The organism is Streptomyces sp. NPDC102437, assembly GCF_044765565.1.
Taxonomy (GTDB): Bacteria; Actinomycetota; Actinomycetes; order Streptomycetales; family Streptomycetaceae; genus Streptomyces.
This window is the reverse complement of the sequence record NZ_JBIWKI010000006.1, coordinates 55916-113586: the sequence shown is the minus strand read 5'-3', so window position 1 is coordinate 113586 and position 57671 is coordinate 55916. Positions and strand designations below refer to the sequence as shown.

At 70.0% G+C, this 57671-nt stretch carries 51 protein-coding genes and 1 pseudogene (2 of these 52 running past the window's edge); 27 read left to right on the top strand and 25 right to left on the bottom strand.

All coding sequences use genetic code 11. From position 1 onward, the window contains the following. Positions 1-715: the 5' portion of an NAD(P)-dependent alcohol dehydrogenase gene (locus ACIRJP_RS10215; RefSeq protein ID WP_030578233.1), read on the bottom strand. Its footprint begins 251 nt before the window's first position; only the first 715 of its 966 coding nucleotides appear in the window; it begins with the start codon at positions 713-715; its stop codon lies off the left edge, out of view. A gap of 108 nt (positions 716-823) precedes the next feature. Here ACIRJP_RS10215 and ACIRJP_RS10210 point away from each other — a divergent pair, with 108 nt between their 5' ends. From ACIRJP_RS10210 to ACIRJP_RS10200, 3 genes are all read left to right on the top strand, one after another. Then, positions 824-1504: a helix-turn-helix domain-containing protein gene (locus tag ACIRJP_RS10210; protein ID WP_363088379.1), complete on the top strand. Its 681-nt coding sequence runs from the start codon at positions 824-826 to the stop codon at positions 1502-1504. Between the two features lie 312 nt (positions 1505-1816). Further along, entirely contained in the window at positions 1817-2206 is a 390-nt protein-coding gene (locus ACIRJP_RS10205) for a hypothetical protein (RefSeq protein WP_404170697.1), read from the top strand. Continuing rightward, complete coding sequence (locus ACIRJP_RS10200; RefSeq protein WP_404170694.1) at positions 2203-2793, top strand: TetR/AcrR family transcriptional regulator; 591 nt, start codon at positions 2203-2205, stop codon at positions 2791-2793. The genes ACIRJP_RS10205 and ACIRJP_RS10200 overlap by 4 nt, the downstream gene beginning before the upstream one ends. A gap of 23 nt (positions 2794-2816) precedes the next feature. Here the strand turns inward: ACIRJP_RS10200 and ACIRJP_RS10195 are convergent, their stop codons facing one another. From ACIRJP_RS10195 to ACIRJP_RS10185, 3 genes are all read right to left on the bottom strand, one after another. Next, entirely contained in the window at positions 2817-4199 is a 1383-nt protein-coding gene (locus tag ACIRJP_RS10195) for an acyltransferase (RefSeq protein ID WP_404170691.1), read from the bottom strand. Between the two features lie 160 nt (positions 4200-4359). After that, on the bottom strand, positions 4360-5568 hold the full coding sequence (locus tag ACIRJP_RS10190) for an MFS transporter (protein ID WP_404170688.1): 1209 nt from the start codon (positions 5566-5568) through the stop codon (positions 4360-4362). Between the two features lie 254 nt (positions 5569-5822). Then, positions 5823-6638 carry a C40 family peptidase gene (locus tag ACIRJP_RS10185; protein ID WP_404170684.1) on the bottom strand — a complete coding sequence of 272 codons (816 nt, stop codon included), beginning with the start codon at positions 6636-6638 and terminating at the stop codon, positions 5823-5825. A gap of 817 nt (positions 6639-7455) precedes the next feature. On the opposite strand from ACIRJP_RS10185, the gene ACIRJP_RS10180 reads away from it, so the two are divergent. The 15 genes from ACIRJP_RS10180 to recQ all read left to right on the top strand — a co-directional run bounded on the left by ACIRJP_RS10180 (position 7456) and on the right by recQ (position 25628). Next, entirely contained in the window at positions 7456-7815 is a 360-nt protein-coding gene (locus ACIRJP_RS10180; RefSeq protein ID WP_003992243.1) for an NADH-quinone oxidoreductase subunit A, read from the top strand. Positions 7816-7833: 18 nt separating this feature from the next. Next, positions 7834-8388 (top strand): NADH-quinone oxidoreductase subunit B family protein, encoded by a 555-nt coding sequence (locus tag ACIRJP_RS10175; protein WP_030926341.1) that lies wholly within the window; start codon positions 7834-7836, stop codon positions 8386-8388. Continuing rightward, a complete protein-coding gene (locus tag ACIRJP_RS10170; protein WP_404170680.1) occupies positions 8385-9110 on the top strand; it encodes an NADH-quinone oxidoreductase subunit C in 726 nt (241 codons plus the stop codon). The genes ACIRJP_RS10175 and ACIRJP_RS10170 overlap by 4 nt, the downstream gene beginning before the upstream one ends. Beyond that, a complete protein-coding gene (locus tag ACIRJP_RS10165) occupies positions 9110-10432 on the top strand; it encodes an NADH-quinone oxidoreductase subunit D (RefSeq protein ID WP_376629746.1) in 1323 nt (440 codons plus the stop codon). The genes ACIRJP_RS10170 and ACIRJP_RS10165 overlap by 1 nt, the downstream gene beginning before the upstream one ends. Positions 10433-10461: 29 nt before the next feature. Beyond that, positions 10462-11235: an NADH-quinone oxidoreductase subunit NuoE gene (gene nuoE, locus ACIRJP_RS10160; RefSeq protein WP_404171142.1), complete on the top strand. Its 774-nt coding sequence runs from the start codon at positions 10462-10464 to the stop codon at positions 11233-11235. Continuing rightward, the gene (nuoF, locus tag ACIRJP_RS10155; protein ID WP_404170677.1) at positions 11235-12611 is read left to right on the top strand and encodes an NADH-quinone oxidoreductase subunit NuoF; all 1377 of its coding nucleotides are present in this window, start codon (positions 11235-11237) and stop codon (positions 12609-12611) included. The genes nuoE and nuoF overlap by 1 nt, the downstream gene beginning before the upstream one ends. Continuing rightward, positions 12608-15139, top strand: coding sequence for an NADH-quinone oxidoreductase subunit G (locus ACIRJP_RS10150; RefSeq protein WP_404170674.1), 2532 nt, complete (start codon positions 12608-12610; stop codon positions 15137-15139). Before nuoF ends, ACIRJP_RS10150 begins: the two co-directional genes overlap by 4 nt. Continuing rightward, the gene (gene nuoH, locus ACIRJP_RS10145) at positions 15136-16539 is read left to right on the top strand and encodes an NADH-quinone oxidoreductase subunit NuoH (protein ID WP_404170671.1); all 1404 of its coding nucleotides are present in this window, start codon (positions 15136-15138) and stop codon (positions 16537-16539) included. The genes ACIRJP_RS10150 and nuoH overlap by 4 nt, the downstream gene beginning before the upstream one ends. Then, positions 16532-17197: an NADH-quinone oxidoreductase subunit NuoI gene (gene nuoI / locus ACIRJP_RS10140; protein ID WP_404170668.1), complete on the top strand. Its 666-nt coding sequence runs from the start codon at positions 16532-16534 to the stop codon at positions 17195-17197. The genes nuoH and nuoI overlap by 8 nt, the downstream gene beginning before the upstream one ends. Further along, on the top strand, positions 17194-18021 hold the full coding sequence (locus ACIRJP_RS10135; RefSeq protein WP_351259329.1) for an NADH-quinone oxidoreductase subunit J: 828 nt from the start codon (positions 17194-17196) through the stop codon (positions 18019-18021). Before nuoI ends, ACIRJP_RS10135 begins: the two co-directional genes overlap by 4 nt. Beyond that, a complete protein-coding gene (gene nuoK, locus ACIRJP_RS10130; protein ID WP_093543641.1) occupies positions 18018-18317 on the top strand; it encodes an NADH-quinone oxidoreductase subunit NuoK in 300 nt (99 codons plus the stop codon). The genes ACIRJP_RS10135 and nuoK overlap by 4 nt, the downstream gene beginning before the upstream one ends. A gap of 14 nt (positions 18318-18331) precedes the next feature. Then, positions 18332-20278 (top strand): NADH-quinone oxidoreductase subunit L, encoded by a 1947-nt coding sequence (gene nuoL / locus ACIRJP_RS10125; RefSeq protein ID WP_404170664.1) that lies wholly within the window; start codon positions 18332-18334, stop codon positions 20276-20278. 5 nt (positions 20279-20283) lie between these two features. Next, positions 20284-21855, top strand: a complete 1572-nt coding sequence (locus tag ACIRJP_RS10120; RefSeq protein WP_360921863.1) for an NADH-quinone oxidoreductase subunit M — start codon at positions 20284-20286, stop codon at positions 21853-21855. After that, entirely contained in the window at positions 21852-23516 is a 1665-nt protein-coding gene (gene nuoN / locus ACIRJP_RS10115; protein WP_404170660.1) for an NADH-quinone oxidoreductase subunit NuoN, read from the top strand. Before ACIRJP_RS10120 ends, nuoN begins: the two co-directional genes overlap by 4 nt. A 141-nt stretch (positions 23517-23657) precedes the next feature. Further along, on the top strand, positions 23658-25628 hold the full coding sequence (gene recQ, locus ACIRJP_RS10110) for a DNA helicase RecQ (RefSeq protein WP_404170657.1): 1971 nt from the start codon (positions 23658-23660) through the stop codon (positions 25626-25628). Between the two features lie 31 nt (positions 25629-25659). Here the strand turns inward: recQ and ACIRJP_RS10105 are convergent, their stop codons facing one another. The 5 genes from ACIRJP_RS10105 to ACIRJP_RS10085 form a co-directional block, all read right to left on the bottom strand. Beyond that, entirely contained in the window at positions 25660-26274 is a 615-nt protein-coding gene (locus ACIRJP_RS10105) for a Uma2 family endonuclease (RefSeq protein WP_404171139.1), read from the bottom strand. A 112-nt stretch (positions 26275-26386) separates the two neighbouring features. Beyond that, positions 26387-26620 (bottom strand): hypothetical protein, encoded by a 234-nt coding sequence (locus ACIRJP_RS10100; protein ID WP_404170654.1) that lies wholly within the window; start codon positions 26618-26620, stop codon positions 26387-26389. Next, a complete protein-coding gene (fahA, locus tag ACIRJP_RS10095) occupies positions 26617-27846 on the bottom strand; it encodes a fumarylacetoacetase (RefSeq protein WP_404170651.1) in 1230 nt (409 codons plus the stop codon). Before fahA ends, ACIRJP_RS10100 begins: the two co-directional genes overlap by 4 nt. A gap of 171 nt (positions 27847-28017) precedes the next feature. Further along, the gene (locus ACIRJP_RS10090; protein ID WP_404170648.1) at positions 28018-30012 is read right to left on the bottom strand and encodes a CocE/NonD family hydrolase; all 1995 of its coding nucleotides are present in this window, start codon (positions 30010-30012) and stop codon (positions 28018-28020) included. A gap of 9 nt (positions 30013-30021) precedes the next feature. Further along, complete coding sequence (locus ACIRJP_RS10085; RefSeq protein ID WP_404170645.1) at positions 30022-31521, bottom strand: peptide MFS transporter; 1500 nt, start codon at positions 31519-31521, stop codon at positions 30022-30024. A gap of 156 nt (positions 31522-31677) precedes the next feature. Between ACIRJP_RS10085 and ACIRJP_RS10080 the strand changes: the two genes are divergently transcribed. From ACIRJP_RS10080 to ACIRJP_RS10055, 6 genes are all read left to right on the top strand, one after another. Further along, positions 31678-32688: a polyprenyl synthetase family protein gene (locus ACIRJP_RS10080; RefSeq protein ID WP_404170642.1), complete on the top strand. Its 1011-nt coding sequence runs from the start codon at positions 31678-31680 to the stop codon at positions 32686-32688. 217 nt (positions 32689-32905) lie between these two features. Beyond that, complete coding sequence (locus ACIRJP_RS10075) at positions 32906-34171, top strand: outer membrane lipoprotein carrier protein LolA (protein WP_404170639.1); 1266 nt, start codon at positions 32906-32908, stop codon at positions 34169-34171. A gap of 121 nt (positions 34172-34292) precedes the next feature. Next, positions 34293-35276, top strand: coding sequence for an ATP-binding cassette domain-containing protein (locus ACIRJP_RS10070; protein WP_404170636.1), 984 nt, complete (start codon positions 34293-34295; stop codon positions 35274-35276). Then, positions 35263-36150, top strand: coding sequence for an ABC transporter permease (locus ACIRJP_RS10065; RefSeq protein ID WP_404170633.1), 888 nt, complete (start codon positions 35263-35265; stop codon positions 36148-36150). The genes ACIRJP_RS10070 and ACIRJP_RS10065 overlap by 14 nt, the downstream gene beginning before the upstream one ends. 198 nt (positions 36151-36348) lie before the next feature. Beyond that, the gene (locus ACIRJP_RS10060) at positions 36349-36942 is read left to right on the top strand and encodes a TetR/AcrR family transcriptional regulator (protein WP_404170630.1); all 594 of its coding nucleotides are present in this window, start codon (positions 36349-36351) and stop codon (positions 36940-36942) included. A 41-nt stretch (positions 36943-36983) separates the two neighbouring features. Then, positions 36984-37430, top strand: a complete 447-nt coding sequence (locus ACIRJP_RS10055; protein WP_404170627.1) for a hypothetical protein — start codon at positions 36984-36986, stop codon at positions 37428-37430. A 50-nt stretch (positions 37431-37480) separates the two neighbouring features. Here the strand turns inward: ACIRJP_RS10055 and ACIRJP_RS10050 are convergent, their stop codons facing one another. Further along, positions 37481-38287, bottom strand: coding sequence for an HAD family hydrolase (locus tag ACIRJP_RS10050; protein ID WP_404170624.1), 807 nt, complete (start codon positions 38285-38287; stop codon positions 37481-37483). Positions 38288-38589: 302 nt separating this feature from the next. Here ACIRJP_RS10050 and ACIRJP_RS10045 point away from each other — a divergent pair, with 302 nt between their 5' ends. After that, positions 38590-39498, top strand: a complete 909-nt coding sequence (locus tag ACIRJP_RS10045; protein ID WP_404170621.1) for a nitroreductase/quinone reductase family protein — start codon at positions 38590-38592, stop codon at positions 39496-39498. Positions 39499-39595: 97 nt separating this feature from the next. Beyond that, positions 39596-39886, top strand: a complete 291-nt coding sequence (locus ACIRJP_RS10040) for a hypothetical protein (protein ID WP_404170618.1) — start codon at positions 39596-39598, stop codon at positions 39884-39886. Between the two features lie 144 nt (positions 39887-40030). On the opposite strand, the gene ACIRJP_RS10035 is transcribed toward ACIRJP_RS10040, so the two are convergent. The 9 genes and pseudogenes from ACIRJP_RS10035 to ACIRJP_RS09995 all read right to left on the bottom strand — a co-directional run bounded on the left by ACIRJP_RS10035 (position 40031) and on the right by ACIRJP_RS09995 (position 49109). Then, positions 40031-40885, bottom strand: coding sequence for an urease accessory protein UreD (locus ACIRJP_RS10035; RefSeq protein WP_404170615.1), 855 nt, complete (start codon positions 40883-40885; stop codon positions 40031-40033). Then, entirely contained in the window at positions 40882-41577 is a 696-nt protein-coding gene (gene ureG, locus ACIRJP_RS10030; RefSeq protein ID WP_404170612.1) for an urease accessory protein UreG, read from the bottom strand. The genes ACIRJP_RS10035 and ureG overlap by 4 nt, the downstream gene beginning before the upstream one ends. A gap of 30 nt (positions 41578-41607) precedes the next feature. Then, complete coding sequence (locus ACIRJP_RS10025) at positions 41608-42282, bottom strand: urease accessory protein UreF (protein ID WP_404170609.1); 675 nt, start codon at positions 42280-42282, stop codon at positions 41608-41610. A 112-nt stretch (positions 42283-42394) separates the two neighbouring features. Next, a complete protein-coding gene (locus tag ACIRJP_RS10020) occupies positions 42395-44362 on the bottom strand; it encodes an urease subunit alpha (RefSeq protein WP_404171136.1) in 1968 nt (655 codons plus the stop codon). 68 nt (positions 44363-44430) lie between these two features. Next, on the bottom strand, positions 44431-44739 hold the full coding sequence (locus ACIRJP_RS10015; RefSeq protein WP_404171132.1) for an urease subunit beta: 309 nt from the start codon (positions 44737-44739) through the stop codon (positions 44431-44433). A gap of 201 nt (positions 44740-44940) precedes the next feature. Further along, positions 44941-45234, bottom strand: a pseudogene (locus ACIRJP_RS10010) (urease subunit gamma); the annotation flags it as partial. A 289-nt stretch (positions 45235-45523) separates the two neighbouring features. Further along, complete coding sequence (locus tag ACIRJP_RS10005; protein WP_404170606.1) at positions 45524-47083, bottom strand: FAD-dependent monooxygenase; 1560 nt, start codon at positions 47081-47083, stop codon at positions 45524-45526. A gap of 70 nt (positions 47084-47153) precedes the next feature. Continuing rightward, positions 47154-48131 (bottom strand): EamA family transporter RarD, encoded by a 978-nt coding sequence (rarD, locus tag ACIRJP_RS10000; RefSeq protein ID WP_404170603.1) that lies wholly within the window; start codon positions 48129-48131, stop codon positions 47154-47156. Between the two features lie 117 nt (positions 48132-48248). Further along, complete coding sequence (locus tag ACIRJP_RS09995) at positions 48249-49109, bottom strand: SDR family oxidoreductase (RefSeq protein ID WP_404170600.1); 861 nt, start codon at positions 49107-49109, stop codon at positions 48249-48251. A 108-nt stretch (positions 49110-49217) separates the two neighbouring features. Here ACIRJP_RS09995 and ACIRJP_RS09990 point away from each other — a divergent pair, with 108 nt between their 5' ends. Beyond that, on the top strand, positions 49218-49607 hold the full coding sequence (locus tag ACIRJP_RS09990) for a winged helix-turn-helix transcriptional regulator (RefSeq protein ID WP_404170597.1): 390 nt from the start codon (positions 49218-49220) through the stop codon (positions 49605-49607). 11 nt (positions 49608-49618) lie between these two features. Here the strand turns inward: ACIRJP_RS09990 and ACIRJP_RS09985 are convergent, their stop codons facing one another. From ACIRJP_RS09985 to ACIRJP_RS09960, 6 genes are all read right to left on the bottom strand, one after another. Next, positions 49619-51574, bottom strand: a complete 1956-nt coding sequence (locus ACIRJP_RS09985) for an APC family permease (protein ID WP_404170594.1) — start codon at positions 51572-51574, stop codon at positions 49619-49621. 218 nt (positions 51575-51792) lie between these two features. Next, complete coding sequence (locus ACIRJP_RS09980) at positions 51793-52851, bottom strand: 2-oxoacid:ferredoxin oxidoreductase subunit beta (RefSeq protein WP_404170591.1); 1059 nt, start codon at positions 52849-52851, stop codon at positions 51793-51795. Beyond that, on the bottom strand, positions 52844-54799 hold the full coding sequence (locus tag ACIRJP_RS09975) for a 2-oxoacid:acceptor oxidoreductase subunit alpha (protein WP_404170588.1): 1956 nt from the start codon (positions 54797-54799) through the stop codon (positions 52844-52846). The genes ACIRJP_RS09980 and ACIRJP_RS09975 overlap by 8 nt, the downstream gene beginning before the upstream one ends. Positions 54800-55107: 308 nt before the next feature. Beyond that, the gene (locus tag ACIRJP_RS09970; protein WP_323185808.1) at positions 55108-55782 is read right to left on the bottom strand and encodes a response regulator transcription factor; all 675 of its coding nucleotides are present in this window, start codon (positions 55780-55782) and stop codon (positions 55108-55110) included. A 206-nt stretch (positions 55783-55988) separates the two neighbouring features. Then, positions 55989-57344 carry a sensor histidine kinase gene (locus ACIRJP_RS09965; protein ID WP_404170585.1) on the bottom strand — a complete coding sequence of 452 codons (1356 nt, stop codon included), beginning with the start codon at positions 57342-57344 and terminating at the stop codon, positions 55989-55991. Between the two features lie 201 nt (positions 57345-57545). Then, a protein-coding gene (locus ACIRJP_RS09960; RefSeq protein WP_404170582.1) for a sensor histidine kinase crosses the window boundary here: on the bottom strand, positions 57546-57671 show its end. Its footprint extends 1086 nt past the window's final position; only the last 126 of its 1212 coding nucleotides appear in the window; its start codon lies off the right edge, out of view; it ends in the stop codon at positions 57546-57548.

Sequence of the window (57671 nt, the reverse complement as noted above, 5' to 3'; positions counted from 1 at the left end):
CGATGGTGACCATGCGTCCGCCCGGTTTCAGCATCCGCCGTACGGTACGCAGGTCGGTGCCCGCCGTGTCGAGGACCACGTCGAACAGCCCCAGTTCCGCAGGGGACACGGTCCGGTGGTCGACGGCGTGGTGGGCACCGAGCGTACGGACGAAGTCGAGGTTGGCAGCGCGGGCCAGGGCCGTGACCTCGGCACCGTACGCCTGTCCCAGCTGGACGGCGGCGTTGCCGACGCCGCCCGCCGCGCCCCGTACAAGCAGCCGTTCGCCGGGGCGCAGTGCGGCCTTGTCGCGGAGGGCCGTGACGGCCGTGGTGGCCACCGGCAGCGCGGCAGCGGCTACGAGGTCCAGTCCGTCCGGGACCCGGCCGAGCCGCTCGGGCCGTACCGTCACGTACTCGGCGGCGCTGCCGAATCCGGAGCTGCGGCCCAGGACGCCCCACACCTGGTCGCCGACCGCTACGCCGGTCGCGCCGGTGCCGAGTGCGGCGATCTCGCCAGTGAAGTCCAGCCCGATGCGCTGCGGGAACTTCCGGCCGGTGATGAGGCGGGCCCGACCGGAACGGGCCGCCAGTTCGCCGCCGTTCACGCTGAACGCGCGCACGCGCACGAGGACCTCGCCGGGTGCCGGTCCGGGACGTGGCACCCGGCCCACATACAGCACCTCGGGGCCGCCGAAGCGGTCGAACAGTACGGCTTTCATCGTGCGGTCGTCCATCGTTGCGTTCTCACCTTCGCCACCAGTGGCCGTGCGGGGGATCGTGGCGCCGAGCGTAGGCTGGCAAGCGGACGAGATCGTCCATTTGACCGGAGGTGAGAGACAGCGGTGGGGGAATCCTCTCGGATCGCGGGGCAGGACAGTCTGCGGGCGGACGCCCGGCGCAACCGGCGGCGCATCCTTTCGGCTGCCCGCGTGGTCTTCGCCGAGCACGGCATCGACGCGCCCATGGCGACCGTGGCCCGGCGGGCGGGGGTCGGCGTGGCGACGTTGTACCGGCGTTTCCCGACGCGGGACGCACTGGTGCGGGCCGCGTTCGCGCACCAGATGGACACCTGCGCTCGGGCGCTCACCGAGGCGCTGGCCGACCCCGATCCGTGGCAGGGCTTCCAGCGACTGGTCGAGACGGTCTGCGAACTACAACGGGAGGAACGGGGCTTCCCGGCCGCGTTCGTCGCGGCCTTTCCGGACAGCACGCGAGAACACGCGCGGGTACGGGAACAGGCCGAGCGGGACTTCATCACCCTGGTCCGCAGGGCTCAGGCGGCGGGCGTGCTGCGGGCCGACTTCCACCCCTCCGACTTTGCCGTGGCCCTGTTGTCCCACTGCGGTCTGGTCACCGCATTGCCGGATGACCGTGCCGCGTCCCGGCGTCTGGTGGCGTACTTGCTCCAGTCGTTCCGCGCCGAGGCGGCCCACGGAGCGCTGCCGGCGCCGAGCGCACTGTCGCTGCGCAGTCTTCCGCTCGCGGCCCACGGCTCCCAGGGACAGCGGTCCTCCGGAGCCTGATACGAAGCGGCGCCTGCCGCGTGGCCGCCCTTCGGGTGACCGCGCCACTTTCGCAACAGGCCCTAGTAGTACTCCAGTCTGACTTCGTGATCTTGTCGCAGACCCGGCTGGGAACAGGTACGGCCACCGCGTGATCATCGGGGGTTGTGTGGACTCCCGAAGATCGTGCGGTGGCCGCAGGCCATAGCGTAGACCCTGCCCGCTGGCGGGCGATGTTCCGCACTGGAGTACTAGCCTCTCCATTTGATTTGGACGACCGTCCAGGACTATCGTCCAAATCGACGGCCAACTCCGCACGTATCGGAGAGTGTGATGAATCAATCCTTGCTTGCGACCGTGATCGCGGCACTCCTGGTCTGGGAGGCGCTCCTGCTGATTCCCATGGTCCCGGGGAAGCTGATCGACACGAGGGACTTCTCTCCGCTTCCCCGGTGGCAGTACAACAGCTTCAACGTGTTCCTGACCTCGCTCGGGCTCGCCAGCTTCGTGGTGGCCGGGTTCGCCATGACCGGCCGGCACTGGGCCTTCGTGGCGGCGCTGGTGCTGAGCCTCGGCTACATCGCGGTCTTCGCGGCGGACCTCGGCGCGGTGTTCCCCGTCGTGCCCGACCCCCTGCCGGTGCAGTTGCTCGTTCTCGAAGCCATCGCGCTGGCCTCGGCCGGTGTGATCGCCGTGATCGCGATCCAGGGGGTACGGCTGTGAGCAACGAGTCCACGGGCCCCTCGCGCGGGACGGACACGCGCGAGAAGATCATCGAAGCCGCGGCCTCCCTCATTCCCGAGCTGGGCTGGGGCGATGTGAGCAGCCGACGGGTGGCGGAGCGCGCGGGTGTGAACACCGGAGTGATCCACTACCACGTGGGGAGCATCGGCGAACTCCGGCGCATCGCCGCCGTACGGAAGATCCGCACGTTTTTCCTCGACCGGATCGACGAAGCCCTGTCGCAGACGGATCCGGCCGTGGCCGTGGAGATCATGCTCCGCGCGTTGTCCGCCAATGATCCGCGTGATCCGGAGCTGCTGCTGCTGTACGAGTCGCTCGTCGCCGCGAGCCGCGACGACGAGCTGCGCACCGAGATCGCCGCCTTGCTGGCCGAGTTGCGTCGGCGGCTGTGCGACTGGTTCGCGGCCCGCGGCGTCTCGCGTCCGCTCACCGTCGCGGTGACCCTCACGGCGGCGATCGACGGCTACCTGCTCCAGCGGTCGCTCGACCCGTCCGTCGAACCCGGCCCCCTCATCGAGGGACTGGTAAGCCTGGTCCGGCAACAGCTCGCAGCCGACGACTCCTGAGGCGCGGACGGGCGAGGGCCTCATCAGCCGCCCTGCCGCGAGAGAACCCGGGCATCTTCATGGCGCACCGCCCGCTGAACGGGCACGGTGCGGATGTCCTGGACATCAGCGACAGCGACAACCGTCCCACGGGCCTTCTTCTCCCGTACGACGAGCAGCCCGGCCACCACCAGCACCACCCACAGCACCGGGCCGACCGGGTTTCCTGGGGCGATGAACCCCTGCGCGGCAAGTCCGAGGAGACCGCCGGCGGAAAGCACCGCCGCGAGAACGACCTTGCCGAGGCTCATTTCCGATGCCGTGCCGGAACGGCGGCGGAATTCGAACCGGCCGAAAATTCTGGTGAAGCACAGCAGGAAGAATCCCGAGGCGACGACCCACAGCGGGGCCACCGCGAACCACATCGGGCTGCCCGGCGTCGGCGTCGCGAATCCGAGTCCGACAATTGCGATTCCCGCCGTCATCACGAGCGCGGGCATGTGCCAGAGATACAGGGTCATGAAGCGAGTTCCGCACCACTGAAGTACGGCGGTGGCCATGGGACGTTCGGCGAATCGCGTGATGACCGGCTTGAGCGTCAGCCACAGGCCGAGCTGGCCGATCGTCAACGACAGCATCACGGCGGTCGGCGGGCTCATGTTGGAGACCGGGGCCCCGGGCATTCCGATCATGGACGCCGGGTAGGGGCCGAAGAACACGGCGGCCGCGGTGAGTCCGAAGCCGACCGCGGCCAAGCCCGCCGAAGCCCACCCGCTCCGCATGCGCAGGCCGCCGTCGGCGTAGTGGAAGCCGAACTGGTGGGCCGCCAGCCAGACGAACAGGGCGTTCAGGAAACCGATCGCGGGGCTGAACTCGAAGCGCAGTACGTCGACGGCCAGGGCACAGACGGCGAGTGCGCCGACCACCCGCCAGCCGAACCGGCGGTAGAACGAGAACATCACCGGCGTGAGCGCGACCACGAGCACATAGACGGCGAGGAACCAGAGCAGCTGCCCGGCGATTTTGCCCGCCATCAGCACCGGCTGCTCAGGCACCCCCGCGCCGATCAACGCGTGGGGCAACAGCAGCCACACGGCCGCCAGGGGCACGACCGGCACCAGGAGGCGCGCAATTCTGCTCCGGAGCCAGGTGTTCACCGATTTCACCGACCGGAACGAGAAGAAATTGGCGGCGCCACCGGCGAAGAACACCATGGGCATGATCTGCGTCAGCCATGTGACAATCCACCAGCCGGGACTCGCGAGAGCATTTCCGGTACTCAAATGCCCATTTTCATAGGCCAGTACGGGCATGAGCCAGTGCTGGGAAATCACGGCCAGCACGCACAGTGCTCTGATGACGTCTATGAATGGATCGCGACCGCGACTGCTGCTGCGGCCGAGCGAATGAGCGTGGGTTTGCTGCATGTAAACAGCGTGGCGTCAGCAGGCGATACGCACAGTGAAGCGGCCCCCCGAATTGGTCGGGGGGCCAGCACTTCGTGCCATGGTGGGGTTCTCCCCACCGGCCCTGAGCCGGGGCGGTCCGACCGGGCCTCCTTCGTCCGGGCACCTCTTGGAAGCTGTCTCAATTGGCGAACCGCCGCCCGGACCACGGCCCCACCACGACCAGCACCAGAGCCGCGACCGCGCCGCCGAGCGGCATGACCACCGACACGGACAGGTGGTCCAGGACGGCTCCGCCCGCCAGGGCGCCGAGGGCGAAGGTCGCCTGGAAGGACGCGGTGAACAGGACGGACGCCGCTTCGGGTGTGTCGGGTGCGGCCTTGGCGAACCAGGTCTGCGAGCAGACCGGCACCGCACCGTAGGCGACGCCCCAGACGATCAGCAGCGCGACGGCTCCGGCCTCCCACCTGCCCAGGACCGGGAGCAGCGCGGTCGCGGCGGCGATCAGGCCCGCGGCGAGGGAGACCGCGAGGCGTGGGCGGCGCGTCACGAGCGCGCCGCCGACGAAGTTGCCGACGATCCCGGCGGCGCCGTAGACCAGCAGGAACACCGTGGTCAGCGCCGGACCGGCATGTGTGACCCGCTCCAGGAAGGGGGTGACATAGGTGTACGTCGCGAAGTGCGACAGAACGATGAGAAAGGTGATGAGCAGGGCGAACCGGGTGCCGGGCCGGGCGAGCACGGTGCCCAGCAGGCCCGCGCGGGTGGCCTGCGTCGGCGGGAGGGGCGGAACCACCAGGAGCATCAGGGCGAGTACGGCCACGCTCAGCACCCCCAGGACCACGAACGCCGTCCGCCAGCCGGCCAGGCCACCGATGAACGTACCTGCGGGGACGCCGAGTACGGAGCCCAGCGGGACGGCCGAGAAGATCACCGCTGTCGCCCGGCCGACCGACGCCGGGCGGACCAGCCGTCCGGCCAGTCCGGCCCCGATGGACCAGAAACCGCCGATGGTGACCCCGACCATCACCCGGGAGACCAGGACGAGGCGGTAGTCGGTCGCGGCGGCGACAAGGAAGTCGGCCAGCGCGAGCAGGAGCATGAAGGCGCAGAGCATCACGCGACGGTCGATGCGCGCCGTCGCCACCGTGACCAAGGGGGCGGAGACCGCCGCGAGGAGTCCGGGCATGGTCATCATCAGGCCCGCCGTGCCGTCCGAGACGGCGAAGTCGGACCCGATCGACGTGAGCAGGCCGATGGGCAGGATCTCGGTGGTGACGATCGAGAAGATGCCCAGCATGACGGAGAGGACGGCGAGCCGGCCGCGTAAGGGGGTGCGGGCCGGAAGGACGGTGCGTTCGGAGGGGGCGGTGGCCGCGGCGGTGTTCATGGTGCCGTCCTGTGCTCGGTGACGCGAGGGCTGTTCGCCCCAGTTCACAAGCGGCGGTGGACGGTGTCCGGCAGGTTCGCGACATCAACGCCGTCGGGCGGGGTCGAGGTCGCTTTCTCGCCGGAGGCCGGACACTTTTCGCCGGAGGACCGGACACAGCGAAGGGCCGTCGCTCCCGAGCGGGGGAGCGACAGCCCTTCAGCGCGCGCCGCGAAGGCGCTTGTGAATCCGTGAACCCGGAAGGTCGCGCCGAATCAGAGAACGCGGACCGCGCCCGACGGCGGGTCGTAGGAGAGCGGGCGCTGCACCACACCGGTGCTGGAGTTCTGCGCACCGACGAACTCGCCGCCGCCCACGTAGATCCCGACGTGGTACGCGCTGCCCGCGCCGCCCCAGTACAGGATGTCGCCCGGCTGGAGGTTGCTCAGGGAGACCTGGGTACCGGCGGTGGACTGGGACTGCGAGACGCGCGGCAGGTCGATGTTGACCGAACGGAACGCGGCCTGGACGAGGCCGGAGCAGTCCCACGCGCTGGGGCCGGAGCTGCCCATCACGTACGCGTCACCGAGCTGCGCCTTCGCGAAGGCGATGACGGCCGCTGCGGAGCCCGTCGCGTTCGACGAGGAGACGGAGGCCGACGTGGCCGAGCCGGAGGTCGTGCTCAGCGTCGTACGGGCGGTGGAGCGGGAAGCGCGCTCGGCGGCCTCCGCCTTGGCCTTGGCGGCCGCCTCCGCCTTCTTCTTGGCCTCTGCCTTGCGGACCGCCTCGGCCTTGGCCTTCTTGGCGGTCTTGGCCGCGGTGGCGGCTGCGGCGTCCTCCTGGGCCTGCGTCTGCAGGTCCTGGGCGACCTGCTGCGTGGCCTGGGCGGACGCGGCGACAGCGGTGGAGAGCCCGGAGGTGATGGTGGGCATCTCGATGGTCTGGGTCACCGGCTCGGCCTGGGCCGGACCGGCAGCGCCTGCGACCGCGATGGTGCTGAGGACGCCACCGGCAACTCCGGCCCGCAGCGCCGTCTTCGAGGCGTTTCGGCGGGGCTTCCGGTGGCTGGGTATGTGAGCGGTGTGGGACATGAGTACTAGCGCTATCAGGGCCCTGGGGGTCCCATCAAGAAACGTGTGTTGCGACACAGTTACGTACGGAATCTGTGAATCCGCTTCCTGAGGACCCTTATTGACGCCGTAACGGGCAAAGCGGGCGTGGCTGAACACGGCTGTGATCACGGGCTTTCGGTAATACGCCCGAATTGCCCGCTGCTTACCATCCGTTCACACCGATGGCCAAGCCCGCTTTTGTGGGGGCATTGATGGAGTGACGCAGGTCACAGTGTGGATGCGGGGTGAGAGGCGGTTATGCGCCATGCGGCCAAGGCGGCGCCGGGTGGAGGGAGATGTCCTGTTCCCCCCGAAGATCGGAAATGCTCTCGCGTGTCCACTTCGCTCCCCGTGACCCCCTCTCCCGAGTGAGGTTCGGGCGGCCGGGAGGGCCCTGGCGGGCCGGGGGAGGGGTGGGAAGCGTCCGACGGGACCAAGATCCGGAGGATTCCTTTATCACCACGGGTCGTCCATCGCCAATTTGCTTGGCACGGCCGTCTCTTGATAGTGCGACAGCCGTTTGACCAGCGGTAACAGCATCGGATGTCACGTCTCGTGATCACTCGGCCGCTTCGCGTGTGAAGATCACCGCTCATCCGACTTCATGATCCTTCGTCGGGTGGTGGAGATCACAAAGGCGTTGTCGCACCCCGTGTCGCAGATCACAGGGCGCAGGCATAGGATGCGGGGCAGTCGGGCTTGTGAACTGCCTCACATGTGCACGATCTTGGTGGGGTGGTGAGCCGGTCGCCCGATGCGGTCCAACGGTCAAGGACGACTGGAAGGAGCGAGGAGCGTGAATGCCTACGCGCCCATCCTCGTGCTCGGCGCCCTCGGGGCAGGGTTTGCGATCTTCTCCGTGGTCATGGCCACGCTTATCGGCCCCAAGCGGTACAACCGGGCAAAGCTCGAAGCGTACGAGTGCGGTATCGAACCCACACCCACTCCGGCCGGAGGCGGCCGCTTCCCCATCAAGTACTACCTGACGGCGATGCTCTTCATCGTCTTCGACATCGAGATCGTCTTCCTCTATCCCTGGGCGGTCACCTTCGACGCCCTGGGGATCTTCGGGCTCGTGGAGATGCTGCTCTTCGTGCTCACCGTCTTCGTCGCCTACGCGTATGTGTGGCGTCGCGGCGGCCTGGAATGGGACTGAGGGGCTGAGGGGCACACCATGGGACTCGAAGAGAAGCTGCCCAGCGGCTTCGTGCTGACCACTGTCGAGCAGGCCGCCGGCTGGGTACGGAAGTCCTCCGTCTTCCCCGCCACCTTCGGCCTCGCCTGTTGCGCCATCGAGATGATGACGACCGGGGCCGGGCGCTACGACCTGGCCCGTTTCGGCATGGAGGTCTTCCGCGGATCGCCGCGGCAGGCGGATCTGATGATCGTCGCAGGACGGGTCAGCCAGAAGATGGCGCCCGTCCTGCGTCAGGTCTACGACCAGATGCCCAATCCCAAGTGGGTGATCTCCATGGGGGTTTGCGCGTCATCGGGCGGAATGTTCAATAATTACGCCATTGTGCAGGGTGTTGATCACATTGTTCCGGTTGACATCTATTTGCCCGGTTGTCCGCCGCGGCCCGAGATGCTGATGGACGCGATCCTCAAGCTCCACCAGAAGATCCAGGGCTCCAAGCTCGGGGTCAACGCGGAGGAGGCCGCCCGCGAGGCGGAGGACGCGGCACTCAAGGCACTGCCCCTGATCGAGATGAAGGGGCTGCTGCGATGAGCGGGAACGACAACCACGACGAACAGAGCAACAACAACGTGCCCGCGCCGCGCACGGACACCGGCGAGGTCGTCAGCGTACGGAAGGGCATGTTCGGCGCCGACCACGGCGGCGACACCTCCGGCTACGGCGGTCTCGTCCGCACCGTGACCCTGCCGGGCGCCACTCCCCGCCCGTACGGCGGCTGGTTCGACGAAGTCGCCGACGAGCTGGAGGGGGCCCTGGAGGAACAGGACCTGCTTCCCGCCAACGCCATCGAGAAGACCGTCGTCGACCGCGGCGAGCTCACCTTCCACATCGCCCGCGAGCACCTCGTCCGGGTCGCACAGACCCTGCGCGACGACCCGGCGCTGCGCTTCGAGCTGTGCACGGGGGTGAGCGGCGTCCACTTCCTCGGCGACACGGGCCGCGAGCTGCACGCCGTCTACCACCTGCGCTCGATCACGCACGGCCGGCTGATCCGCCTGGAGGTGTCGGCCCCGGACAGCGATCCGCACATCCCGTCCCTCGTCGCGGTCTACCCGACCAACGACTGGCACGAGCGCGAGGCCTACGACTTCTTCGGGCTCGTCTTCGACGGGCACCCGGCTCTCACCCGGATCATGATGCCGGACGACTGGCAGGGCTTCCCGCAGCGCAAGGACTACCCGCTCGGCGGCATCGCCGTCGAGTACAAGGGCGCCCAGATCCCGGCTCCGGACCAGCGGAGGTCGTACTCCTGATGTCTACTCCCCACGCAACGCCCCGGGCCACGACCGAGGGGACTGTATATACAGTCACCGGCGGCGACTGGGACGAGGTCGTCGAGTCCGCCGTCAAGTCCGACGACGAGCGCATCATTGTCAACATGGGCCCCCAGCACCCGTCCACGCACGGTGTTCTGCGGCTGATCCTGGAGATCGACGGCGAGACCGTCACCGAGGCCCGCTGCGGCATCGGCTACCTCCACACCGGCATCGAGAAGAACCTCGAATACCGGAACTGGACGCAGGGCACCACCTTCGTCACGCGCATGGACTACCTGACGCCGTTCTTCAACGAGGCGGCGTACTGCCTGGGCGTGGAGAAGCTCCTCGGCATCGAGGACCAGATCCCCGACCGGGCCACCATCCTGCGCGTGCTCCTGATGGAGCTCAACCGGCTCTCCTCGCACCTGGTGTGCATCGCCACCGGCGGCATGGAGCTCGGCGCCACCACGATCATGATCTACGGCTTCCGTGATCGTGAACTCGTTCTCGACCTCTTCGAGCTGATCACCGGCCTGCGTATGAACCACGCGTTCATCCGCCCCGGCGGACTCGCCCAGGACCTGCCGCCCGGCGCGATCGACCAGCTCCGCGAGTTCGTGAAGACCATGAAGAAGAACCTGCCGGAGTACGACAAGCTCGCCACCGGCAACCCCATCTTCAAGGCACGCATGCAGGACGTCGGCTATCTCGACCTGACCGGCTGCATGGCGCTGGGCGCCACCGGTCCGATCCTGCGCTCCGCCGGACTCCCGCACGACCTGCGCAAGAGCGACCCGTACTGCGGCTACGAGACCTACGAGTTCGACGTCCCCACCGCCGACACCTGCGACGCCTACGGCCGCTTCCTCGTCCGCCTGGAGGAGATGCGCCAGTCGCTGCGGATCGTCGAGCAGTGCATCGACCGGCTCGCCCCCGGGCCCGTGATGGTCGCCGACAAGAAGATCGCCTGGCCGGCCCAGCTCGCGCTCGGCCCGGACGGGCTCGGCAACTCGCTCGACCACATCAAGAAGATCATGGGCACCTCCATGGAGGCCCTGATCCACCACTTCAAGCTGGTGACCGAGGGCTTCCGGGTCCCGGCCGGGCAGGCGTACACCGCGGTCGAGTCGCCCAAGGGCGAACTCGGCGTGCACGTCGTCTCGGACGGCGGCACCCGCCCCTACCGGGTCCACTTCCGTGACCCGTCCTTCACCAACCTCCAGGCCATGGCGGCGATGTGCGAGGGCGGCCAGGTCGCCGACGTCATCGTCGCCGTCGCGTCCATCGACCCCGTGATGGGAGGCGTCGACCGGTGACCGAAGCACGTCAGGAAGTCAGTCTGGGGATGCCGCAGCTCCCCGCCCCCGCCTACCCGGCCGAGGTGCGCGCCAGGCTCGAAGCGGACGCGAAGGAGGTGATCGCCCGCTACCCCGGCAGCCGCTCCGCCCTGCTGCCCCTGCTGCACCTGGTGCAGTCCGAGGAGGGCTACGTCTCCCGTACGGGCATGGCGTTCTGCGCCGAGCTGCTCGGCCTCACCACCGCCGAGGTCACCGCGGTCGCCACCTTCTACACGATGTACCGGCGCAGGCCGAGCGGCGACTACCAGGTCGGCGTCTGCACCAACACGCTCTGCGCGGTGATGGGCGGCGACGCGATCTTCGACCGGCTCAAGGAGCACCTCGGTGTCGGCAACGACGAGACGACCGAAGACGGCAAGGTCACCCTCGAACACATCGAGTGCAACGCGGCCTGCGACTTCGCGCCCGTGGTGATGGTCAACTGGGAGTTCTTCGACAACCAGACGCCCGAGAGCGCGACCCGCCTGGTCGACGACCTGATCGCCGGGCGCACCGTCGAACCCACCCGCGGCGCCCCGCTCTGCTCGTACAAGGAGACCGCCCGCATCCTGGCCGGTTTCCCCGACGAGCGCCCCGGCGCCGTCGAGGCCTCCGGCGGCGCGGGCCCCGCCTCGCTGATCGGCCTCCGCCTCGCCAAGGGGGAGGAGCCGCTCCCGCGCGTCGTCGCCCCCCGCGGCGAGCGCCCGCACGGCGAGCCCGGCCACACTGCCCCGCAGGACCCGGACCAGCCGGCCGGCCCGACCGCCGAGGAGGGGGAGTGATGACGTTGACGACCGAGATCAATGACAACGGAAGCGGCAACGGGGACAGCCCCGAGAAGCTGCTCGCCCCTGTCCTCTCCGCCTTCTGGGACGAGCCGGAATCCTGGACACTGGACACCTACCGCCGCCACGAGGGGTACGAGGGACTGCGCAAGGCCCTCGCCATGGCGCCGGACGACCTGATCGCCTACGTCAAGGACTCCGGTCTGCGCGGACGCGGCGGCGCGGGCTTCCCCACCGGGATGAAGTGGCAGTTCATCCCGCAGGGCGACGGCAAACCGCACTATCTGGTTGTCAACGCCGACGAATCGGAACCGGGGACCTGCAAGGACATCCCGCTCCTGTTCGCCAACCCGCACAGCCTCATCGAGGGCATCGTGATCGCCTGTTACGCGATCCGTTCGTCGCACGCGTTCATCTACTTGCGTGGTGAGGTCGTCCCCGTGCTGCGGCGCCTGCACGAGGCCGTACGAGAGGCGTACGAGGCGGGTTATCTGGGGACGAACATCCTGGGCTCGGGGCTCGATCTGGAACTCACGGTGCACGCCGGTGCCGGCGCGTACATCTGTGGTGAGGAAACCGCGCTGCTCGACTCTCTCGAAGGACGGCGTGGCCAGCCCCGGCTGCGACCTCCCTTCCCCGCGGTCGCCGGTCTGTACGCCTGCCCCACTGTGGTGAACAACGTCGAGTCCATCGCCTCGGTTCCCGCGATCCTGAACCGGGGCAAGGACTGGTTCAAGTCGATGGGCAGCGAGAAGTCCCCGGGCTTCACGCTGTACTCGCTCAGCGGGCACGTCGCGGGCCCCGGCCAGTACGAGGCCCCGCTCGGCATCACGCTGCGCCAGCTGCTCGACATGAGCGGCGGGATGCGTCCCGGCCACCGGCTGAAGTTCTGGACGCCCGGCGGCTCGTCGACCCCGATGTTCACCGACGAGCACCTCGACGTACCGCTCGACTACGAGGGCGTCGGCGCGGCCGGATCCATGCTCGGCACCAAGGCGCTCCAGTGCTTCGACGAGACCACCTGCGTGGTGCGGGCCGTCACCCGCTGGACCGAGTTCTACGCCCACGAGTCCTGCGGCAAGTGCACGCCCTGCCGCGAAGGCACCTACTGGCTCGTCCAGTTGCTGCGCGACATCGAGGCCGGCAAGGGCCAGATGTCCGACCTCGACAAGCTGAACGACATCGCCGACAACATCAACGGCAAGTCCTTCTGCGCCCTCGGCGACGGCGCCGCCTCGCCGATCTTCTCCTCGCTGAAGTACTTCCGCGAGGAGTACGAGGAGCACATCACGGGCAAGGGCTGCCCCTTCGATCCCGCCAGGTCGACCGCCTGGGCCGACGACAAGAACGCTCACCAGGGGGTGAACGCATGACAGTCACCACGAGTGCGCCCTCCGGGGGCGGCGAGGCGGCCATCCCGCCCGAGGACCTGGTCACGCTGACCATCGACGGCATCGAGATCAGCGTGCCCAAGGGCACCCTGGTCATCCGGGCCGCCGAACTCCTCGGCATCGAGATCCCGCGCTTCTGCGACCACCCGCTCCTCGACCCGGTCGGCGCCTGCCGCCAGTGCATCGTCGAGGTCGAGGGGCAGCGCAAGCCGATGGCGTCCTGCACCATCACCTGCACCGACGGCATGGTCGTCAGGTCGCAGCTCACCTCGCCGGTCGCCGAGAAGGCCCAGAAGGGTGTGATGGAGCTGCTGCTCATCAACCACCCGCTGGACTGCCCGGTCTGCGACAAGGGCGGCGAGTGCCCGCTGCAGAACCAGGCGATGTCGCACGGCGACGCGGACTCCCGCTTCGACGGCAAGAAGCGGACGTACGAGAAGCCCGTCCCGATCTCCACCCAGGTGCTGCTGGACCGTGAGCGGTGCGTGCTCTGCGCGCGCTGCACCCGGTTCTCCAACCAGGTGGCGGGCGACCCGATGATCGAGCTGATCGAGCGCGGCGCGCTCCAGCAGGTCGGTACCGGCGAGGGCGACCCGTTCGAGTCGTACTTCTCCGGGAACACCATCCAGATCTGCCCGGTAGGGGCGCTGACCTCGGCGGCGTACCGATTCCGCTCCCGCCCCTTCGACCTGGTCTCCTCGCCGTCGGTGTGCGAGCACTGCGCGGGCGGCTGCGCGACCCGCACCGACCACCGGCGCGGCAAGGTCATGCGGCGGCTCGCCGCCAACGACCCCGAGGTCAACGAGGAGTGGGTCTGCGACAAGGGCCGCTTCGGCTTCCGTTACGCGCAGCAGCGGGACCGGCTCACCACCCCCCTGGTACGCAACGCGGACGGTGTCCTGGAACCCGCGGGCTGGCCCGAGGCGCTCGCCGCCGCGGCCGCCGGCCTCTCCGCGGCGCGCGGCCGGACCGGGGTGCTCACCGGCGGCCGGCTGACCGTCGAGGACGCCTACGCGTACAGCAAGTTCGCCCGGATCGCCCTGGACACCAACGACATCGACTTCCGGGCCCGGGTCCACAGCAGCGAGGAGGCCGACTTCCTGGCCGCCCGAGTGGCCGGGCGCGGCCGGGACCTGGACGGCGCGGGTGTCACGTACACCTCGCTGGAGAAGGCCCCGACGGTGCTGCTGGTCGGGTTCGAGTCGGAGGAGGAGGCGCCCGGCGTCTTCCTGCGGCTGCGCAAGGCGAACCGCAAGCACGGACAGCGCACCTACGCCGTCGCCTCGCACGCCACCCGGGGGCTGGAGAAGGCGGGCGGCACGCTGCTTGCCGCCGCCCCCGGCACCGAGACCGAGTGGCTGGACGCGATCGCGGGCGGTGTCGGACTCGAGGGCGACGGAGCCGCGGCGGCCGAGGCGCTGCGGAGCGAGGGCGCCGTGATCGTGGTCGGCGAGCGGCTGGCCGGGGTGCCGGGCGGGCTCACCGCCGCGGTACGGACGGCGACCGCGACCGGGGCCGCGCTGGTGTGGATCCCGCGCCGGGCCGGCGAGCGCGGCGCGGTGGAGGCGGGCGCACTCCCGTCGCTGCTGCCCGGGGGCCGTCCGGCGACCGACCCGCGGGCCAGGGACGAGGTGGCGGCCGCCTGGGGCGTCGCCGAACTCCCGTCCCGCTTCGGCCGCGACACCGGCCAGATCGTCGAGGCCGCGGCCACCGGCGAACTGGGCGCGCTGGTCGTCGCCGGGGTCCAGACCGTGGACCTGCCGAACCCGGCACGGGCCCTGGAGGCGCTGGACCAGGTCGGCTTCCTGGTCTCCCTGGAGCAGCGTCCGAACGAGGTCACCGACCGCGCCGACGTGGTCTTCCCGGTCGCCGCGGTGGCCGAGAAGTCCGGCACCTTCCTCAACTGGGAGGGCCGGGCCCGGATGTTCGAGGCGGCGCTGAAGCCCGAGCAGATGACGCGCACGCTCGCGCCGGGCGACGCCCGGGTGCTGCACATGCTGGCCGACGCGATGGCCCGCGCCAGGGGCGCTGATGAAGTCAGTCACTTCGCGCTGCCGGACCTGAAGTCCGTACGTCGTGAGCTGGACCGGCTGGGCGGCTGGACCGGTACGCACGCCACCGACCCGAACGAGCCGGCGCGGCCGCTGCCCAGGCCCGGCGACGGCGAGGCGATCCTCGCGGGCCACCGGATGCTGCTCGACCTGGGCCGGCTCCAGGAGGGCGACGAGGCGCTGGCCGGTACCCGGCACGCCGCGGTCGCCCGGCTCTCCGCGGCCACCGCCGCCGAGACGGGTGTGAAGGACGGCGATCTGCTGGCCGTCACCGGCCCGGCGGGCAGCGTCGCGTTCCCGTTGAAGGTCACCGACATGCCGGACCGGGTGGTCTGGGTGCCGCTGAACTCCGCCGGGCGGGGCGTTCCGGCCGACACCGGTGCCCGGCCCGGCGGTCCGGTCCGGATCGGCCCCGCCGCGCCGGGTACTCCCGACGTCACACCGGAGGTGGGGGCGTGAGTGCCTTCGCTCAACTGGCCGCGGCACCGCACAGTGCGGTACTCGCCGCCGAGGACCTGTCGATGTTCGGCACCGACCCGTGGTGGCTCGTCGTCATCAAGGCGGTGTTCTGCTTCGCGTTCCTGATGGTGACCGTGCTCTTCTCCATCGTGTGGGAGCGCAAGGTCGTCGCCTGGATGCAGCTGCGCATCGGTCCCAACCGGCACGGTCCCTGGGGCATGCTCCAGTCGCTCGCCGACGGCATCAAGCTGATGCTGAAGGAGGACCTCGTCGTCAAGCGGGCCGACAAGGTCGTGTACGTGCTCGCGCCGATCGTCGCCGCCATCCCGGCGTTCATGGCGATCGCCGTGATCCCGTTCGGCCCGTCCGGCAACGAGGTCTCGATCTTCGGGCACCGCACCACGATGCAGCTCACCGACCTGCCGATCGCGATGCTCTACATCCTCGCCGTCGCCTCGGTCGGGATCTACGGCATCGTGCTGGCCGGCTGGTCGTCCGGGTCGACGTACCCGCTCCTGGGCGGTCTGCGCTCCTGCGCGCAGATGATCAGCTACGAGATCGCGATGGGCGCCGCGTTCGCCTCGGTCTTCCTCTACTCCGGGTCGATGTCGACCTCGAAGATCGTGGAGGCGCAGCAGGACCGCTGGTTCATCCTGCTGCTGCCGGTGTCGTTCATCATCTACATCGTCACGATGGTCGGCGAGACCAACCGCGCCCCGTTCGACATGCCGGAGTCCGAGGGCGACCTGGTCGGCGGCTTCAACACCGAGTACTCGTCGATCAAGTTCGCGATGTTCATGCTCGCCGAGTACGTCAACATGGTCACCGTCTCCGCGGTCGCCACGACCCTGTTCCTGGGCGGCTGGCGGGCCCCGTGGCCGATCAGCACCTTCTGGGAGGGCGCGAACCACGGCTGGTGGCCGATGCTCTGGTTCGTCCTCAAGGTCCAGCTGCTGCTGTTCTTCTTCATCTGGCTGCGCGGCACGCTGCCCCGGGTCCGTTACGACCAGCTGATGAAGCTCGGCTGGAAGGTCCTGATCCCGGTCTCCGTGGTCTGGCTGATGCTGGTCGCGACGGTGCGGGCGCTGCGCAACGAGGGCTACGACTTCACGAGGATCGTGCTGTACGTGGCCGGGGCCGTGATCGCGATTCTGCTGATCTCCTTCGTCGCCGACATCTTCCGCGACAAGAAGGGCCGGGCCGCCGAGGCGGAGCCCGGACCGGGGCCGGCGTTCGATCCGATGGCGGGCGGGTTCCCGGTGCCGCCGCTGCCCGGACAGACCCTGCCGCCGGTGCCGCGCCGCAGGCCGCGGGGCGAGCGGGAGCTCGTTGTCAGTGGCGGGTCGGATACTCAGAGTGACGGAAATTCGAGTGACGGAAAGGAGGCTGACGGTGTCTGAGTCACCAGAGTCCTCGGGGACTTCGGGAGCCTCGGGATCCTCGGGGTCCTCGGAGGAGAAGTTCCAGAACCCCGTCGCCGGCTTCGGCGTGACCTTCAAGGCCATGTTCAAGAAGCGGCTGACCGAGCAGTACCCGGAAACGCCGAAGGTGACGGCGCCGCGCTTCCACGGCCGGCACCAGCTCAACCGTCACCCGGACGGTCTGGAGAAGTGCGTCGGCTGCGAGCTGTGCGCCTGGGCCTGCCCGGCGGACGCGATCTACGTCGAAGGTGCGGACAACACCGACGAGGAGCGCTACTCCCCGGGTGAGCGCTACGGCCGCGTCTACCAGATCAATTACGCGCGCTGCATCCTCTGCGGACTGTGCATCGAGGCATGCCCGACCCGGGCGCTGACGATGACCAATGAGTTCGAGCTCGCCAACACCACCCGCGAGAGCCTCATCTACACCAAGGACGAGCTGCTCGCGGGCCTGGAGGAGGGCATGGTCGACACCCCGCACGCGATCTTCCCCGGGATGGACGAACAGGACTACTACCGGGGCCTGGTCACCGAGGCCGCGCCCGGTACGGAGCCCCAGGTCGCGGTCTCCAAGGGCGAGAAGCCGGCCGACGGGCACAGCGAGAACAACGGCCCGGCGCAGGGGGTGGGCGCATGACCGGCCTGGCCGCCGCGGCCTCCCAGACCTCGACCGGCGAGGCCGTCCAGTTCTGGCTGCTCGGCATCGTCGCCGTGATGGGCGCGCTGTCCACCGTACTGATGAAGAAGGCCGTGCACAGTGCGCTGAGCCTCGCCGGGACCATGATCGTCCTGGCGGTGTTCTACCTCGCCAACGGCGCCTATTTCCTCGGCATCGTCCAGATCGTCGTCTACACCGGCGCGATCATGATGCTGTTCCTCTTCGTGGTCATGCTCGTCGGTGTCACCGCGGCCGACTCGCTGAAGGAGACCCTCAAGGGGCAGCGCTGGCTGGCCGCGGGCTGCGGGCTCGGCTTCGGCGTCCTGCTGATCGCGGGCATCGGCAACGCCTCGCTGAACAGCTTCAACGGACTCGGCACCGCCAACACCGAGCACGGCGGGAACGTCGAGGGGCTGGCCAGCCTCATCTTCACCAAGTACGTCTTCGCCTTCGAGATCACCGGCGCCCTGCTGATCACGGCGACGGTCGGCGCGATGGTGCTCACCCACCGGGAGCGCACCGAACGGGCCAGGACCCAGCGGGAGATGTCCGAGGAGCGCGTACGCGGCAAGCAGCTTCCGCCGCTGCCCGCCCCCGGTGTCTACGCCCGGCACAACGCCGTGGACATCCCGGGTCTGCTCCCGGACGGCACGCCTTCCGAGCTCACCGTCATGCAGACGCTGCGCAACCGAGGCCAGATCCGCGACGTGTCGAACGAGTCGCTGGACCAGCTCAAGGCGCTGGAGCAGCGCTCCGAGGAACGGCTCGGCCGTGACAACGAAGAAGAGGAGGTCGCCAAGTGAATCCGGTCAACTACCTCTATCTCGCAGCCCTGCTGTTCACCATCGGCGCGGCCGGTGTGCTGATCCGGCGGAACGCGATCGTGGTGTTCATGTGCGTGGAGCTGATGCTCAACGCCTGCAACCTCGCGTTCGTGACCTTCTCCCGGATGCACGGCAATCTCGACGGCCAGATCATCGCCTTCTTCACGATGGTCGTCGCCGCCGCGGAGGTCGTGGTCGGGCTCGCGATCATCGTGTCGGTGTTCCGTTCCCGCCACTCGGCCTCGGTCGACGACGCCAGCCTGATGAAGCTGTAAGGGGACGTTGAATCGTGGAGAACCTGATCGCGCTGCTTGTCGCGGCGCCCCTGCTCGGAGCGGTGGTCCTGCTCTGCGGCGGCCGACGGCTGGACCGCGCCGGACACTGGATCGGCACCCTGTTCGCCGCCGCGTCGTTCGCCATCGGCGTCGTGCTCTTCCTCGACATGCTGGGGAAAGGCGCGGAGGACCGGGCGCTGCACCAGAAGCTGTTCAGCTGGATCCCGGTCGAGGGCTTCCAGGCCGATGTGGCCTTCCAGCTCGACCAGTTGTCGATGACGTTCGTGCTGCTGATCACCGGTGTGGGCACCTTGATCCACATCTACTCGATCGGCTACATGGCGCACGACGAGCGCCGGCGCCGCTTCTTCGGCTATCTGAACCTGTTCCTCGCGGCGATGCTGATCCTGGTCATCGCCGACAACTACCTGCTGCTGTACGTCGGGTGGGAGGGCGTCGGTCTGGCGTCGTACCTGCTCATCGGCTTCTGGCAGCACAAGCCCAGCGCGGCCACGGCCGCCAAGAAGGCGTTCCTGGTCAACCGCGTCGGTGACATGGGCCTGTCGATCGCGATCATGCTGATGTTCACCACCTTCGGCACCTTCGCCTTCGGCCCCGTCCTCGAAGCCACCGGGGAGACCAGCGAGGGCAAGCTGACGGCGATCGGTCTGATGCTGCTGCTCGCGGCCTGCGGCAAGTCGGCCCAGGTGCCGCTGCAGTCCTGGCTCGGTGACGCGATGGAGGGCCCGACCCCGGTCTCCGCCCTCATCCACGCCGCGACCATGGTGACCGCGGGTGTCTACCTCGTCGTCAGGTCCGGCGCGATCTTCAACGCCGCACCGGAAGCGCAACTGGCCGTCGTGGTCGTCGGAGCGGTCACGCTGCTCTTCGGTGCGATCGTCGGTTGCGCGAAGGACGACATCAAGAAGGCCCTCGCCGGGTCGACGATGTCGCAGATCGGCTACATGATCCTGGCCGCCGGGCTCGGCCCGATCGGCTACGTCTTCGCGATCATGCACCTGGTGACGCACGGCTTCTTCAAGGCCGGGCTCTTCCTCGGCGCCGGTTCGGTCATGCACGGCATGAACGACGAGGTCGACATGCGGAAGTTCGGCGGCCTGCGGAAGTACATGCCGGTCACCTTCATCACCTTCGGCCTCGGCTACCTCGCGATCATCGGTTTCCCCGGTCTGTCCGGCTTCTTCTCCAAGGACAAGATCATCGAGGCTGCCTTCGCCAAGGGTGGCACCGAGGGCTGGATCCTCGGCTCGGTGGCCTTGCTGGGCGCCGCGATCACCGCGTTCTACATGACGCGCGTGATGCTGCTGACCTTCTTCGGCGAGGAGCGGTGGCGTCGGGCGCCGACACCGTCGCCCACCGAGCCGGATGTCGAACCGGCGGCCGAGACCCGCGGTGAGCATGCCGAGCCGCATCCGCACGAGTCCCCGAAGTCGATGACCATCCCCATGATCATCCTGGCGTTCGGTTCGGTCTTCGCCGGAGGCTTCTTCTCCATCGGCGACCGCTTCCTCAACTGGCTGGAGCCGGTCACCGGCCACAGCCACGGACACGCCCCGGTCAGCGCCACGACCGTCACCGCCGCCACCATGGTGGTGCTCGTCATCGGCGTCGCCATCGCCTGGGCGATGTACGGACGCAAGCCCGTGCCGGTCGTCGCCCCGCGCGGCTCGCTGCTCACCCGGGCCGCCCGCCGCGACCTCCTCCAGGACGACTTCAACCACGTGGTCCTGGTCCGCGGCGGCGAGCACCTCACCCGCTCCCTGGTGTACGTCGACCACACCCTGGTCGACGGCGTCGTCAACGGCACGGCGGCCTCGATGGGCGGGCTCTCCGGCCGGCTGCGCAAGCTGCAGAACGGCTACGCCCGCACCTACGCGGTCTCGATGTTCGGCGGTACGGCGGTTGTCATCGCCGCGACCCTGCTGATGAGGGCGGTCTGATCACCATGTCCTTTCCCCTCCTGACAGCGACGGCTGCGCTCCCGGCGATCGGCGCGGTCGCCACCGCCGCCGTCCCGGCCGCCCGGCGCACCACCGCCAAATGGCTGGCGCTGCTCTTCTCGCTGGCCACCCTCGTGCTGGCGGGCATCGCGCTCGCCCGCTTCGAGCCCGGCGGCGCCCGCTACCAGCTCACCGAATCGCACGCCTGGATCAAGGACTTCGGCGTCCGGTACGAACTGGGCGTTGACGGCATCGGGGTGGCGCTCATGGCGCTCACCGCCCTGCTGATCCCCTTCGTCATCCTGGCCGGCTGGCACGACGCCGACCCCCTGGAGACCAAGTCCTCGCGCTGGCGCCCGACCCAGGGCTTCTTCGCCCTGATCCTGATGGTCGAAGCGATGGTGATCCTCTCCTTCGAGGCCACCGACGTCTTCCTCTTCTACATCCTCTTCGAAGCCATGCTCATCCCGATGTACTTCCTCATCGGCGGCTTCGGGGACCGGGCGCACACCGGCAGCGACGAGAACGCGGCGGCGCAACGCTCGTACGCCGCGGTGAAGTTCCTCCTCTACAACCTGGTCGGCGGGCTCATCATGCTGGCCGCCGTGATCGGGCTCTACGTCGTCGCGGGGACGTTCTCGCTCTCCGAGATCGCCGAGGCCCGCGCCAACGGCTCGCTCTCCATGGCTACCAGCACCGAGCGCTGGCTCTTCCTCGGGTTCTTCTTCGCCTTCGCGGTGAAGGCCCCGCTGTGGCCGCTGCACACCTGGCTGCCCAACGCGATGGGCGAGGCGACCTCCCCGGTCGCCGTCCTGATCACCGCGGTCGTCGACAAGGTCGGCACCTTCGCGATGCTCCGCTTCTGCCTCCAGCTCTTCCCGGAGGCCAGCAAGTGGGCGACGCCGGTGATCGTCGTCCTGGCGCTGATCAGCATCGTGTACGGGGCGCTGCTCGCCGTCGGCCAGCGCGACATCAAGCGCCTGATCGCCTACGCGTCGATCTCGCACTTCGGCTTCATCATCCTGGGCATCTTCGCGATGACCAGCCAGGGCCAGTCCGGCGCCACGCTCTACATGGTCAACCACGGCATCTCGACCGCAGCGCTGATGCTGGTGGCGGGCTTCCTGATCACCCGGCGCGGTTCGCGGCTCATCGCCGACTACGGCGGGGTGCAGAAGGTGGCGCCGATCCTGGCCGGCACCTTCCTGATCGGTGGTCTGGCCACCCTGTCGCTGCCCGGACTCGCCCCGTTCGTCAGCGAGTTCCTGGTCCTGGTCGGCACGTTCAGCGCGTACCCGGCGGCGGGCATCGTCGCCACGACCGGCATCGTGCTCGCCGCGCTCTACGTCCTCGTCCTCTACCAGCGGACGATGACCGGCCCGGTGAAGGCCGAGGTCCAGGGCATGGCGGACCTCAAGGTCCGGGAGCTGGTGGTGGTACTCCCGCTGATCGCGCTGCTGCTCTTCCTGGGTGTCTATCCGAAGCCGCTGACGGAGATCGTCAACCCGGCGGTGCAGCACACCATGTCGGACGTCCAGAAGAAGGACCCCCAGCCTGAGGTGGAGGCCGCCAAGTGAGCGCAACAGCTGTCCACAGCTTGTGGACAACGGCGGGCGGGGTGACATCGGCCGCCCCGGTCGAGAAGTTCAAGGCCCCGGTCATCGAGTACACCCAGCTGGCCCCGGTCCTCATTGTGATCGGTGTCGCCGTCGTGGGCGTACTCGTCGAGGCCTTCGTGCCGCGCCGGGCCCGTTACTACACGCAGGTCTTCCTCACGGTCGTCGCGCTGGCCGCCGCGTTCGCCGCGGTCGTCGGACTGGCGGCCGGCGGATACGGCACGACGAAGGCGCACATCGCCGCGATGGGCGCCATCGCGATCGACGGGCCGACGCTGTTCCTGCAGGGCACCATCCTGCTGACCTCGCTGGTCGCCGTCTTCACCTTCGCCGAGCGCCGGCTCGACCCCGCCGCGCACGGCAAGCAGGTGGACTCCTTCGCCGCCCAGGCCGCCTCGGTCCCCGGCAGTGACAGCGAGAAGGCCGCGGTCAAGGCCGGATTCACCACCACCGAGGTCTTCCCGCTGGTCCTCTTCTCGGTGGCCGGCATGCTCGTCTTCCCCGCGGCCAACGACCTGCTGACGCTCTTCGTGGCCCTGGAAGTCTTCTCCCTCCCGCTCTACCTCCTGTGCGCCGTCGCCCGCCGCAAGCGGCTGATGTCGCAGGAGGCCGCGGTGAAGTACTTCCTGCTCGGCGCCTTCTCCTCGGCGTTCCTGCTCTTCGGGATCGCCCTGCTCTACGGGTACGCGGGCTCCGTCTCGTACGCGGCGATCGCGCACGTGGTCGACGGCTCCGTCACCCAGATCGACCCGGCACTCGCCGACACCATGGGCAACGACGCGCTGCTCCTGATCGGCGGCGCGATGATCCTGACCGGCCTGCTCTTCAAGGTCGGTGCCGTCCCGTTCCACATGTGGACCCCGGACGTCTACCAGGGCGCCCCTACCCCGGTGACCGGCTTCATGGCCGCGGCCACCAAGGTCGCCGCGTTCGGCGCGCTGCTGCGGCTGCTGTACGTGGTGCTGCCGGGCCTCGCCTGGGACTGGAAGCCGGTCATGTGGGCCGTCGCGATCGTCACGATGCTGGGCGGTGCGATCGTCGCCATCACCCAGACCGACATCAAGCGGCTGCTGGCCTACTCCTCGATCGCCCACGCCGGATTCATCCTCGCCGGTGTGATCGCCACGACCCCCGACGGAATCTCGTCGGTCCTCTTCTACCTGGGCGCGTACTCCTTCGTGACGGTCGGCGCGTTCGCCGTCGTCACCCTGGTGCGCGACGCGGGCGGCGAGGCCACGCACCTGTCGAAGTGGGCCGGGCTCGGCCGCCGCTCGCCGCTGGTCGCCGCGGTCTTCGCGGTGTTCCTGCTGGCCTTCGCCGGCATCCCGCTCACCTCCGGGTTCTCCGGAAAGTTCGCCGTGTTCAAGGCGGCGGCAGACGGCGGCGCGGGCGGACTGGTCGTGGTCGGTGTGATCTCTTCGGCGATCGCCGCGTTCTTCTACATCCGGGTCATCGTGCTGATGTTCTTCAGCGAGCCGAAGGCGGACGGCCCCACGGTCGCCGTCCCGTCCCCGCTGACGACGACGACGATCGCGGTGGGAGTCGCGGTCACGCTGGTGCTGGGCCTGGCCCCGCAGTACTTCCTGGACCTGGCGAGCCAGGCCGGAGTCTTCGTGAGGTAGCGCACTCCCACGCAGCAGCGACCGCCGCCGGACGGGCTTGAGAAGTCAAGCCCGTCCGGCGTTGTCGTATCCGGCGCCTATCGTGGCAGGGGACGGCGGCAACACGGACGAAAAAGCGGGACGGACCCGGGGGACAGAGCGATGGGCACGACGGGCGGGACCATGGATGTGACCGAGAGCGACGCACTGCGGACGCTGCACAAGGTATTCGGGTACGAGGCGTTCCGCGGCGAGCAGGAAGCGATCGTCGACCACGTGGTGGCGGGCGGCGACGCCGTCGTGCTCATGCCCACCGGTGGCGGAAAGTCCCTCTGTTACCAGATCCCCGCCCTGGTCAGAGCAGGCACGGGCATCGTGATCTCGCCCCTGATCGCCCTGATGCAGGACCAGGTGGACGCGCTGCGGGCGCTCGGCGTGCGGGCCGGCTTCATCAACTCCACGCAGGACTTCGACGAGCGCCGCTCGATGGAGGCCCAGTTCGTCGCCGGAGAGCTCGACCTGCTCTACCTGGCCCCGGAGCGGCTCCGCCTGGATTCCACGCTCGCGCTGCTCTCGCGCGCCGAGATCTCCGTCTTCGCGATCGACGAGGCGCACTGCGTGGCCCAGTGGGGTCACGACTTCCGCCCGGACTACCTGACCCTCTCCGTCCTCGGCGAGCGCTGGCCCGACGTACCGCGCATCGCCCTGACGGCGACCGCGACCGACGCCACGCACCAGGAGATCACCCAGCGTCTGGGCATGCCCGACGCCAAGCACTTCGTCGCCAGCTTCGACCGGCCCAACATCCAGTACCGGATCGTGCCGAAGGCCGACCCGAAGAAGCAGCTGCTCTCCTTCCTCAAGGATGAGCACGCCGGGGACGCGGGCATCGTCTACTGCCTCTCGCGCAACTCCACGGAGAAGACCGCCGAATACCTCTGCCGCAACGGCATCGAGGCCGTCCCGTACCACGCGGGGCTCGACGCGGGTACGCGCGCCGTCCACCAGTCCCGGTTCCTGCGCGAGGAGGGCCTGGTCGTCGTCGCGACCATCGCCTTCGGCATGGGCATCGACAAGCCGGACGTACGCTTCGTCGCCCACCTCGACCTGCCGAAGTCCGTCGAGGGCTATTACCAGGAGACCGGCCGCGCCGGGCGTGACGGGCAGCCGTCCACGGCCTGGATGGCGTACGGGCTCCAGGACGTCGTCCAGCAGCGCAAGCTGATCCAGGGCGGCGAGGGCGACGAGGCCTTCCGCCGCCGGGCGGCCTCCCACCTCGACTCGATGCTCGCCCTGTGCGAGACGGTCCGCTGCCGCCGCGCCCAGCTCCTGACCTACTTCGGCCAGGAGCCCACGTCGGCGGAGTGCGGCAACTGCGACACCTGCCTCACGCCGCCCGAGAGCTGGGACGGCACGGTGGCCGCGCAGAAGCTGCTGTCGACCGTGGTGCGGCTGAAGCGGGAGCGCGGGCAGAAGTTCGGCGCGGGCCAGATCATCGACATCCTGCTCGGCCGCAAGACCGCCAAGGTCATCCAGTTCGACCACGACCAGCTCTCGGTCTTCGGTATCGGCGAGGAGCTGGCCGAGGCCGAATGGCGTGGCGTGGTAAGGCAGTTGCTCGCTCAGGGCCTGATCGCGGTCGAGGGCGAGTACGGCACGCTGGTGCTCACGGAGGAGAGCGGCTCCGTGCTCGGCCGGCAGCGCGAGGTGCTGCTCCGCAAGGAGGCGCCCAAGCCCGCGTCGCGCTCCGCGAAGGCCGAACGCAAGTCGAAGTCCCAGGCGGCCGGTGCCGATCTGGCCCCCGAGGCCGTCCCGGTCTTCGAGGCGCTGCGGGCCTGGCGGGGCGCCCAGGCGAAGGAGCAGGGCGTTCCGGCGTACGTCATCTTCCACGACGCGACCCTGCGCGAGATCGCCACGGTGCGACCGGACTCGGTGTCCGGGCTGGGCGGGATCAGCGGCCTGGGTGAGAAGAAGCTGGCGACATACGGGGAGGGGGTCCTGGAGGTGCTGGCGTCGTTCGGGGCGGCGGGCCCGGCCCCGTCCGTGAAAGCCGTACCGGCCCCGGCGGCTCCGGCGGTCCCGGATTCGGACCCCGAGTTCGGCTGGGACGAGGAGCCGCCCGAGTACGAGTGAGCGGGCGGGCCGGGCGGCGCCTCGGACCGGCCTACTCCGGGGCCGGGTCCGCCGCCCGGCGGCGCGCGGTGATCGCGGTGAGGTCGAGATCGATGACGAAGGGGACGGAGACCTTCATCCGGTCGTGGAAGATCCCGGTGGAGGTGTAGGCCCCGGTCGACGGCTCCAGCTCGAAGACGTAGACCACCGCCCGGCCGTCGTGGTTCTCCACCCGCCAGTAGTGAGGGATCTTCGCCCGCGCATACTTCACGGGCTTGGTCTCCCGGTCCCGGGTCAGGGATTCCGGGGAGACGACCTCGATGGCCAGCTGCACGGACTCGGCGGGGAAGCGGGTCTGGCTCGGGTCCTGGATGACCTCGCCGTCCACGACGATCACATCGGGTTCGGGCCGGTTGTAGCGGTCGATGTCGATGGTGAACTCGCGCACGACTTCGAATTCGTGCGGCACCAGCGACTGCAGCTGCCAGTTGAAGAAGTCGACCGCCCGTGAATGGAACAGGGTCTGCGGACTCACGAAAACAAGGCTCCCGTCGATCAGCTCCGTGTGCGGAGGCAGATTCGGGAGTGTGTCCAGGTCATCGGCGGTCCAGCCGCCCACGGGCGGAACCGCCCACCGCGGCTCGGGGGCCTCGGGTTCGACGCTCATCAGTGCTCCCATGACGCAGAGTCTCGCGGGACTTTCCAGCGTATCCGCCGGGAACTGAAGAGGGCTCCCCTGAACGCGTGAACGCCTGTGCCAAGCTGACGCGCCTCGCCCCTCAGCCGTCCCCCGAGCCCCCGCCCCCGCTGTGCCGGCTCCTGCCGTTCCGGTTCGCCCGGTCCTGGCGGACGTTCCGGTGCACCGTGGCCCTGGAGCTCCAGTTCCCGCAGCACCGCGCCCGCCGTCCGTACGACAGGGAACGGCCGGAGCACTGCGGCTTGCCGCGCTGCGGGTCCAGCGCGCGCAGCAGCAGTTCCTCGGGGAGCGTGAGTTCCAGGGCGGGCGGGGTCATGACGCGGGCACGATCCGTCCGGTGACCTCGCCGATGCCGACCCGGGTGCCGTCCGGTCCCGGCGCCCAGGCGGTCATCGTCACCGTGTCGCCGTCCTCCAGGAAGGTGCGCTTGCCGTCCGGGAGGTCCAGCGGGTCGCGGCCGTTCCAGGTCAGCTCCAGGAGGGAGCCGCGCTGGCCGGGCTCGGCGCCGCTGACCGTGCCGGAGCCGTACAGGTCGCCGGTGCGCAGCGACGCGCCGTTCACCGTCATCTGGGCCAGCATCTGGGCCGCCGTCCAGTACATGGTGGCGAACGGCGGCTCGGCGACGGCCTGGCCGTTGATCGCGACGGAGATCCGCAGGTCGAGGCCGCCGTCCTCGTCCTCGTCGGCGTCGTCCAGATAGGGGAGCAGCGGGAAGTCGCGGGCCGGGGGCGCGATCCGGGCCGACTCCAGGGCCTCCAGCGGTGTCACCCAGGCCGATACGGAGGTGGCGAAGGACTTGCCGAGGAACGGGCCGAGCGGGACGTACTCCCAGGCCTGGATGTCCCGCGCCGACCAGTCGTTGAGCAGGCAGAGCCCGAAGACGTGGTCGCGGAAGTCGCCGAGCGGGACAGGGCGGCCCTGTTCGGAGCCCACGCCGACGACGAAGCCGACCTCGGCCTCGATGTCCAGCTTCACGGAGGGGCCGAAGACGGGCGCCGCGTCGGCCGGGGCCTTGCGCTGCCCGGAGGGGCGCACCACGTCCGTGCCCGAGACGACGACGGTGCCGGACCGGCCGTGGTAACCGATCGGAAGGTGCTTCCAGTTGGGCGTCAGCGCCTCGGCGTTCGGCCGGAAGATCTGCCCGACGTTGGTGGCGTGGTTCTCGCTCGCGTAGAAGTCGACGTAGTCCGCGACCGCGTACGGCAGATGGAGCGTCACGGAATCGAGGGGGTGCAGCAGCGGTTCGATGTCCGCGCGGTGGGCCGGGACCGTCACCCACGCCGTCAGCGCCCGCCTGACGTCCCGCCAGGCGGTGCGGCCGGCCGACAGCAGCGCTGTCAGGTCCGGCTGGGCGAGGAGCTGCGCGTAGGGCGAGCCGAGCGTGTGGGCCGCGGCTCCGGCGTCCAGTACGTGGTTGCCGATGCGGACGCCGACCCGGCGGTCCTCGGGGTGATCGGGGGTGGAGAACACTCCGTAGGGAAGGTTGTGCGGACCGAAGGGGTCGCCCTCGGCCAGATCGAGCGGGCTGCTCTGCTCGGGCATGTGTTGCTGCCTCGCTTTCCAGGTCGCTTGGGGGACACGTTACGTCGCCGCCGCCCCCTCGCGGGAGTGGACCCAACCGCCCCTGATGCCCGGAAAGTTCCGCCGTGCCCCGGGTGCGCGAGGCACGGCTACGGGCGTCCGGGGCACGGTGGTGGGCAGAAGCCGGTCCGGTCAGCCGGCCGTGCGCGGGATCCGCTTCTCCCAGGTCCGGTGGAAGACGACCTCGCCGCCCTCCTTGCAGACCACCTCGTCGGAGGTGATGAAGTCGGTGTCGTCCGCACCGATCTCGGAGCGGGTCTCGATCGTCACGTCCCACGCCATCTCCGGCCGGTGCAGCCGGATCGCCCAGTCGGAGCGGGTGCGTGCGGAGAGCGGGTCGTTCTCCTGGATCGTGTACGCCTCCAGCGCGTCCTCGGTGAACTCCAGGCCGTCCGGGTAGACACGGGTGCCGCCGTAGCGCGGATCGACCTCCAGCCGCCATTCGCCCTTGGCGACATCGCGGACCACCAGCCGCTCCGGGCGCTGTTCGTCGAGCGTCACCGGGTACACGACACCGAGCGGCTCCGACTGCTCCGGCTCCTCGAACCGGATCGCGGGGTCCTCCACGGACCGGCGCACCGGCAGTTCGACGAGGCTGCCGTCGGCGTCCAGGGTGAAGCCCACCGACCCGGCCTGCGGCCAGATCCACGGCCAGTACGAGGAGGAGACCGCGAGCCTGATCCGGTGGCCGGGCGGGAAGGTGTGCCCGATGCCGTTCAGCTCGAAGGTCACGTCCTCGGTGGCGCCCACCGGCCAGTCCTCCGCACGGTCGCGGCCGTGGCGGGCGGACAGGTTGAGCGCGCCCCGGGTGACCAGCGTGGAGGAGCCGTCCGGCGCGACGTCGCACAGCCGGGCGATCGCCTGGCCGCGCGGCGCGTCCATCCGGATCCGCAGCTGCACCCGGGGGCGGCCGAGGATCTCGATCGGCGCGTCCTGGACCGGGAACTCGAAGCAGACCGACTTGGCGTCCTCGTCGCGCTGGTCGGGTGGCAGGTCTGCGTCGTTGCCGAACGGGAAGAAGCGTCCGGCGTCCAGCCCGGTCTGCTGCGGCGAGTCGACGGTCTGCGGCCCGCCCCCGAGCGCGTACGCGACCGGCGCGACGTTCGGCGACGGCCAGCTGTCCTCACCGACCCAGCGGCCCGGCAGCGTCTCGTACACCGTGGCGGGACGGTGCGACTGGCTGATCCAGGCCCGCAGCAGCGGCTCGGCCATGACGCCGGTGTCCTTGTCCTTCAGGTGCTGGTCCCACCAGCGCAGCGTCTCCTGGAGGAAGCCGATCGACGGCCCCGGCGGCAGACCGCGGTCAGGGTACTGGTGGGACCAGGGACCGATCAGCCCGCGGACCCGGCCGGGGTCCAGGTGCTCGACGAGCCGCAGCACGGTGTCGCGGTACGGGTCGTGCCAGCCGCCCACCGCGAGGACACTGGCCCGGATCGCGGAGTAGTCCTCGCAGACGCTGCCGTGCTTCCAGTAGTCGTCGCGGGTCTGGTGGGCCAGCCAGGTGTGGATGAAGGGCTCCACGGTCTCCAGCCGCTTCAGCCACATGTCCTTCCAGCCGTCGCCGACCTGCGCCGGGTCCGGCGGCCGGGAGACGAAGGCGAGCATGGTGGCCGCCCAGGCGTGCATGTCGACGCCGAGTACCGAGCCGCCCATGTAGTGGACGTCGTTGTCGTAGCGGTCGTCGGTCGAGCAGACGGTGACGACCGCCTTCAGCGGCTCGGGGGCCAGCGCGGCGATCTGGAGCGAGTTGAAGCCGCCCCACGAGATGCCGAACATGCCGACCCGGCCGGAGCACCACGGCTGCCGGGCCAGCCAGTGGATGACGGCGACGCCGTCGGCCAGCTCCGTCGCGTCGTACTCGTCGCCCGGCAGCCCCTCGCTGTTGCCGTGTCCGCGCACGTCCACCCGGACGCAGGCGTAGCCGTGGCCCGCGTACCAGGGGTGGCGCTGCCAGTCCCGCGGCGCCGTCCAGTCGCTCAGCCGGTAGGGCAGGTACTCCAGGAGCGCGGGCACCGGCTCGTCGGTGACGGGCCGCCAGATCCGGGCGTACAGCCGGGTGCCGTCCGACAGGGGGATGCGTACGTCCTCATGGGTGGTGTCGTACGGGAACGTGGTGCGGATGTGCATGGCGGTACCTCAGTGGACGGGGTGCATGGTGCGCTTGAGCCAGGGGGCGGCGGCGATGACGGCCACACCGGCCACTACCGCGATCGCGCCATTGACACCGAAGTAGGCGGGGTTGGAGACCTCGCCGTACAGCTTCACGACCTGTGCCTGGATGCCGTTGGCGAGGGCCAGCGAGAGGAACCAGAGCGCCATCGTCTGGCTGGCGAACGCCTTGGGGGCGAGCTTGGTGGTCGCGGACATGCCGGAGGTCTCCAGCAGGATGTCGCCGAGCCCCAGCAGCAGGTACGAGCCGACGATCCACCAGGCGGCCATCTTGTAGGTGTCGCCGGAGTGCCCGGAGGTCGGCAGCACCATCAGCAGGAAGGACAGACCGCCGAGGATCACCCCGATCGCGATCTTGTTGGAGGCGTGCGGCTGACGCGGGCCCATCCGGGCCCAGACGGCGGCGACCACCGGGGCGAGCGCGACCTCGAAGGCGCCGAGCGCGGAGGCGTACCAGCTCGCCGGGAAGTGGAAGCCGAAGATCTCGGTACGGGCGTTGGCCGACGCGAGCAGCATCATCGTCGAGTACGCCTGGAAGAGGATGAAGTTGAAGACGACGGAGGCCAGGAACAGCACCACGTACGGGCGCAGCCTGCCGCGTTCTTCCGGGGTGACCTGCGGGCTGCGGAACATCACCGCGAAGTAGACGACCGGTGCGATCACCGAGATCAGGGTGAGCAGGTCGACGAAGCGGTCCATGGTCAGCAGGCCCGCCAGGGCGAGCGCGGTGGCGAGGGCGGCGACCACGACGGCGCCGGCCACGATCAGCCGAATGGCGCGGCGCATGGGTGCTGGTGCGAGGGCGAATTCGGCGCTGTGCTTTCGCCCGGCCAGGTGACGCCGGCCCAGCACGTACTGGACCAGCCCGAGCGTCATGCCGAAGGCGGCGGCCGAGAAGCCCCAGTGCCAGCTCGCGTGGTCCCCGAGCCAGCCGGTGACCAGCGGGCCGAGGAACGCACCGATGTTGATGCCCATGTAGTAGAGCGCGAAGCCGGCGTCGCGGCGCTCGTCGTCGGTGCGGTAGAGCTTGCCGACCATGGTCGCCACATTGGGCTTGAGCAGACCGGTTCCGGCGCTGATCAGCCCGAGGCCGACCCACGTCATGGTGTCGGTGGGCACCGCCATGGCGTAATGCCCGCAGGCGATGAGGATTCCGCCGTACAGGACGGCGCGGTAGGAACCGAGGATCCGGTCGGCCAGCCAGCCGCCCGCGACGGAGACCAGGTAGACCAGGGTGCCGTAGGCGGCCGAGACGGAGGCCGCGGTGCCCGGTTCCATGCCCATGCCGCCGCGGGCGACGGTGTCGGCGAAATAGAGGACCAGGATGGCCTGCATGCCGAGGAACGAGAACCGTTCCCAGACCTCCAGACCGGACAGGGTCATCAGCCCTCGCGGCTGGCCGAAAAAGGCATGGTCGTCTTCGGGTGGCGGCTGGCTCGGTTCGGTGTCGGTGGCCGTGTGGGACAAAGGGGTGACTCCTGATCGTATGAGCTGATCCCGAACATACCGGCGGTGGCGGGAAGGCGCCCACGTTGATCCAAAGGGGACCGGATACGCTGACTTGAGTGATGACAGCGACACATCGACATTCCGTGTGATCGTCAGTAGACAGGAGATCCCCTCGTGACCGTCGTCGGGCCGTTCGAGCTGAGCGTGCGGGACCAGGCACTTGAGGCCGATGTCCAGGCCGGGTTGGCTGCTGTCGAGTCCGGGCTGCTCGACGCCACCAAGAGCGGCGTGCCCTTCATCACGGAGGCCGCGCAGCATCTCGTACGCGCCGGGGGCAAGCGTTTCCGGCCGCTGCTGACGATGCTGGCCGCCCAGTTCGGTGACCCGGACGCGCCGGGCATCGTGCCCGCGGCCGTCGTCGTCGAGCTGACGCACCTCGCGACGCTCTACCACGACGACGTGATGGACGAGGCGGACGTGCGGCGCGGCGTGGCCAGCGCCAACAGCCGCTGGGGGAACTCGGTGGCCGTGCTGACCGGTGACTTCGTCTTCGCCCGCGCGTCGCACATACTGGCCGACCTCGGCCCGGAGGCCGTACGCATCCAGGCGGAGGCGTTCGAGCGGCTGGTCACCGGCCAGATCCTGGAGACCGCGGGGCCCGGCGACGGCCACGACCCGGTCGAGCACTACCTCGAGGTGATGCGCGGCAAGACCGGCTCGCTGGTCGCGGTGGCCTGCCGGTTCGGCGCGATGATGGCCGGCGCGGACGAGTCCGTCGTCGACATCCTCACCCAGTACGGGGAGCGGCTCGGCGTCGCCTTCCAGCTCGCCGACGACGTGCTCGACATCGCTTCGGACTCCCATGAGTCCGGCAAGACCCCCGGCACCGATCTGCGCGAGGGCATCCCGACGCTCCCCGTCCTCCACCTGCGGGCGCAGGCGGCGGCCGACGGGAAGCCGGAGGACCTGGAGCTCGTCGAGCTGCTCGACGGCGACCTCAGCGACGACGCCCGGCACGCCGAGGCGCTGCGCAGGCTGCGCGCCCACCCGGCGCTGGAGCAGGCCAGGCGGGACACCGTCCGGCACGCCCAGGAGGCGCGCGCGACGCTGACGCCGCTGCCCGAGGGCTACGCGAAGTCCGCGCTGCTGGAGCTGTGCGACGCGGTGGTGCACCGCGCGGGCTGATCCGTCTCCTCGTCGTCCCCTACTGGACGGGGGCGCGAACGCCGTGCGGTGTCATACCGAAGAGGTACGCGGAGTTGCTCCTGGGGGCTGACGCCTCCGCGCCCCCGGTTTGGTCAGATGGAGAACAACCACTCCTGACCAAACCGGGTGAGAATGGCGGCACGGAGTGGACGAGTGCAACCGGACGGAAGCCGCCGACCACGGAGGTAGGGCACAGATGGCACCGAACGACAGCGCAGAGACCAACGGCGGGACCAGGGGCACCGCCGCCGGCCGCCGCAAGGCGGCGCGCTACATCGTCCCGGTCGCGGTGGCGGGTGTCGCGGCCGCGACGATCGGGCTCGTCCCGGCGCTCGCGAGCAGTGGCGACCCCGATCTGCCGAAGATCAGCGCACAGGAACTCATCGAGAAGATCGCCGCTTCGGACACCGAGCAGCTCTCCGGCACGGTGAAGATCAGCACGGACCTCGGCATCCCGTCGCTCGGCGGCCTGGCCGAATCCTTCGCCCCGAGCGGCGGCGGCAAGGGCGGTTCGAGCGCCGACCCGCAGGAGCGGATGACGGAGCTGGCATCCGGCACGCACACCCTCCGGATCGCCGCCGACGGCCCCGACAAGCAGCGGCTGTCGATACTGGACAACGCGTCCGAGTACAGCCTGATCCACAACGGCGATCAGGTCTGGGCGTACGACAGCAAGTCCGACCAGGCGTACCACGCCACAGAGAAGCAGGCGGGCAAGGAAGCCGGCCGGGACGCCGGGAAGAAGCCCGGGCACCCCGTTCCCGAGGGCGTGCCCACCACCCCGAAGGCACTCGCCGAGCAGGTGCTGAAGGCCGCCGGTCCCACCACGTCGGTGACGGTCGACGGCACCGCGCAGGTCGCCGGGCGCGACGCGTACAAGCTGGTCGTGAAGCCCAAGCAGAGCGGCTCCACGATCGGTTCGGTCACGGTCGCGGTCGACGCGGAGAGCGGGGTGCCGCTGAAGTTCACGCTGCTTCCGGCCGCCGGTGGCAAGGCCGTTGTCGACGCCGGGTTCACCGAGGTCGACTTCGCCAAGCCGGACGCATCCCTGTTCACCTTCACCCCGCCCAAGGGCACCGAGGTGACCGAGGCCGACGACGCGAAGGCGCAGCCCAAGGCCGACAAGGGCCTCGGCGACCTGATCCCCGGCGCCGACGCCGCGCGGCTCGGCGCCGGGGAGCCGGGCGCCAAGAACACGAAGGTCATCGGCGAGGGGTGGAGCGCGATCGCCGAGATCACCACCCCGGGCGCCACCGGACTCCCCTCGAAGGGGGCGGGCGACGTCCCGGCCGAGGCACAGCAGTTCCTGGACGCGCTGGGCGACAAGGTCACCGGCAAGTTCGGCTCGGGCACGGTCTTCAAGACCCGCCTGGTCAATGCCCTGCTGACGGACGACGGCAAGGTGTACGTCGGCGCGGTCACGAAGGACGCGCTGGTCAAGGCGGCGAACAGCGCCTCCTGACGCCGGGGCGCGCCGCGCTTTCCCGCACCGCCGACCCGCCCCGCCGTACGCTCCGTACGGCGGGGCGGTTCGCCACCGCCCGTCCGGCGGACGGGACCTGCCCGACCCATGGGGAGTACGCATGACAGAGTCCGGGACCGTCGTCGAACCGACGGCGGTCACCGAGCCGGGAGCCGTGATCGAGACCCGGGGCCTCACCAAGCGCTACCGCGGCGGCCAGCTCGCCGTCGACGGCCTCGACCTCAGCGTCCCCGGCGGCAGCATCTTCGGCTTCCTCGGTCCCAACGGCTCGGGCAAGACCACCACCATCCGGATGCTGATGGGCCTCATCGAGGCGACGTCCGGCACCGCTCGGCTGCTGGACCGTCCCATGCCGGCCGCCGCCCGCACCGTGCTCCCGCAGGTCGGCGCGCTGATCGAGGGGCCCGCGCTGTACGGGTTCCTGAGCGGCCGGGACAACCTGCTGCGCTACGACTTTGCCGACCCCACCGCCGATCCGCGCACCCGCCGGGCCCGGGTGGACCAGGCCCTGGACCGGGTCGGGCTGGCCGCGGCGGCCGGGAAGAAGGCCGGGGCGTACTCGCTCGGCATGAAGCAGCGCCTCGGCCTCGCCGCCGCCCTGCTCCAGCCGCGCCGGCTGCTCGTGCTCGACGAGCCGACCAACGGCCTGGACCCGCAGGGCATGCGGGAGATCCGCACCCTGGTCAGGGAACTGGCGGCGGACGGCACCACCGTCTTCCTCTCCTCGCACCTCCTCGACGAGATCGAGCAGGTCTGCACGCACGCCGCGGTGATGGCCAGGGGCCGGCTGATCACTCAGGGCCCGGTCGCGGAACTTGCCGCAGGTGCCCGGGGCCGGCTGGCCGTCACCACCCCCGACCCGGGCGGCGCGGCCCGGGTCCTCAAGGAACTGGGCGTCACCGGGATCACGGTCGACGGCGACCGGGTGAGCGCCGAGGCCCCGCCGGGCGACGTCGAACTGGCCGACCTCAGCGCGGCGCTGGTGCACGCCGGCGTACGGCTGAGGTCCTTCGGCGTCGAACGGGCCTCGCTGGAGGACGCCTTCGTCGCACTCACCGGAGAGGGTTTCGATGTCGCAGGCTGAAGCCGCAGTCGCCGGGGCGGGCAGGGCGCCGAGCCCGCTGTGGACCTTCGGGTTCCTGCGCTCCGAACTGACCACCACGCTCCGCCGCTGGCGCACCCTGGCACTGCTCGGGGTGCTGGCCGCCGTACCCGTACTGATCGGCATCGCGGTGCGGATCGAGACGAACGACGGCTCCTCGCCGGGACCGGGCGGCGGCGGGGGAGGCCCGGCGTTCCTCTCCCAGATCACCAACAACGGGCTCTTCCTGGTCTTCGCCGCCCTCGCCGTGACGCTCCCGGTCTTCCTGCCGATGGCAGTCGGGGTCGTGGCGGGCGACTCGGTCGCGGGCGAGGCGAACGCGGGAACCCTGCGCTACCTGCTGGTCGCCCCGGCCGGCCGGACCAGGCTGCTGCTGACGAAGTACGCCTCGGTGGTGGTCTTCTGCCTGGTCGCGACCCTGGTCGTGGCCCTGTCCGCGCTCGTCGTGGGCTCGCTGCTCTTCCCCGTGGGGGAAGTCACCACCATCTCGGGGACCCGGATCGGCTTCGGCGAGGGGCTGCTGCGGGCCGGGCTGATCGCCGTGGTCGTCGCGGCGTCACTGATCGGGTTCGCGGCGATCGGCCTGTTCGTCTCGACCCTCACCGGCAGCGGCATCGCGGCCATGGCGGCGACGGTCGGGCTGCTGATCACCGTACAGATCGTGGACGGCATCCCGCAGTTGAGCGCGCTGCACCCGTATCTCTTCCCGCACTACTGGATGTCGTACGCGGACCTGCTGCGCGCGCCCGTCTACTGGGACGAAGTGGTCAAGAACCTGGGGGTTCAGGGCTTGTACGCGGCGGTGTTCGGCTCGGCGGCCTGGGCCCGGTTCACGACGAAGGACATCACGGCCTGACGCACGGGGTGCAACGCCCGCCCGCGCCGTCGGCCGGGCGAGCCGTCCCCCGATCGGCTCGTCGCGGCACGAACGGCACGAACGGTGCGAATTGCGGAACGGCGCGACACGGCACGTTCCGTTTCCGCCTGAGTATTGTTCGACCTCTGGCGACAGGCTGTCAACAAGGTCCGATTCAAGCCCGCTTATGCTCACCGAATGATCACATCGCCGAGTTCACTGCGCCGCAGCGAGAGATCACGGAGGGCGACCCTGGAGGCCGCTCTCGAACTGTGTACGGAGAAGGGGTACGGCCGCGTCACCGTCGAGGCCATCGCGGCCAGAGCGGGTGTCAGCAAGAAGACGATCTACCGCTGGTGGCCGTCGAAGAGTGCGGTGATCCTGGAGGCGTTCGCCGACGCGCTGGTCGACACGACGCCGTTCGCCGACACCGGCGACATAGCGGCCGATCTCCGGACCAATCTGGCAGGCGCGGTGAGGCTCATCAACACAACGCCCTTCGGCCCCGCGTACGCCGGGATCCTCTCCGAGATGCACCACGACGACGAACTCGCGCGGATCGTCCGGGCGAAGCTGGTCGACCCCCGTTTCGACGAGGCGGTCACCCGCCTGCGCCGGGCCCAGGAGCAGGGGCAGATCCCGCCGGACGCCAATCTTCCGCTGGCCGTGGAGATGCTGTACGGCCCGATGTACTACCGGCACGTCCTGCGCAAGCCGGTACACGACGAGGAGGAGATCGCGGCCTTGGTCGCGCATGCGCTGCGGGCGATCGGGGTGCCGCCGGAGCCGTGAGGGCGGAGTGACTGTCAGAGGGGCGTGCGAGCATGCGGTGCATGGGAAACCTGTACGACTACTTCAGTGCACCGGACGACCCGACGGCCCTGGCCGCCCTCGACCAGGGCATCGAGGAGACCGGCCTCCCCGTGCTCCCGGTCAAGGGGGTGGATCCGTACGTGCAGTTGGGCCAGGCCGAGGGCATGCTCACCGGCACGCCGTACGACGACGTCACCTCGCTCCCGCGCTTCAACCGGCTGCTCAGCTCCCCGGAGGACGAGTCCCGCTGGCTGGTCACGCTCACCGACGAGCTGCGCGACGCGCTCGCGACGGCGAGACCCGGCGGGTTCGGTGCGGTGGCCGAAACCTGGTCGCACATCGAGGAGTTCGGAGGCGATGCCCCGCCCGACGAGCTGGCCGGCTTCCTGGACATGCTGGCGGACCTGGCCGAGCAGGCGCGCGCCCACTCCGAGCCGCACCGGCTCTACTGCCTGATGACGCTCTGACGCGTACGACTCGGGCGGTGCGTACTCACCGCTCAGCCGACACGTACCGCTCAGCCGAACACCCGCTCCAGCACGTCGGCGACTCCGTCGTCCTCGTTCGACGCCGTCACCTCGTCCGCCGCCTTCCGCAGCTCCGGATGGGCGTTGGCCATGGCCACGCCGTACCCGGCGGCACGGAACATCGGCAGGTCGTTGGGCATGTCCCCGAAGGCGATCGCGGAGCGCGCGGCAACACCCAGGTACTCGGCGGCCAGCGCCATCCCGGTCCCCTTGTCGACGCCGAACGGCTGGAGCTCGACGGTGCCGGGGCCGGAGAGCGTGACGCCGGCGAGATCGCCGACGGCGTCGCGGGCCGCCGCGGCCAGCGCGTCGTCCCCGAGCTCAGGGTGCCGGATGAGCACCTTCACCACGGGCCGGGGCCACAACTCGTGGCGGTGCCCGACCCGTTGGGCGGGGAGCGTCGGATGGGGCATCGCGAAGCCCGGCTCGATCAGGGTCCGCCCCTCGGCCCCGTCCTGGTCCACGGCCGCGAAGACCGGCCCCACCTGGGCCTCGATCTTTCCGAGCGCGGTGTCGGCGGCCTCCCGGTCCAGGGTGAGCGCGTGCACCAGCCGCCCGGACCCGGCGTCGTACAACTGCGTCCCCTGCCCGCACACCGCCGGCCCCCGGTAGCCCAGTGCGTCGAGCAGCCCGCGTATCGCCGGCACGGGCCGCCCCGTGACCACGAGATGCCGGGCCCCGGCGCGGGCGGCCAGGGCGAGCGCGGCGCGGGTGCGGGGGCTCACGGTGTCGTCATGGCGCAGCAGGGTGCCGTCCAGGTCCGTGGCGACGAGGGCATGTGCGGGTGGGATGGGCATGGCCCAAGCCTAAGAGCGCCCGTCAATCGGGGGCGGACGGGCGTGTGTTGACAGGTCCCCGCCGCGATGCGTGTAATGAACCCGGTGTCGCGTGACGCTGGCCAAAGAGCAGTGGGCCGGCCGGTGCTCGGGCGAACACCCTTCACCGAGGGGCCCGTCATGAGTTCGTACTCCGCGCCCTGCATCTGACGCAGCCGCGACCGCTGGTCGCGCTCTTCCTTCCGTTCCGCATGCCCCGGCACCGTGCACCGTCATGGGCCGCGCGCATGGCGCTCACCCGTTCCCACGGAGACAGAGAACGCATGCCCACATCTTTCAACCAGTCCGTCATCGACGAGTTCCGCGCCAACGCGGGGAAGGTCGGCGGCCCCTTCGAGGGCGGGGACCTGCTCCTGCTGACCACCACCGGCGCGAGGTCGGGGAAGGAGGTCATCACACCCCTCGGCTACGTCCGCCACGGCGACGCGCTGCTGGTCATCGGCTCCAACCTCGGCGCCCCGCGCCACCCCGACTGGTACCGCAACCTGCTCGCCCACCCCGTGGTCCGGGTGGAGCTCGGCACCCGTACGTTCCAGGCCCTCGCGGTCCCCGCGGACGGGGCGCGGCGCGAGGAACTGTTCGCGCACGCCGTGAGGACGGCACCCGGTTACGCCGACTACCAGGCCCGGACCTCCCGGCTCCTCCCGGTCGTGGCGCTGGAACGAGCCGAGCCCGAGGGCTGGGAGCCGACCCGCGAGATCACCACCCTCGCGGGCAAGGTGATGGAGGTCCACACCTGGCTGCGGGGCCAGCTGCACCAGATGAAGGCGGAGGTGGACGCCCACTTCGCCGCACGCGCCGCCCACCGGGGACCCGGCGCGCCCCCGCCCCCGGGCCTCGGGCTCCAGATCAGGCAGCGGTGCCTGGCGTTCTGCCAGTCGCTGGAGTTCCACCACACCAGCGAGGACGACCACCTGTTCCCCGGCATCGCCCGGTACCACCCGCACCTGACGGACACCTTCGCCCGGCTCGCCGGCGAACACCGCACGGTGGCCCGCATCCAGGGCGAGCTGGTGACCCTGCTGGCGGACATCGGGATCACCGATCCCGAGCGCTTCCACACCGAGCTGGACAGGATGTCCACCGAGCTGAACGCGCACCTCGACTACGAGGAGGAGCAGATCCTGCCCCTGTTGGCCGACGTTCCGTGGCCTCCCGCCCCTCCCGCGTGAGTCACGCTACGCAATCAATGGCTACGCATGGTAATCATACTGCGAGGGTGCATCGGGCGCCCTCGCAGCAGCCCTCGCAACAGCCGGGAGATCCTTCATGCGTCGCGCCCTCACCGCGTTCGGCACCCTTGCCGCCGCGGCAATGCTCTCCGTTTCGGGCACCCAGTCGGCCAGTGCGGCCCAGGGGGACCTGGTCGTCAACGGCACGGTCCACAGCGACCCCTCCGGGTGCTACCCCTCCGACCGCTTGCCGCTCACCGTCGAGAACTACACCAACGACCTGGCAGTGATCTTCCAGGGTGCGGACTGCTCCGGCCCGATCCTCGGGATCGTCCTGCCAGGGTCCTCGGGGGTATCGGAGTTCGGCGGGAGCGTGTTCATCCGCTGACCCTGCTGGCCGAGCCTCGCCTCTCCTGAGCCCCGGCGGTCCTCGTGACCGCCGGGGCGTTCTCCATCGGAGCGGACCTCAGCGGCCGGCCGTGCCGACCGCGGCGAAGTGCGGTGCCTCGCCGGAGCAGGGAGCCCCGGCGACCTACTGCTTGCGGAGGGCGTGTCCGAGCGCTTCGTCGAGCAGCTCCCGCAGCGCCGAGGAGGCCGGAGCGACAGCGGTGGCGAGCAGTGCCGGGCCGCCGGCCAGAGGTGCGAGAACCGCACAGCCGTCCTTGATCCCGTTGCGGAGCAGGACGGGGGCTCGGCCGACGTCCAGATCCGGTTTCACGACGAGGAGTTGGCCGACGGCGCGGTGTCCGTCCAGGACCGAGGGGCCGTCCCACCCGGGCGCCGGGTCGCCGTAGGTGGTGTTCTGGTCGAGCAGCAGGCGGCCGGCGTGGCGGACCCGGATGCGGCTGACGAGGTGGCCCGGCTTCTCGCCGGCTCTGCCCAGGATCTGCTCCTCGCGCAGCAGCAGCCGCGAGGTCGCGGCGAGGGTGACGGTGCAGGTCTGGCGCAGGTTGCTGCCGGCGGCGCTGATCAGTGGCTGTGGCAGCCAGCGCAGGCGGGCGTGCTCCCCGGCGGTCAGCCGGACGTCGTAGGTGGCCGGCGCGGTGGTGGGACCGCGGAGAGCGAGCGTGGCGGCAGCCGTGGTGACCTCCAGTTCGGCTCGGTCTTCGGCGGTGACGTCGAGGGTGAGTCGGTCGCCGCCGAGCGGGGCGCTCATCGCACCGATGATCCCCACCGTGGCAGCCCGTCCGCCGGTGCGCATGCGGCGCAGATGGAACGGGCCGTCACTGCGCAGCTGCGGGAGAGTGGTGACACGTCCGTTGTACGTGGCACGGATGCGGGCCATGGCACGCACGCCGTCCGGGTGTCCGCAGGATGCCTCGGTATCGGCCGGGACGGCGTGGCGGAGCGGGGTATCGGGCTCGGCGGGCCGGGACCCGGAGCTCATGCCGCCGCTTTCGCGCGCCACCGGGTGACGTGCCCGGTGATCCAGTCGGCGATCTCGCGGATGCCGTCGTCGCAGGTGAGGCTGGTGAAGACGACGGGAAGGGCGCCGCGTTGCCGTTCGGCGTCGGCCGCCATGGCGGCGAGGTCGGCACCGACGTGCGGAGCGAGGTCGGTCTTGTTGATGACGAGAAGGTCGGCGGTGGTGATGCCGGGCCCTCCCTTGCGGGGGATGTCGTCGCCGCTGGAGACGTCGATGACGAAGATCTGCACATCGACGAGGCCCTTGGAGAAGGTGGCGGTGAGGTTGTCGCCACCGGACTCGACGAGGACGAGATCGAGGGGGACGAGAGTCTCGTCGAAGTGCTCGACGGCCTCCAGGTTGGCGGAGATGTCGTCCCGGATCGCGGTGTGCGGACAGGCTCCGGTCTCCACCGCGGTGATCCGCTCGGGAGGCAGCACGGCCTCGCGCAGCAGGAACTCGGCGTCCTCGCGGGTGTAGATGTCGTTGGTGACGACGGCGAGGGAGAGCCTGTCGCGCAGCGTGCGGCAGAGCGCGGCGACGCTGGCGGTCTTGCCGGAACCGACAGGACCGCCCAGGCCGACCCGGAAGGCGCGGAGGCTGCCGTCCGCGCGCAGCGGCTCGGCGCTGTAGGTGTGGCGGTGAGGCATGGTCACGTGGTGATCGAGGTGCATGGAAGCTCCAGGGGCAGGGCAGGGGCGAGTTCAAGAGGCGAAGAGCCGCACGGTCCAGGCGGCGTGCTGTTCCGCGGTGATGTCCAGCAGCGGAGAGGACGCCGACGGCAGGGCGTCAAGACCTTCGGCCTCCACACGGGCCGCCGCGCCGGCGGCGTCCGCGGCGACGGTGTCGACTTCCGTGCTCAGGCGTGCCAGCAGCCACGAGGCGGCCAGGGGATCGAGGCTGAGCAGGCGCACCGCCGCGGTGGCCGGGCCACCGACGGCCTCGTACGCCGCGGCACAGGCGGCGTCCTGAGGGGTGAGCCCGGCGGCTCGGGCGGCGATGCCCTGGACAATGGGCTGATGGGCTCCCTGGGGGCGCTCGGCGGCCAGGCGGTCGAGTTCGGTGGACGGGAAGGTGGCGCGTGCCGCGCGCATCATCTGCCGGCCGAGCTTGCGGGCCACGGCGCGCAGCGCGGGTACGGGGGTACGTGCGTCGGCGGCGTCGTCCAGCATCAGGGGGTCGCAGCCGGCGGCGGCCGCGGCGGCCAGGCCGGCCGTGGTCAGACCGGTGGTGTGCAGGCGCCCGCGGCAGAAGGCTTCGAGGCTGTTGATGTCGTGTACGGCTTTGTGCGCGACCGCGGCTTCGACGCCGCCGGAGTGGGCGTACCCGCCGGCGGGGAAGCGGCCGTCGGCCAGCAGGACCAGTGCGGCACGGCTCATGGGCGATCCGGCTGCCTTTCGCGGGGTGGGTTGGCGCAGTGGTCCAGGAGGGCACGGGTGCCTGCCCGGACCACTGCTGCGGTGACGGCGTCGCCGTCCGGGCAGAGGCCGGTCAGAAGAGGAAGTACCGCTGGGCCATGGGGACTTCACTGACATAGGAGCGCGGCACGGTCGCTCCGTTGAGTTCTGTGCGGGTGTCCCCTGTGGTCGCACCGCCGATGGTGACCTCGAAGCTGTTGTGGTCGACGTGGAGACTCTCCGGCACCGTGTCGTTCAGCTTCATGTCGGCCTTGGTGACGTCCCGGATGCTCGTCGAGATGTCCATGAATTTCTTGCCGAGACCGAGCCCGCCGGTCGTCGTCTCGGTGACGTTCCCGCCGCCGTCCTGGACGGTGACGACTCGCGGGTTCAGCTTGTCGGCCACGCCCGGTGCCACGAAGTTGTACGAGTTGCTCAGAGGGGAACGGCCGGTGGAGCCCCAGACCGCTCGCGGCAGAAAGGGCTGCGGGGTCGTGATCGATGCGTTGGCGTCGCCCACCTGCGCGTAGGCGAGCTGCCCGCCCTTGAGGACCATGTGCATCTTGACGCCGAAGAACTTCGGCTCCCAGAGCACCAGGTCGGCGAGCTTCCCGGTCTCCACGGAACCGACGTGCCCGTCGATGCCGTGCGTGATCGCGGGGTTGATCGTGTACTTGGCGACGTAGCGGCGCGCCCGGTAGTTGTCGTTCGGGACCAGCCTCTCCGCGTTGTGGGAGTGGTCGGCGTCGTCATCGATCGGGCGGACCTTCGCGTTGGCGAGGTCCTCCTTCAGAGGGCCGTACCGGGATTTCATGACGTGTGCGGTCTGCCAGGTACGCATGATCATCTCGCCGATGCGTCCCATCGCCTGGGCGTCGGAGGACATCATCGAGATGGCTCCCATGTCGTGGAGGAGGTCCTCCGCGGCCATGGTGGACGGCCGGATACGGGAGTCGGCGAAGGCCATGTCCGCCGGAATGTCCGGATTGAGGTGGTGGCAGGCCACCATCATGTCGACGTGCTCCTTGACGGTGTTCACCGTCAAGGGGCGGGTCGGGTTGGTCGACGCGGGCAGCACGTTCTTCTCTTTGACCAGTTCGATCATGTCCGGGGCGTGGCCGCCCCCGGCGCCCTCGACGTGGAAGATGTGGACGGAGCGCTTCTTGCCGCCTCTCGTGAAGGCGTCGCGGGTGCTGTCCAGGAAGCCGGATTCGTTCAGTGAGTCGGCGTGCAGGGCCAGTTGGACCTGACGGCTTTCGCACACGTCCAGCGCCGCGTCGATCACGGCGGGCGTGGCTCCCCAGTCCTCGTGGACCTTCAACCCGATGACGCCCGCGTCGACCTGTTCGTTGAGGGCGTCCGCGTTCACCGTGCTGCCCTTGCCGAGCAGGCCGATGTTGACCGGGTACGAGTCCAGGCTTTCGAAGGCCCGGGTGATGTGCCACTCGCCCGGGGTCACGGTGGTGGCCGTGCTGCCCTCGGCGGGGCCGGTGCCGCCACCGATGAGCGTGGTCACGCCCGAGGCGAGGGCCTCGTGGATCTGTTCCGGACAGATGAAGTGGACGTGGGTGTCCACGCCCCCCGCGGTGAGGATCCGCCCGTTGCCGGAGATGACCTCGGTGCTCGGACCGACCACGAAGTTCGTCGGCCGCACCGTCTCCGGCAGCTCGTCGCTCGGGGACGTACGGTCCGGCATCTCGAACCCGTCGTCCGGGATCGGGTCCATCGTCTCGGGGTTGTAAGCCTTGCCGATCGCGGCGATCGCACCGTCGCGGAGCCCGACGTCGGCCTTGACGACACCCCACCAGTCGAGGATCAGGGCACCGGTGATGACCGTGTCCACCGGGGTGCGGCCGCCGGCGTCCCCGCCTCGGGGGAAGTGGGACATTCCCATCGACTCCCGGATCACTTTCCCGCCGCCGAAGATCATCTCGTTGCCGCTGTGCTTGGGTCCGCCGCTCCAGTCCGCCTCGATCTCGACGGCCAGGGCGGTGTCGGCCAGGCGGACGCGGTCCTTGGCGGTGGGCCCGTACAGAGCGGCGTAATCGGCCCGCTTCAGCACGTTGCCCGGCGCCGAGCTCTTCGGATGCCTCGCCGACCTGCTGTCGAACGGGGTGGTTTTGTTGCTGCTCACCGGTGTGCCACCTCACGTGCTCCCTTGACCTGCCGGTCCCCCTGGATCTCCACCAGCTCGACGCAGCACTCGTCGCCCGGCTCGAAGCGCACGGACGTACCCGCGGCGATGTTCAGCCGCCGCATCCGCGCCGCCTCGCAGTCCTTGAGCTCCTGGGGCGACTCCAGTTCCGGACCGGACGGGACCTCGACCCTGAGAACCTTCAGCCCCGGGTTGGCGTCGGCGAAGTGATAGTGGGAGCCGACCTGCACGGGGCGGTCCGACATGTTCTTCACCCTGATCCGCGTCCTGCCCCCACCCGGCAACTCGGTGGCGTCCTCCTGCAGATCCGCGTTGAACTCGATCGCCTTGTACCAGGACTCCGCGTCCCGGCACTTGTCACAGCACGACGTCGAATCGCTGCCACTGTCGCCGTCGCAGTCGACCGGGCAGTCCGCCTTGCGGGGCGGCCGGGGGTGCTCGACCTTGCCCGGGTGGACCTCGGGCTCCTCGGCCGCCTCCGGGAAGGGATCGTGGATGGTGACCAGCTTGGTGCCGTCCGGGAAGGTGGCCTCCACCTGAACGTACTTGATCATCTCCGGAACGCCGTCCATCACTTCGTCCCGGCTCAGCAACTGCCGACCAGAGTCCATGACGTCGCTGACCGTCCGGCCGGCGCGTGCCTGCTCGAAGACATGCACCGTCAACAGGGCCATGACCTCGGGATAGTTGAGGAGCAGCCCGCTACTGCGGCGCCGCTGCGCCACGTCGGCGGCCACATGGATCAGCAGGCGCTCCTGCTCATGCGGAGTCAAATGCACGATGAGTCATTTCTCTTGAACGGGCAGTGCGAGCGGATGGGCACGTCCTCGGGCGGCGCCAGTCGCTCACCGATCATGAGCGGCAGAGGTCATCGAGCAGGACACGTCACGGATCGCGTACACGATCAGGTGAAATCGAGTCGGGCGGTGCGTAGCTTCGCGCCTGGTGTCCGCACGCGCCTTCCGGGTCCCGGGTTCGCCGACATCGATCCTGAACGGCATCGGCGTGGACCGACCCGCACCGTTCCCCTCCGGGCGCCCCCGGTCCGGCAGTCCGGGCACCCCGCCGTCAGGCCGTACCGGCCAACCGGTCGAGGTAGTCGCCGATCGCTCCGGTCTCCGAGGCCGGAGCGATCAGGGCCACGTGGTTGTCGGGGCGGACGAGGACGAGGAGGGCGGTGGCGGGGGCGACGCCGTACGCCGTGCGGGCGTGGCCCGCGTCGTCGGTCAGGTCGCGGGGGGCTCCGGCGTCCACCCCGTACGCCCGCACCGCGTCGCCGTACGCCGCTTCCGTCGCCCGCAGGGCGTCCGCCGTGTCCGGGCCGAAGCCCAGGAGGGTGAAGTGCGGTCCAGTGAACGCCTCGAAAAGGCGGGTCGGCGTGCCCGTCGCGGTGTCGCGGCAGGGGGCGTCGGGGGCGCGGTCGCCCGCCCGCAGACGGCGGGTGGAGCCGGGGGCGGAGAGGGAGCTCCAGGGGTAGCCGATGCCCAGGCCCGCCGTGTCGCCGGAGACCGCCGAATCCAGGCCGCCACCCGGCTGCCGGATCGCTTCGAGGGTCGCCCGCAGCCGCTCGGCGGTGATGTCCAGCGTCCAGGAGGCGACGGGCAGCCGCTCCTCCTCGTAGGTGTCCAGGAGGCGGGGATCCGATTGGCCCTCGACGACGCGGGCGAGCTTCCAGCCCAGGTTGTACGCGTCCTGGATGCCGGTGTTCATGCCCAGCCCGCCCGCGACGGAATGCACATGCGCGGCGTCCCCGGCCAGCAGTACCCGGCCCACCCCGTACCGGTCGGCCATGCGCTCGTTGACGCGGTACGTGGAAAGCAGGGTGGCCTGAGTGAGGCGGGCCGCCGGGAGCCGGGTGTGCTTGGCGAACAGGCGGCGGAAGCTCTCCAGGGAAGGCGGCACGAGGGCTCCCGCCGCGTCCCGCTCCGGTCCGGCCTGGAACCACCAGCCCGTGCGCGTACCCGGGATCGGGCACAGCATCACGGCGCCGTCCTCGTCGAACCACTGGTGCCAGATGCCGCGGTCGAGGCCGTCCACCTCCACGTCCCCGCAGACCATGGCCTGCTCCTCGGCCGTCTTCCCCTCGAAGGGGACGCCGAGCATCTTGCGTACCGGGCTGTGGCCGCCGTCGCAGCCCACCACGTACCGCGCCTCGACGCTCCGGCCGTCGGCGAGCGTGACGGTCACCGACTCGGGCCCCTGCGCCAGGCCGACCGCCTCGGAGCCGAGCTCCACCTGGACGCCGTACTCCGCGAGGCGGTCCCGCAGGATCTCCTCCAGCTGCCACTGGGCGATCAGCCGGCCGTGGGCGTACGGGGTGTCCGGCGTCGGGTGCGAGGACGCGGACGGGTCGGTGTCGGCGACCGGAAGCCCGTTGCGGTACTTGCGCATCGGCAGCGGTCCCGATCCCGCGGTCAGCACCCGGTCGACGACGCCCAGGTCCTCCAGCACCTCCAGGGAGCGGGGGTTGGGACCCTTGGCCCGCGAGCTGCGCGGGAACCCTGCGGACTTCTCGATGATCCGTACGCCGATGGAGCGCCGGGCCAGATCACAGGCGAGGGTCAGGCCGGTCGGGCCCGAACCGACGATCAGCACGGCGGCTGCGGGTGCGGGTGTGATTGCGGACATGGGGGCTCCTCGGTCGCAGTTCCGTGGACAACCAGGAAAACGCAACCAAGTTAAAAAAGCAATCAGGTAACTAAATCTGCGCGTGCGGGGCGGGTCCGTCGGCCGCCTGCCGCGGTGCTGTCTGCTGCTGCGCCGCCTGCCGCGCCTCCTGCATCCGCGTCCTCGTCCGCCGTGCCGTCCGAAACGCGTCCCATGTCAGCAGGGTGAGCGCCAGCCACACCAGGGTGAAACCGGCCCACCGCTCCGGCGGCATCGCCTCGTGGAAGTAGACGATGCCGAGGGCGAACTGGAAGACCGGCGCCAGGTACTGCAACAGGCCCAGGGTGGAGAGGGGCACCCGTATCGCCGCCGCCCCGAACAGTACGAGCGGCACGGCCGTGACCAGGCCCGCCGAGGCCAGCAACGCCACGTGGCCGACGCCCTCGGAGGTGAACGTCGACTCGCCCCGGGCGCCCAGCCACAGCAGGTAGCCGAGCGCGGGCACGAACACCACGGCGGTCTCGGCGGTGAGCGACTCCAGGCCGCCCATGTTGACCTTCTTCTTCATCAGCCCGTACGTGGCGAACGAGAACGCCAGGACCAGAGAGATCCACGGCGGCCGCCCGTAACCGATGGCCAGCACCAGCACCGCCGCGACACCGGTGCCGACCGCCACCCACTGCACGGGGCGCAGCCGTTCGCCCAGGAGCAGGACGCCCATGGCGATGGTGACCAGCGGGTTGATGAAGTAGCCGAGCGACGCCTCCACCACATGGCCGTTGTTCACGGACCAGATGTACAGGCCCCAGTTGACCGTGATCGTGGCCGCCGCCACCGAGATCAGGCCGAGCTTCTTCGGCTGCCGGATCAGCTCGCCGATCCAGGACCAGCGGCGGAGCGCCAGCAGCGCGACGGCGACGAACGCGAGGGACCAGACCATGCGGTGGGCGAGGATCTCGATCGCGCCCGCGGGCTTCAGTAGCGGCCAGAAGAGCGGGACGAGTCCCCACAATCCGTATGCGCCGATGCCGGACATGAGTCCCGCCCGCTGTTCGTTGATCCCCTTCACGGGCCCTCCAGGCATGTCTGTGTCAACTGCACGAAGGTAGCGCCGGGAGGGGCCCCGTGTCATGGCCGTATCGGTATACGGTCATGACACCGGCCCCCGAGGTGCGCGGGCGGGGTTTTACGCCGCGGCCACCGCCGCCGCCACCGTCTCGGCGAGGGGCGTGGTCGGGCGGCCGATCAGCCGGGCCAGATCGCCGCTCGTGGTGGCGAGCAGGCCGCGCGCGATCGCCTCGTCCACGTCGACGAGGATCTCCGCGAAGAACTCGGGCACGCCGGCGCCGACCAGGATCTCCTGGTGCGTGGCGGCGGGCACGTTCCGGTACGCGATCTCCTTGCCGGTGGCCTTCGAGATCTCCGCCGCGTAGTCCGCCGGCGACCAGGCGACATCGCCGCTCAGCTCGTAGGCCGCGCCGATGTGGCCCTCGCCGGTCAGCACGGCGGCGGCCGCGGCGGCGTAGTCGGCGCGGGTGGCGGAGGCGATCCTGCCCTCGCCCGCGTTGGCGACGACGGCGCCGTGCTCCAGGACCGGGGCGAGGTTCGCCGTGTAGTTCTCGGTGTACCAGCCGTTGCGCAGGAAGGTGTGGGGCAGCCCGGAGTCGAGGATCAGCTGCTCGGTGACCTTGTGCTCGGCGGCCAGCCGGAAGTCGGCGGCGGGGCCGCCCAGGATGCCGGTGTACGCGAGCTGGGCGACGCCCGCCGCCTTCGCCGCGTCGATCACCGCGGTGTGCTGCGGTACGCGCCGGCCGACCTCGCTGCCGGAGATGAGCAGGACCCGGTCACCGGCCCGGAAGGCGTCCTTGAGGGTCTCAGGCCGGTCGTAGTCCGCGACGCGGAGCTCGACGCCCCGGGCGGCGAGCGGGGCCGCCTTCTCCGCGTCGCGCACGACGGCGGCGATCTGGCTCGCGGGCACGGTGGCCAGCAGCTGCTCGACGACGAGACGGCCGAGCTCTCCGGTGGCTCCGGTGACGACGATGCTCATGGGGGTTTCTCCTCTTCGGTGGCGCTTGTCCTTGTTCGGGCTCGCACTGCTCACCGTACGGGGTGCACTTACCAATCGAAAGTACCCACTTTGAAGTAAGGTGCTGGGATGAAGGTAAGTGACCTGGGGACGTGGCCCGATACGAACGGGCAGATGTGCCCCTCCCGGCTGGTGCTCGAACACGTCACCAGTCGCTGGGGCGTCCTGATCCTGATCGCCCTGCTGGAGCGCTCGTACCGCTTCAGCGAACTGCGCCGCGAGGTGGGCGGCGTCAGCGAGAAGATGCTGACCCAGACCCTCCGGACGCTGGAGCGCGACGGCATCGTGCACCGGGACGCGAAGCCGGTGATCCCGCCCAGGGTCGACTACTCGCTCACCGAACTGGGCCGGGAGGCCGCCGAGCAGGTGTGCGCGCTGGGCCGCTGGACCGAACGCCGCCTGAGCGCGGTGCAGGCGGCGCGCGAGGCGTACGACGAGCAGCAGGCGCACACCCCGTAGCACCCGCCCGGTCACTCCGGTTGGGGCGCGCGTCCCTGCTCCATCTCACGCAGCGCACGCGACACGTCGAACGGCAGGATCGTCACCGCCACGTGCGGCAGCTGCCCCAGCGCCTTCGCCATCTGCTCTCCCGTGCCCCGGTGCAGCAGCTTGCCGAGCACATTGGTGTACATCCGCCGCGGCACCAGCACCGTCAGCGAGGTCCTGCCGTCCTGTGTGGTGCGGGCCGCCAGCTCCTTCATCGCGTGGCGCAGCCGGCGGTCCGGGCAATCCACCAGCTCCAGGGCGACGGACGTGGCGGCCGTCGCCTCCCACCGGGCGGCCAGCCGCCGGCCGTGCGCCTCGTCGATCGCGAAGTGCACGGCCCGGATCTCGTCCGGGCGCAGTTCGTGCGCGTACCGCAGCGCCTTGATCGTCGCCAGGTCCAGCGTCTCGACCAGGACGAAGACCAGATGGCGCAGGTCCCGGGGCCGGTCGGCGCCCGGCGCCTGGATGCTCTGGAGCACCGCGGCCTCGCGCCGGTACTCGCGGTTGATCCGGATCAGCGCCCACACCCCGAGCGGGAAGACCACCACGACCAGCCAGGCACCCTCGGTGAACTTGGTAACGGCGAAGATCAGCACGACGGCGGCCGAGATGACCGCGGCCAGCCCGTTGACCGCGATCTTCACCCGGCGGTACGGCTCGCGGCGCCGCAGGTGGTACGCGGTGAGGCCGGCCCCGGCCATGGTGAAGGCGGTGAACACGCCGATCGCGTACAGCGCCACCAGCCTGTCCACGCTGGCCCCGGTGACCAGCAGCAGCGCCAGCGAGACGACGGTCAGCGCGATGATGCCGTTGGAGAACGCGAGGCGGTGTCCGCGCCGGGTCAGCTGCCGGGGCAGGAACCGGTCCGCGGCGACGAAACTGGCGAGGAACGGGAAGCCGGTGAACGGTGTGTTGGCGCCGGTGTAGAGGATCAGTGCGGTCGCCAGCTGTACGAAGACCAGTCCGGCCGTCCCGAGCGGCCCGCCGCCGAAGGCGAGATGGGCCTCCTGCGCGATGACCGTCGGGGTGCCGTCGATGTAGGGAACGGCATGGGTGAAGTGCGCCAGCGTGGAGACGCCGAGGACCAGTACGCCGAGCACGCAGCTCATCGCGATCAGGGTGCGGCGGGCGTTGCGGCCCTGCGGTTCACGGAACGCGGAGATGCCGTTGGAGATCGCTTCGAGCCCGGTGAGGGACGAGCCGCCGTTGGCGAACGAGCGCAGCACGATGAAGAGCGAGGCGCCGTAGAGCCAGCCGTCGCCCGGGGTGCCGAGCGGGAGGACCCCGGCGGCGTGCAGGTCGGCGTGCGGCAGCTCGCCCGTGAGCCCGCGCACCGCGGCGACGAGGAGGACCAGACCGACGGCGGCCATGAAGAGATAGGCGGGCAGCGCGAAGGTGCGGCCCGCCTCGCGGATCCCGCGCAGATTCCCGTACGCGAGCAGCACGATGACGCCGACGGAGACCGGGATCTGGAGGTGGTCGAGGCCGGTGAAGTCGGTGCCGATCAGATGGGCGAGCGAGATCAGTGCGTTGGTGCCCGCCGAGACCTGGACCGCGACGGTGACGATGTAGTCGACGAGCAGGGCCACGGCGGCGATCTGCGCGATGTCCGGCCCGAAGTTCTCCCGCGCTACGACGTAGGAGCCGCCCGCCCGGGTGTAGATCATGACGACGTCGCTGTAACAGAGTGTCAGGAGCAGCAGTACCAGCAGGATCGCGCCGGTCACCGGCATCAGCAGGGTGAAGGCGGCGGCCCCGACGACGGGTACGAGGACCCGGAGCATCTCCTCGGAGCCGTACGCGGACGAGCTGATGCAGTCGGAGGCGAGCACCCCGAGCGCCGTCCGGTTGTTCAGCTTCTCCTCGCTGATGCGCTCGGTGGTGAGCGCCTTGCCGAGCAGACGCCGCTTGATGCGGTACGCGGGACGGTCCAGGGTCATGGCCACATCGTGCGCGGTGGCCGGCCACACGCCCGGGACGCAGCCGCCGGACGGGCCGAAATTCAGCCCGTCCGGCGACTGTGTGATCCAGACGGCAGGACCGGGGCGGTGCCTGTCCCCGGTCCGGAGTACCGGGGCGGTCCCTGTCCCCGGTCCCGGATGGTGTTTGCCCCAGGATCTTTCGCTTGGATCAGCCGGCATGATCCCAACGAGAGGTCCTAGCCGACGACCGTCCAGGTGTCGTTGCCGGCAAGGAGGGCGGCGAGGTCGCCCTTGCCGTTCTGTTCGACGGCGGTGTCGAGCTGGTCGGCCATCAGGGTGTCGTAGACGGGCCGCTCGACGTCGCGCAGGACGCCGATGGGGGTCTGGTGGAGGGTGTCGGGGTCGGCGAGGCGGGAGAGGGCGAAGGCCGTGGTCGGCGACGGGTTGTGGGTGTCGTGGACCAGGACCTGGGACCGGTTCTCCTCGGTGACGGTCACCACCTGGAGGTCTCCGGTGGCCGGGTCGCGGACGACACCCTTGCTGTTGTCCGTGCCGAAGAGGATGGGCTGCCCGTGTTCGAGGCGGATGACCGCGTCCTGGGCCCGTTCCTTGTCCTTGAGGGCCTCGAAGGCACCGTCGTTGAAGATGTTGCAGTTCTGGTAGATCTCCACCAGCGCCGTGCCGGGGTGGTCGGCCGCGGCGCGCAGCACACCGGTGAGGTGCTTGCGGTCGGAGTCGATGGTGCGGGCGACGAAGGAAGCCTCCGCGCCGAGGGCCAGCGAGACCGGGTTGAAGGGGGCGTCCAGGGAGCCCATCGGCGTGGACTTGGTGATCTTGCCGATCTCGGAGGTGGGGGAGTACTGGCCCTTGGTGAGGCCGTAGATCCGGTTGTTGAACAGGAGGATCTTGAGGTTCACATTGCGGCGCAGGGCGTGGATGAGGTGGTTTCCGCCGATGGACAGGGCGTCGCCGTCGCCGGTGACGACCCAGACGGAGAGGTCGCGGCGGGAGGAGGCGAGTCCGGTGGCGATGGCCGGGGCGCGGCCGTGGATGGAGTGCATCCCGTAGGTGTTCATGTAGTACGGGAAGCGGGAGGAGCAGCCGATCCCGGAGACGAAGACGATGTTCTCCTTCGCCAGGCCGAGTTCGGGCATGAAGCCCTGGACGGCGGCGAGGACGGCGTAGTCGCCGCAGCCGGGGCACCAGCGGACTTCCTGGTCGGACTTGAAGTCCTTCATGGACTGCTTGGCCTCGGCCTTGGGCACCAGGTGCAGGAGCTGGTCGGTGTCAGGCATCGATGGCCTCCTTGAGTGCCGTTGCGAGCTGTTCGGCCTTGAACGGCATGCCGTTGACCTGGTTGTAGCTGTGCGCGTCGACGAGGTACCTGGCCCGGATGAGGGTGGCGAGCTGGCCGAGGTTCATCTCGGGGACGACGACCTTGTCGTAGTGGCCGAGGACGTCGCCGAGGTTCTTCGGGAACGGGCTGAGGTGGCGCAGGTGGGCCTGGGCGATGGGCTGTCCGGCGGCGCGGAGCCGGCGGACGGCGGCGGTGATGGGGCCGTACGTGGAGCCCCAGCCCAGCACGAGGGTGCGGGCCTGGTCGGGGTCGTCGACCTGGAGGTCGGGGACCTCGATGCCGTCGATCTTCGCCTGGCGGGTGCGGACCATGAGGTCGTGGTTGGCGGGGTCGTAGGAGATGTTGCCGCTGCCGTCCTGCTTCTCGATGCCGCCGATGCGGTGTTCGAGACCGGGCGTGCCGGGCACCGCCCAGGGCCGGGCCAGGGTGTGCGGGTCGCGCTTGTAGGGCCAGAACACCTCGGTGCCGTCGGCCAGTTCGTGGTTGGGGCCGGTCGCGAACCGGACCCGCAGATCGGGCAGCTCGTCGGTCTCGGGGATCTTCCACGGCTCCGAGCCGTTGGCGAGGTACCCGTCGGAGAGCAGGAAGACGGGGGTGCGGTACGTCAGCGCGATCCGGGCGGCGTCGAGCGCGGCGTCGAAGCAGTCCGCCGGGGTCCTGGGGGCCACGATCGGGACGGGGGCCTCGCCGTTGCGCCCGTACATCGCCTGGAGCAGGTCGGCCTGCTCGGTCTTGGTCGGCAGACCCGTGGACGGGCCGCCGCGCTGGATGTCGACCACGAGCAGCGGCAGCTCCAGGGAGACGGCGAGCCCGATCGTCTCCGACTTCAGCGCCACCCCCGGCCCGGACGTGGTCGTCACCGCGAGGGAACCGCCGAAGGCCGCGCCCAGCGCCGCCCCGATCCCCGCGATCTCGTCCTCCGCCTGGAAGGTGCGCACGCCGAAGTTCTTGTGCTTGCTGAGCTCGTGCAGGATGTCGGAGGCCGGGGTGATCGGGTACGAGCCCAGGTACAGCGGCAGGTCCGCCTGACGGGACGCGGCGATCAGCCCGTACGACAGCGCCAGATTCCCCGAGATGTTGCGGTAAGTGCCCGGCGGGAAGGCCTGCGAGGCGGGCGCCACCTCGTAGGAGACGGCGAAGTCCTCCGTCGTCTCCCCGAAATTCCACCCCGCCCTGAACGCGGCGACGTTCGCCTCGGCGATCTGCGGCTTCTTCGCGAACTTCGACCGCAGGAACGCCTCGGTCCCCTCGGTCGGGCGGTGGTACATCCACGACAGCAGGCCCAGCGCGAACATGTTCTTCGACCGCTCGGCCTCCTTGCGGGAGAGCCCGAACTCCTTGAGCGCCTCGATCGTGAGCGTCGTCAGCGGCACCGGGTGGACGTTGTAGCCGTCCAGGGAACCGTCCTCCAGCGGGGAGGTCTCGTAGCCGACCTTCGCCATCGGCCGCTTGGTGAACTCATCGGTGTTCACGATGATTTCCGCACCGCGCGGCACATCGCCGATGTTCGCCTTCAGCGCGGCCGGGTTCATCGCGACCAGCACGTTCGGCGCGTCGCCCGGTGTGAGGATGTCGTGGTCCGCGAAGTGCAGCTGGAACGAAGAAACCCCCGGCAGGGTGCCTGCGGGGGCGCGGATCTCGGCGGGAAAGTTCGGCAGCGTGGAGAGGTCGTTCCCGAACGACGCGGTCTCCGAGGTGAAGCGGTCACCGGTGAGCTGCATACCGTCTCCGGAGTCACCCGCGAAACGGATGATCACCCGGTCGAGGCGGCGGATCTCCTTCTCGCCGGCACCGGCATGATCGGAGCGGGGGGCACGCTGTCCCCCGACGAGCGCCTCGCTGGCCTCATCGGCCTGTTCGGCTGGGCTACTGACCTGGCTGGTCACTGAACTGGACCTCCCTCGGGGCGGCTGCTCTGGTCCCGCCGGCCCGCCGACGGTCCCACTGCCCACCCTACGTCGGTAAGGGTCGCCTTCCCTTGACCGATCACATGATGGACGCCATTTTGGGACGCGATTTGATACCGGTTTGTCATGCTTTGCAAGCCCCCCAGCCGTTCGATGAAGACGCCGCGCAGTCATCCTTTGGTGCTAGGACGTGTTCTTCGGTTCCGGAGCGTGTCCGCCCCGGGCCCGGTCACCGCGACCGGCGGCCGCGATGACCTTCACCGGGTATCTGACAGGGTGTCAGCTCATCAGGAGTTCAGGTAGGTCAATACGGCCAGTACCCGGCGGTGATCCCCGTCACTGGGGGAGAGGCCCAGCTTCAGGAAGATATTGCTGACGTGCTTCTCCACCGCGCCGTCGCTCACCACCAGCTGCCTGGCCACCGCGGAGTTCGTCCGCCCTTCCGCCATCAGGCCGAGCACCTCGCGCTCGCGCGGGGTCAGCCCGGCCAGGACGTCCTGCTTGCGGCTGCGGCCCAGCAGCTGCGCCACCACCTCCGGGTCCAGAGCCGTCCCGCCCTGCGCGACCCGGACCACCGCGTCCACGAACTCCCTGACCTCGGCGACCCGGTCCTTCAGCAGGTATCCCACGCCCCGGCTGGAACCGGCCAGAAGCTCGGTCGCGTACTGCTCCTCGACGTACTGCGAAAGGACCAGGACCCCGATCCCGGGATAGTCCTTCCGCAGCCGCACCGCCGCCCGCACGCCCTCGTCGGTGTGGGTCGGGGGCATCCGCACATCGGCGACCACCACATCGGGCAGCGCACCCTGCCCCGCCAGATCCCCCACCGTCTTGATCAGCGCCTCCGCATCCCCGACCCCGGCGACGACGTCATGCCCGAGATCAGTCAGCAGCCGGGTGAGTCCTTCCCGGAGCAGCACCGAATCCTCGGCGATGACTACTCGCACCCTGTCCTCCACCATGAAGCCGTTGCTCCCACTGTCGCTGTTCGCTGGTCTCGCGCCTACGCTCTCCAGCATCCCAGCATCTCAGCATCGGTGGTGCGGGTCCTCGGCCGCCGGGTGGACATCGCGGGCGGACTTCACCCACCCCCGGGTGGATTCACGGGTGGGTCTCAGGCGGGCCAGGGCTCAGCCAGGCCACGGAACCTCAGCCAGGCCACGGAACCTCAGCCGCGCCACGGCAGCTCGGCCGTGATCCGGGTCGGGCCGCCCTGCGGGGAATCCACGACCAGCACGCCGTCCACCGCGTCCAGCCGCTCGGCCAGCCCGGCGAGCCCACTGCCCGCCGCCGCGTCGGCGCCGCCGCGCCCGTCGTCGGTGACCTGGAGCATCAGCCGGTCCGCCGCCCGCCACACCTCGACCGAGGCGTGGGTCGCCCGTGCGTGCTTGCTCACGTTCTGCAACAGCTCGGAGACCGTGAAGTAGGCGATCCCCTCGATCGCCTGGGCCGGACGCCCCGGCAGGTCCACCTCGACCGTGACGGGGACGGTGCAGCGGGAGGCGATGGCGGAGAGTGCGGCGTCGAGTCCGCGGTCGGTGAGGACGGCGGGGTGGATGCCGCGGGCCAGGTCGCGGAGTTCCTGGAGGGCGACCTTCACCTCGCCGTGGGCCTCGTCGACCATGCGGGCGGCGGCTTCGGGGTCGTCGGTCAGCTTCTCCTTCGCCAGGCCCAGATCCATGGCGAGGGCGACGAGGCGGGCCTGGGCGCCGTCGTGGAGGTCGCGTTCGATGCGGCGGAGGTCGGCGGCGGCGGTGTCGACGACCACCCCGCGGTCCGACTCCAGCTCCGAGACGCGGGTCGCCAGCCGGGACGGCCCGAGCAGCCCGGCCACCAGTACCCGGTCCACGCTCGTCAGGCCGCGGATGATCCACGGCGTGACAAGGACGAACACCAGGCCGAGCGCGCTGGTCAGCGCCATCTCGACGGAGGAGTCGAGCTGCACCGCGTGGCCCCGGTCGCTGTACAGCTGAATGCCGTTGCTGCCCACGTACGCCGGGAAGATCCACCGCCACAGCGGATAGGTGAACGCGGTCCACCCGCACATCCAGAACGTCAGCGAGACAGCGACGGCGAAGGTCGCCCACGGGAGGTACAGCAGCGAGTAGAGCAGATGGCGCCAGGACGCCCCGCTCTTGAGGGCCGCGCCCATCCAGGACATCAGGCCGCCGGTCCTGCCGCGCACCGGCGCCGGGGCCGCCACGTCCAGCTTCAGCAGGCCGCGCGCCCGTGCCCGCTCCAGCGCACCGAAACCGCGGCACATCGCCAGCGCGCCGGCCAGGATCGGCACCCCGAGGAAGGTGATCAGCATGCCGGCACCCAGCGTCGTCAGGGTGATCGAGAGGCCGAACAGGACCAGGCCGACCGGCAGGCCCAGCAACAGATAGGCGAACTCGCGCCAGGTCCTGCCCTCGACGGGCGCGCGCAGCGCGGCGGGGAAGAAGTGCTTCACCGGGGGATGGTCCCCGAAACCGGCTCCGGACCGATGGTGGTCCCGAGTGTCCGGTCCGTATGCCGTGGCCATGGGTGCTTTCCGTTTCGGTGGTCTGCGGGTGCTGGGTGCCGGGTGCTGCGCACCGGGCCGGGACGGGTGGCCGGCGCTCGGTGCCTGCTCCGGCCGTTACTGCAAGGGTGCCGATTCGCGGGCCGGCACACCATGAGGGGGGTATCCCTCTTCGGCCGGGGGTTTTCCCTACCCCCGGCAGGCAGCGTCCCGCGCCCTGCTTCACTTCTGCAGGCGAGTCCGCTCAAGCTTCTGTTCGCGCTTCTGCTCACGGTCCCGCCAGGGCAGTTCCGCCGTGACCGTCGTGGGTCCGCCGACCGGTGAGTCGAGGACGAACAGCCCGTCGAC

Bases quoted from the DNA above. Each gene is read 5' to 3' on its own strand.
- ACIRJP_RS10120 (WP_360921863.1), top strand. From the start codon at position 20,284: ATGTCCTTTCCCCTCCTGACAGCGACGGCTGCGCTCCCGGCGATCGGC.
- ACIRJP_RS10175 (WP_030926341.1), top strand. From the start codon at position 7,834: ATGGGACTCGAAGAGAAGCTGCCCAGCGGCTTCGTGCTGACCACTGTC.
- ACIRJP_RS09995 (WP_404170600.1), bottom strand. From the start codon at position 49,109: ATGAGCATCGTCGTCACCGGAGCCACCGGAGAGCTCGGCCGTCTCGTC.
- ACIRJP_RS10040 (WP_404170618.1), top strand. From the start codon at position 39,596: ATGCGTCGCGCCCTCACCGCGTTCGGCACCCTTGCCGCCGCGGCAATG.
- nuoF (WP_404170677.1), top strand. From the start codon at position 11,235: ATGACGTTGACGACCGAGATCAATGACAACGGAAGCGGCAACGGGGAC.
- ACIRJP_RS10185 (WP_404170684.1), bottom strand. From the start codon at position 6,638: ATGTCCCACACCGCTCACATACCCAGCCACCGGAAGCCCCGCCGAAAC.
- ACIRJP_RS10045 (WP_404170621.1), top strand. From the start codon at position 38,590: ATGCCCACATCTTTCAACCAGTCCGTCATCGACGAGTTCCGCGCCAAC.
- ACIRJP_RS10105 (WP_404171139.1), bottom strand. From the start codon at position 26,274: ATGAGCGTCGAACCCGAGGCCCCCGAGCCGCGGTGGGCGGTTCCGCCC.
- ACIRJP_RS10050 (WP_404170624.1), bottom strand. From the start codon at position 38,287: ATGCCCATCCCACCCGCACATGCCCTCGTCGCCACGGACCTGGACGGC.
- ACIRJP_RS09985 (WP_404170594.1), bottom strand. From the start codon at position 51,574: ATGACCCTGGACCGTCCCGCGTACCGCATCAAGCGGCGTCTGCTCGGC.
- ACIRJP_RS10090 (WP_404170648.1), bottom strand. From the start codon at position 30,012: ATGCACATCCGCACCACGTTCCCGTACGACACCACCCATGAGGACGTA.
- ACIRJP_RS10195 (WP_404170691.1), bottom strand. From the start codon at position 4,199: ATGCAGCAAACCCACGCTCATTCGCTCGGCCGCAGCAGCAGTCGCGGT.
- ACIRJP_RS10005 (WP_404170606.1), bottom strand. From the start codon at position 47,083: ATGTCCGCAATCACACCCGCACCCGCAGCCGCCGTGCTGATCGTCGGT.
- ACIRJP_RS09970 (WP_323185808.1), bottom strand. From the start codon at position 55,782: ATGGTGGAGGACAGGGTGCGAGTAGTCATCGCCGAGGATTCGGTGCTG.
- ACIRJP_RS10205 (WP_404170697.1), top strand. From the start codon at position 1,817: ATGAATCAATCCTTGCTTGCGACCGTGATCGCGGCACTCCTGGTCTGG.
- ACIRJP_RS10190 (WP_404170688.1), bottom strand. From the start codon at position 5,568: ATGAACACCGCCGCGGCCACCGCCCCCTCCGAACGCACCGTCCTTCCG.
- ACIRJP_RS10070 (WP_404170636.1), top strand. From the start codon at position 34,293: ATGACAGAGTCCGGGACCGTCGTCGAACCGACGGCGGTCACCGAGCCG.
- ACIRJP_RS10075 (WP_404170639.1), top strand. From the start codon at position 32,906: ATGGCACCGAACGACAGCGCAGAGACCAACGGCGGGACCAGGGGCACC.
- ACIRJP_RS10025 (WP_404170609.1), bottom strand. From the start codon at position 42,282: ATGAGCCGTGCCGCACTGGTCCTGCTGGCCGACGGCCGCTTCCCCGCC.
- ACIRJP_RS10135 (WP_351259329.1), top strand. From the start codon at position 17,194: ATGACCGGCCTGGCCGCCGCGGCCTCCCAGACCTCGACCGGCGAGGCC.
- ACIRJP_RS10060 (WP_404170630.1), top strand. From the start codon at position 36,349: ATGATCACATCGCCGAGTTCACTGCGCCGCAGCGAGAGATCACGGAGG.
- ACIRJP_RS09980 (WP_404170591.1), bottom strand. From the start codon at position 52,851: ATGCCTGACACCGACCAGCTCCTGCACCTGGTGCCCAAGGCCGAGGCC.
- ACIRJP_RS09965 (WP_404170585.1), bottom strand. From the start codon at position 57,344: ATGGCCACGGCATACGGACCGGACACTCGGGACCACCATCGGTCCGGA.
- nuoE (WP_404171142.1), top strand. From the start codon at position 10,462: ATGCCGCAGCTCCCCGCCCCCGCCTACCCGGCCGAGGTGCGCGCCAGG.
- recQ (WP_404170657.1), top strand. From the start codon at position 23,658: ATGGGCACGACGGGCGGGACCATGGATGTGACCGAGAGCGACGCACTG.
- ACIRJP_RS10035 (WP_404170615.1), bottom strand. From the start codon at position 40,885: ATGAGCTCCGGGTCCCGGCCCGCCGAGCCCGATACCCCGCTCCGCCAC.
- ureG (WP_404170612.1), bottom strand. From the start codon at position 41,577: ATGCACCTCGATCACCACGTGACCATGCCTCACCGCCACACCTACAGC.
- ACIRJP_RS10165 (WP_376629746.1), top strand. From the start codon at position 9,110: ATGTCTACTCCCCACGCAACGCCCCGGGCCACGACCGAGGGGACTGTA.
- fahA (WP_404170651.1), bottom strand. From the start codon at position 27,846: ATGCCCGAGCAGAGCAGCCCGCTCGATCTGGCCGAGGGCGACCCCTTC.
- ACIRJP_RS09990 (WP_404170597.1), top strand. From the start codon at position 49,218: ATGAAGGTAAGTGACCTGGGGACGTGGCCCGATACGAACGGGCAGATG.
- ACIRJP_RS10150 (WP_404170674.1), top strand. From the start codon at position 12,608: ATGACAGTCACCACGAGTGCGCCCTCCGGGGGCGGCGAGGCGGCCATC.
- ACIRJP_RS10100 (WP_404170654.1), bottom strand. From the start codon at position 26,620: ATGACCCCGCCCGCCCTGGAACTCACGCTCCCCGAGGAACTGCTGCTG.
- ACIRJP_RS10055 (WP_404170627.1), top strand. From the start codon at position 36,984: ATGGGAAACCTGTACGACTACTTCAGTGCACCGGACGACCCGACGGCC.
- ACIRJP_RS10065 (WP_404170633.1), top strand. From the start codon at position 35,263: ATGTCGCAGGCTGAAGCCGCAGTCGCCGGGGCGGGCAGGGCGCCGAGC.
- ACIRJP_RS10170 (WP_404170680.1), top strand. From the start codon at position 8,385: ATGAGCGGGAACGACAACCACGACGAACAGAGCAACAACAACGTGCCC.